Raw genomic sequence first — 57,671 nt, forward strand, 5'->3', positions numbered from 1 at the left:
TTCCTGGAGTGAAGCATGGCAAACCGCCGCCGATATTCGAAGTTCATGCTGATCTTGGTGTTGGCGTGTATCGGCTTTCTGATGGTTTACCTGCCGAGTGCAGCGATGCGGCAGTATCAATCGGCAAAGGATCTCGGCTCGCTTTGGGGCACGGTCTATCTGGTCTTTGTCTCGCTGGGTGCTTTGTTGATGGCGGCAGCCAGCGGTTGGGTGGTTTGGCGTCTTTGGGCGGCTTCGCGGCGGAAGCGCAAACGGCTCGCGCAGCGCGAGCGAAACCCGAGTGAAATGAGTTTGTCAGAGCGTGAAGCTGAAGTTGCACAAAACATTTCAGCCGTTGCGGAAATGCGGGATGCGGAAACTACTTCTGACGAATTGCGAGGCGAACTGTCTCCGCTGATTCAATGGATCGAAGAGAAGCAGGAAGAGCAGAAACTTGAAATTGTTGCATTCGGGACGGTGTCGAGCGGCAAATCATCTTTGTTAAATGCGTTGGCAGGCCGAGATGTATTTGAAATGGATCTCAAGGGTGGCACGACTGTGCAGCGAAATGAAATCCCCTGGCCCGGGATGGACCAGGTCACGTTGGTGGATACTCCCGGATTGGGAGAGGTCGACGGGAGTTCTCGACAGCATGTGGCGGCTGAGGCGGCTAAGGACGCAGATCTCGTGCTCGTTGTTGTCGATGGTCCGCTGAGAGACTCCGAGTTCCAACTGCTGCGGACTTTGGCAGAAATGGAAAAGCGGGTTGTGATCTGTCTCAACAAGGAGGATTGGTACAGTGAACAAGATCGCGATGCGTTACTTGATCAGATTCGGCGGCAGGTAAGCGACTTTGTTGAGCCGCTTGATGTTTTGGCAGTCCGCTCGCGACCGACCTTACGTGATCGAGTGCGTGTGTTACCGGATGGTGCTGAGTTGGAGGAGGAAGTCGAGGTTTCGGCAGATATTCAGACGCTCGCACAACGCATGATAAAAATTGTAAAACGCGATGGCAGCGATCTCTTACTCGCGAATCTTTTGTTGCAATCACGAGGTCTTGTCGATGAAGCGAAAGAGCGAGTCCGTGAATCGTTGGACCGACGAGCTTGGCAACTTGTCGACAAATACATGTGGGGCGCAGCGGGCGCTGCCGCGCTCAGTCCATTTCCGATGGTGGATCTGGCGGCTGGCTGCGCAATCTCAACAAAAATGGTGGTTGACTTGGCTCGCGTTTACAAACAGGACATCGACGTAGACGTGGCGATGAACTTGCTGGGACAACAAGGGAAAACACTTCTGGGTGTACTTGGTAGTAGCGTTGCCACACCCGTGATTGCGTCCAGCATCGCCTCCATGATCAAGAGCGTGCCAGGAGTGGGGACCATTGCGGGGGGCGTGTTGCAGGGGGTCGTGCAGGCTCTCATCGCCCGTTGGATTGGTGCGATTTTTATTCGTTATTTCCGCGATGAAATGAAGACGCCAGCTGGTGGAATGGCGGAATTGGCGCGACAGGAATGGGCGCGAGTCACAAGTGTGAACGAGATCCGAAGACTTGTTACAGCTGCCCGCCGCCATTTTCAGGATGACGATCAAGATTTTGAACTGGGGCCTCCGCAAGGCAATCAATGAACGATTCAAATAAAAGTACCGTCAGCCGCTATGAACAGGCGTTGGCATCTGTGCAGAAAGCCGTCGAAAAATTCAAGGGCTGCACGCCTGAGGAAAGAGAGCGGTTGCGGAGTGACTTATTTCAGTTGCAGGACATGGAGCAAAAGCTGACACAGGGACGCGTTGAACTCGTGCTGTTCGGCGAAATAAGCACAGGGAAATCAGCGCTGATTAATGCGTTGGTCGGTCGGGAGGTCGCTGATGTGGATGTCCAAGGTGGTTGGACGAAAGAAGCGAAAGTGGTGCCTTGGCACGAAACCGAATACGTTGTTCCCGGTCTCGATGGATCCGAATTGGTCTTAGTCGATACGCCCGGTATCAACGAAGTCGGTGACAGTGATCATGATGCGATCGCCAAGCATGCAGTTCGACGCGGTGACATTATCCTTTTTGTCTCAGATTCTGATATTAACGAGGTTGAGTTTTCGGCAGTTATGGCGTTGGCGGCTGTCCATAAACCGATCCTGTTTGTACTCAATAAAACGGACCTCTATTCAGAGAGTGATTTGCAAGAACTCGTGACGCAATTGCGAGATCGGCGGCTCAAGGAAATTGTTCCAGCCGAAAACTTTATTCTTGTGAGTGCGGATCCGCGCCCCGTCGAATATGTGATTGTCGATGACAATGGCAGAGAAAGAACCGAGTGGCGGAAACCAGAAGCGGAGGTTGCGAATCTAAAAGCTCGAATCCTCGAGGTGTTAGAACATGACGGGATGGATCTCATCGCGCTGAACGCGGCCATGTACGCCGCTGATAAGACCGATCGCATTGCGAAGCTGCGGATCGATCTGCGGGACCGTCGAGCCAATCAAGCCATTTGGAGTTTTGCTGCAGCGAAAGCGCTGGCCGTTGCCGTAAATCCTGTGCCGATCGCCGATATTCTAGGTGGAAGCGCGGTGGATGTGACGATGGTCATTACGCTGGCCCACATCTACGGACTCGAAATGTCCTGGACTAATGCGCAAAAACTCGCCTTTTCAATTCTTGGCGCTGCCGGGATGGTTTTTGCTGCGGAGGTGGCCACCCATCTGGCAGCCGATGCGTTCAAAACGTTGACGCTCGGGGCGGGGACCGTGTTAACGGCAATACCGCAAGGAGCCGCTGCCGGATTCGGTTCCTACATCGTGGGAAATGCCGCAAAGTACTATTTCGAACATGGTGCGTCTTGGGGAGGGGAATCGCCGAAGCAAGTCGTTCGTCGAATTCTGGAAGAAACGGATAAACAATCGGTACTCGAGCATCTGCGACAAGAAATTAGCAGCAAATTAAAGCGGAATTTTTACTCTCCGAGCGAGAAAGGCTAGGTTCCAATCTCTTGAACCGATTTGGCCGATGACCTAGCCTACAAGGATCCAAGGCGTGGCTGACCAATAGATTGGTTTGAGCGAAACATTCGAAAGGTTTACGAAATGCCCATTTACGAATATGCCTGCAGCGACTGTCGGGAAACGTTTGAGCTGTTAGTTCGCGGGAATGAGCAGCCGTGTTGCCCCGAGTGCGAAAGCTTGCAGTTGGAAAAACAGTTGAGCGTACCAGCTGCATTGGGAAGTCATACAGCGAGCGATTTGCCGATGGCTGGAAATTGCGGTCGGCCCCAATGCGGTTCCGGTTGTATGGGACTCGAGGGCTAGGCTTCGTCGAAATCTCGAGTTGTCGGAAGTCGCTTCTTTTTCCGCGTTAGCTTTTCCAGCGAGAGGTTGCGTGCCAGGAATCAAATCAATGCCTCTGCCATCCACAGCAAAATTATGGTGGAAAAGGCGATGAAAATGATCGTGCCAATCAGCATTACGGCCCACGACAACCAAGAGAAATCCTCGAGCTGAATTTGTTAAAGCAGGCGTTGCACCGTTGCCAGGTAAATCGCCAAGGGAACGATCAGAAGCAAAAGTGCCGACAAGTCGAATTGTCGGATCGTCTGCTTGCGATTGACTAGCTTGATAGCGAAGAAGCTCGAGCAGGCTGCGTTGATGGCGGCTAATCCCGTGACGATTGGCAAAACGAGCCAGAAGCTCGACCTTGTCGCCTCCGCGAAAAGGCGGTCGATTAAGAGCAAATAGCTGACACCCAACAGGAATTTAATCAGGCGTGAGAACATGAGGTTTGCGTTGCAACAAGAATGGTTGCAGCCGAAGACTTCGGTAGCGAGCTGGTGTTTAGATCGTGTCGACTCAATCACGTTGATTGGCGAAGAGGAAAAAACGAAAGCGGCCGGATGATCCATCCGACCGCTTTTCCAATCGCTCCCAGATAGGTGGTTCTTAAGGGAAGATCACGAGACCGCCGACGAGGGCGGCGAGCTGCCAGCGAGCTCCCCTTGCACTGAGTGGTACGGCAGGTAACAGCCAAGGAGCACAGCTACCCGGTCGATAATATCCCAAAGAGTATTTGCATTCGGTTGGCGGTGTTACACCCATGTGGTAGGGCAAGAACAAGATGTTGCCGAAGAAGTGTGCACCGGAGAGAGCGGCTTGCTTCATCGGACCCGCCGAGTGACCGTAGCGTTCGAGTTGTACTTCCTGGAAGTAAAGCGGCTTGTGGCAAAGGGCCGAGGCCGTCCAGGTGAAAGTACTCATTGTCCAGTTTCGTGGTTCGTACTGGTTAGTTGCCGCACTGAACTCACTGGGCAATTCCCACCAGGCACTGACAAAGCAAAGATCAATGTTGCTCAGTGCGTACCAGGAAATCGATTCGATGGCACCGGTTGTCGTTTCAACATCCACTCGGCCATCGTTGTAATTAACCATCCGCCCCTTCGCCAACAAACGCCCATTGCGATCTCGCCATTCGCGTGACGGGGCGCGACTCATGTTCTGTTCGAGGATCCGATTGTTCTGTTGGATCGATTCGGTTGGCTGGATCTGGGGCGTAATGTCCAGTGAAATGGAACTGATCGGTGTATGTCGCATTTCGTCCCAGGCTTTCTGGAACAGTTGTTCCTCACTGGGGCAATTGCGGCCATTGTACTGATCTAGCAGCTGATTCGTCGGCGTTTGCAGGCTGAATTCATTGTCATCTTGTAGCGTGGAATCAAACTGAGGAATGAATGTGTTGTCCGGAACCGGCAATTCTTGAGAAGGCTGATTGGAGTCGTCCAGTTCGGGTAAGTTGAGGTCCGACTGTGTTGTCGTTTTCGGGCTGTTGGGCTCAGGACGAGGCTCTGGAGTCAGCGCCTTGTCGGTGTCGGTCGTTGGTAAATCGTTCGCCAAGTTAGGGAGCTCGCTGTCAACGTCTGGGTTTGGCAGTTCGTTGGGTAAGGCGAGTTCGTCTTTGGTCGGAGGTGTGGCAAGCGTCGGAGTTTCGGTTTGCTCCGATTTTTCCGGGCGCTGGGCTCGCTTGATTTCCGCGTCTTCCTCTTGCAGTATTTCGTCGAGCACATCGTCGAAGACACCGCTTGTATCATCGGAGTTTTGCCCAGAGACGAAGCGAACCAGGGTGTCTTCCCGAAAGTTGGGAACCGTGGCGGCGGTCGCCGCTTGCTGAACGCTAATTGGTCTCGGTGGAATTTCAAATTCCACCAATAATCCCACGTTTGTCGTCGGCGTTGGTTTGGGTTCAGGGAGGTCAATCTGAACGCTTGACTTCGGGATGTCCAGACGTGCGTTGAGCTGTTCAGCGGCACGGACTGGAGCTGCTTTGACAGGCGAACGCAAGTAGCTAGGGCGTGGTCGATGAATCTCGGCCATTCTTACCTGATCCGGTCGCTGCCATTTGAGCGTGTCCGAAGAATTTGGCAAGTTTTTTGGGCGAGTCCAGCCTGAAAGCTGATCGCTTGTTTTGCGGACAAACCGTTTCTGCGCGGCCTTCTTGGTCGAAGCAGTCGGTTTCAACGCCGGTTCGGTGGCGAGTGAATTAGCAACGCAGGTGATGGCTACGAGCACGCCGTAGATCCAAATTCGACCTGGTCGTTTGAGCGAAAAGGTGGAGGATCGCTGACGACGATCAGTCAGCCTCGCCTCGTGCATATTCGCTGTAATTGGGGGCTTCTTGCGTAATGGCGATGTCATGGGGGTGGCTTTCTCTCACACTCGCCGCAGAAACTTGGATGAATCGCGCTTCCGTACGCAATTCCTCGATCGTTCGCGATCCACAGTAACCCATACCAGCTCTCAGCCCCCCGACAAGCTGGTACACGAAGGGACCTAATGGACCTTTGAACGGAACTCGACCTTCGACTCCTTCGGGAACAAGCTTGCCTGAGACACCAGCGTCGGAACCTTGACGGTACCGCTCGCTCGATCCTTTGACCATGGCTCCCAGTGAACCCATTCCTCGATAAACTTTGAAGGTACGACCTTGATAGAGAATCATTTCTCCGGGACTTTCGGCGAGCCCGGCAAATAATCCTCCAATCATGGCAACACTGGCACCGGCTGCGATTGCCTTCGTCAAATCGCCTGAGAAGCGAATGCCTCCGTCGGCGATAATTGGCGTCTGCGTCTCCTTGGCGGCCTGTGCTGCTTCATAAATGGCAGTAATTTGAGGAACACCGACTCCAGAAATGACTCGTGTGGTGCAAATCGACCCCGGACCAATGCCGACTTTGACAGCGTCACAGCCAGCATCTATTAGGTCTTTTGCTCCTTCGCGAGTTGCAACGTTTCCGGCGATCACGTCAATGTCCCATCTTTTCTTGGTTTCTCGAACCGTCTCCAGGACGTTTCGGGAATGACCGTGGGCACTGTCAACAATCAAAATATCGACGTCTTGGTTGATGAGGCTCTCGGCACGCTCGAAATCGAACACCCCGATCGCCGCACCCACACGAAGCCTTCCTTGCTTGTCTCTGCAAGCATTGGGGAATCGCTTCAGCATGTCGATGTCTTTGATTGTTATTAACCCTGTCAGATTGTATTTGTCGTCAACCAGTAAAAGTTTCTCCACCTTTTTAGCCGTTAAAATCTTCTCTGCTTCCTCAAGCGTTACTCTTCCCGTCGCCGTCACCAAATTACCAGCGGTCATAACTTCCGATACGGGCTGCTCCGTTTGCTCTAAAAACCTTAAATCCCGGCGGGTTAGGATGCCTTCGAGCTGTCCGTTCGGGCGCGTGATGGGCACTCCGGAAACGTTATGCTTCTCCATCACTTCCTGTGCATTCGCTACTGTTGCATTCGGTGGTAGCGTGACCGGATCGATGATAATGCCGTTCGCACTGCGTTTGACTTTGTCAACTTCCTCCGTTTGACGCTCCACCGACATATTCTTGTGAATGACGCCCAAACCGCCCTGTTGACCAAGTGAAATCGCCATCGCACTTTCGGTGACGGTATCCATGGGGGAGCTGAGTAGCGGAACGTTAAGCGTGATGCGTCGTGTCAATTGAGTGGTCACGACCGTATCGGATGGCACAATATCGCTGTATCGGGGTTGCAGCAAAACGTCGTCAAAGGTGATGCCATTGATAGAGATTTTGTCTTGCATCATCGCTGCTCCTTGTCTTGGTGACGCTAACCGGTCTTGGTGACGCTAACCGTTGCGGCAGAATCCCGCATTATGACGCTGAACAACCGGATTGGCAATGTACGGGGCCGTCCGGAGAGAACGAAAGCTTCCATCGGGAGCGGGCGAAGCGCGGATGGCTAGCGGGAACGGGCGAAGGCCCCGCGGCTCAGGCTGAGAAACGATCAGGGGGACCGGCAGATGCTGGGATTCGTCCTGGCGTCAGCCTCCGACCGGAAAAAAGTGGGATTGTCGGCAAATCGTTGGAAGCTCACCGGGGCGGGCAAGCCGCATGCAAAACGCTCATCCCCATCGTCCATTTCGCAATTCGCGAGCAGGCTGTGATTCGTTAGGACGCATCGGACCCGCTCTGTTGGCTCTCGGAGTCGTTAGTGGAGTCCTGCCCTGGCAGGTCGCGGACAGCTTCCAGGATTTGCAGGTCTTGTGCTGGAAAAACAGCGCGGAGGTCAATCAGCAAACGGTTTTGTTGAATGCGCCCGAAGATTGAGGGGTTACTGGTCCGCAATTCGGCCGCCAATTGGTTGACGCTTCGCTTGTTCGGTGTGATGGCGATACACCAGGTGGGTAATTGTTGCGTTGGAACAGAACCGCCGCCCAGGTAGGCCACCTCTTTGATAGGCTCGGCTTGGGCGACAGCTGGCAGCTCTTGAAGCTGAGGCGCGAGTCGTTCGGCTCGATTTTGCAGATTCTGTTCTGAAGCGTTGAGTAATTGAAGTAGCGGAATCGATTCATGTGCGACTTCGGGATCACGATACAGTCGCAAGGTTGCTGCTAAAGCGGCCAAGGTCATTTTGTCGACTCTCAAAGCTCGAGTGAGCGGATGCTGTGTGATTTGGGCGATGAGATCGCGCTGACCAACGATAATGCCACATTGGGGTCCGCCAAGCAGTTTGTCCCCGCTGAACAACACTACGTCGGCGCCTGCCGTAATGCTATCAGCCGCAACGGGCTCACCGGCGAGTCCGAAGCGAGCAAAGTCGATTGTGGCTCCCGAACCGATATCATCGATCACCGGCAGGTGATGGCTCTTGCCGAGCTCAACGAGTTCTTTCAAACTGGCCTCGGCGGTGAAACCGGTTACCAGATAGTTACTTGGGTGGACCCGCAGCAGCGCACCTGTTTGGTCGGAAATTGCCCTTTCATAATCTTCGATGCGTGTCTTATTGGTGGTGCCGACCTCTCGCAGGATTGCTCCACTGACTTCCATGACTTCGGGCAGACGGTAGCTGCCTCCAATTTCCACCAAGTGGCCGCGTGAAACGATGACTTCTTGGCCGGATCCGATCGCGGCGAGTGTCAGCAAGGTCGCTCCCGCATTGTTATTCACCACCAAAGCCGCCTCGGCCCCGGTCAGTTCTCGCAGCAATTTTTCCACGGCGACCACACGTTGTGATCGTTCCCCCGATTCCAGATCGACTTCCACGCTCGCGTATCCCGAAGAGACGGCTCGAACCGCATGCAACGCTTCCTCTGCAAGCGGCGAACGGCCCAAGCCGGTGTGCAAGACAATCCCGGTTGCATTAATCACCGGCTGCAAACTGGGCTTCTGATCCTCCGCGATCCAATCTGCGATCCGATCTGCCAGATCACTGACGTTTGGCACATTGAACTCGTTGGCCTTCTGCTGGAGGTCAGAGCGTAAGTCGTCCAAGAACGTGCGGACTTCGGAGACCACGACGTGGTGGCTGACTTTGTCCACGAGGGTCTTGAGCGATGGGCTCTCAAGCAGTTCATTGACGGAAGGGATTCGACGAAGGGGGTTGTTAGGCATGTCTCTATCTTTGGCTTTCGCTGAAAAACAGCCGATGGGGCACCAAGGGTCTTGCTTAAATAGTAGCTTGTCGCTTGTTCAGACGGCGAAGATCGCCATCCCGGTCGGTAAATCCGGTTCTATCCAAGTATTCGCAGATCGGCACGGCATATTTTCTCGTTGTCTTCAGGAGTTCTCGGATTTCGCTCAATGTCATCCCTACTCCTTCTCCAAGAGCATCGGAGAGGGTATCGCGGAGCTGTTGCTCGACCTCGCAGTGAAGGTAAAGTTTGTCACCAATTTCGATCAGATCCCCGTCCGTCGCCGCAAGACTGATGAGTTGCGGAACGGATTGTTGATTCTTGACAGACTCTTTTTGGCACTCTTTGACCGTGGGGGGTTGGAAGCCGGCTTTGAGATAGCGTTGGATCAATTGCTTCAGCAGTTCTTGCTCGCCTTTGGAGAGACTGGGGCCTCGTGCGGCCAATCCGACTCCGTTGGCTGTCAAGCGAACTTGTTTCGTTCGATTCAGTCGCTCGAGAATCGCGTCAAAAACGGAGGCCGGCCCGAGATAATTGAACTGTGCGGCAAGACTCGTGCGATCGAACACACTTTTGAGTGGCTCCAGGTCGTGCCTTCGCTCCAGTGCTGCACGGATGCGTCCACCCGCTTCGTCGAGCAGTTGTGAATGAAAATAGATTTTTTTATGTCCCGTGCGATGAAGGGGGACCACAAGTTTATCGTCGATTAACTGTTGGAAAACAGTCTCGCCGTTTGGGATGCCAGCTGTTCGAGCCAGCTCGAGGGGGCTCGCGAACGACGAACCCGAGAAGTAGATTGCCGCCGATGCGCGCCGCAAAGCATCTTTGTCAGTTAAATCTTGCAGGTATTGAAGAGTACTCTGATTCGCGCGTCGGATTTTAGCAGCGACGGGAACGACGACGCGTCCGCCGGCAATGGTCATGATGGGTGACTCGCTGCGCAATACAAACGGCTGATTCCAGGTTGAGACCACCGGTTCACTCAGGAACAATTGTGCAAAGGTGGTTTCACCTGGCGTTACGAGCTCGGCATCGAGCAATGAAACGGTAGCAAGAACCTCCGCTGTGCCGATGTGAAGGCGAATGCGGGCACGATTCTTAAGAGGACGTACGGCGGACTGAAGGATATCCAAACGGACCGTGATGAGGCGGCTCGCGATCAAATGGCCTGCGGATGCCAATTCTTGTCCTCGCATCACCTGGTCGTGATGAATCCCTGCTAAATTGATAGCGGCTCGTTGGCCTCGATGCACCGAGTCGACAACACGATCGTGATTATGCAGGCCGCGAATTCGTACTTCAATGGAGTTTGGCTCGATCATCATTTGATCGCCCACATTGGCTTGACCGCTGGACACACTGCCGGTGACAACGGTGCCGTGTCCTGCGATCGTAAAGGCACGATCAATTGCCATGCGGAAGGGTTCGCTGATTGATTGTTGCCTATTTTGTGCGACGTGGTTTGCAGCTTCTAAGAGGGCCGCCTTCAATTCCGGAATGCCCTGCCCCGTCGCTGAACTGGTACGGATGATGGGGGCTTCTGCAAGAAACGAATCTTCGACAAGCTCGCGTGCCTCCTGTTCAACGAGTTCGATCCAGTCCGGATCAGCCAGATCGCATTTGGTGAGTACAATCAATCCTGCTGACAGATCCAGCATTCGAAGCACTTCGAAATGTTCGCGTGTCTGGGGTTTTACGGAGTCGTCGGCGGCGATGACCAGAACGGCGATGTCCATCCCGGTGGCGCCGGCCAGCATCTGTCGAACAAACTTTTCATGGCCCGGTACATCAACGATACCCAGGCGGAAATCGTCCAATTCAAGTTCGGCGAAACCAAGCTCAATCGTGATGCCACGTTTCTTTTCTTCCGGGAGTCGGTCGGTATCGACACCGGTCAATGATTTGATCAATGACGTTTTGCCGTGGTCGATGTGACCGGCCGTTCCGAGTATGAGGTCTGTAATCATGACGCAATTCTACTCCAGATCGGTCGATGGGGAACGGCCCCGTTTGGGAACCGGAGGCGACTTTGAAACTGGAGTTTTAGAGCTGATGGCTCCATTGAAGCTGACGGCCAGACGTAATAAAACTAGGGATCTTCATCCGATCCGAAGGAACTATCTCATGCAACCAAATCCGCTTCGAGTTACCGTTTGGAATGAATTTGTCCATGAGCAGGAACATGAACGAGTTCGCGCGATTTACCCAGAAGGCATCCATACTGCGATTAAGACGGGTCTGGAACAGCAGCTTGATAGCTCGGTTGTTGTCAAGACAGCCACGCTACAACAGCCAGAGCACGGTCTGACGGAAACGCTGTTGGATCAAACGGATGTGCTTCTATGGTGGGGGCATGCGGCCCATGATCAGGTTGCCGATGAGATTGTTGATCGAGTTCATCAACGGGTGCTTAACGGGATGGGCTTAATTCCGCTGCACTCGGCCCACCTCTCGAAAATCTTCGTGAAATTAATGGGAACCAGCTGCATGCTCCGCTGGCGGGATGCGGGTGAACGAGAGCGATTATGGATCGTCAATCCGGCCCATGAAATTGTCGACGGAATTGAGGGCGAGTCTTTTGAGCTCCCAAACGCCGAAATGTACGGAGAATATTTCGATATTCCGACTCCCGACGAACTGATTTTGATCAGTTGGTTCGCCGGAGGGGAGGTTTTCCGATCTGGCATGACTTTTCGGCGCGGCAAGGGGCGGATTTTTTATTTTCGGCCAGGACACGAAACTTTTCCCATTTACCATCAGCCGATCGTTCAGCGGATTTTGTCCAACGGCGTTTCCTGGGCAGCCCCGCGCGGGGCCAGCTACTTTGGAGATGGTCGTCATATTCCGGAGGCGCTGGAGCCGCTCCCATCGAGTGATGTGAGCGATCCTTCGTTGCATAAACGGCAATAAATTCCCGGATCTCGTCGTCGGAAACCGAGTTCTCGGAGCGGACTGGGATTTTGACACGGTTCGTTTTCCAGCGGATTTCCGATTTCCGCCTCAGGCTGAGTTTGGGATGCTAATCTCGGACCGATCTGCTACAATGAATCACCCCACCGCAGGAGTAGAGAGATGACGTGGAGACGGGGTGACTTACCCGCCTGACGGACGTCTTTTCTCGTGAATCCCCCGGCTCTTTCCCTCCAGACCGAATTTGTCGACTGCACTCGGAGACGAGATAGCATGCGTGCCATCGCTGCGTTGATCACTGCCGTGGGATGCTTTTGCGCCGGACAGGTCGCGTGGTCCGACACGGATGTCAAGTCAGGTCTCGATCAGCGCTTTGCGGAGCACGTCCGACCCGTCTTGAGTACCTACTGCCACGGTTGTCACAGCGGCGACGAACCTGAGGCCGAACTGAATCTTGCCAGCTACGATCGGACTGCGGTTGATGTGGCCGAAAATCATGCCGTTTGGGCTCGGATCGAGGAAGTGGTTCGCTCGGGGGAAATGCCACCTGATAACGAACCTCAGCCGAGTCCTGAGGAAACGAAGCAATTGCTTGGCTGGCTGGAGTCCGCCTTGAATTCGATCGATTGCAGCAAAATCAGCCAACCGGGACGAGTCACGGTCAGGCGACTCAACCGGGCCGAATATGACAACACGATTCGTGATCTGGTGGGTTTGGATTTCAAACCGGCCGCAGATTTTCCAGCGGACAACGTGGGTAACGGTTTTGACAACATTTCCCAAGTGATGTCGCTCCCATCTTTGTTGCTGGAAAAATATCTCGCTGCGGCAGAAGAAATCGTGACGCGTCTCTTGTCCGATCCGACCGCTTGCCAAGCAGTCATCCATCGCTGGTCAGACCCGGCGCGTGATCGCAAGGCAAATGCGAAAGAGGTGTTGCGTCAGTTTGCGAGCCGAGCGTTTCGTCGACCCATCCAGCAGGACGAGTTGGATCGTTTGATGAAGTTGATCGAGCTTCGATCGACAGCGGGAGCCGATTATGTGGCGAGCTTCGATCTTCCTTTGCAAGCCATTCTGGCTTCTCCTCACTTTCTTTTTCGAATCGAGTTCGACAACAATCCTGATTCAACCGACCAGTTGCGGGCGCTCAATGATTATGAATTCGCAACGCGACTCTCCTATTTTTTATGGAGTTCGATGCCGGATGAGCAGCTTACCGGCTTGGCGCGTGAAGGCCGGCTACAGGAATCGGCGGTCTTAGAAACGCAAGTTCGTCGAATGTTGGACGACGGCAAGGCACAAGCCTTGGTCGAGAATTTCGCTGGGCAGTGGTTGGAGTTGCGAACCCTGGCGAAGGTTGCCCCAGATCCGGAGAAGTATCCCGATTTCGATGAATCATTGCGGACGGCCATGCGGCGTGAAACTGAGCTGTTTTTTGCCGCACTGATGGCCAAAGATCGCAGTGTTCTCGAGCTGATTGATGCGGACTATACCTACCTGAACGAGCGACTTGCTCGCCATTACGGTTTGGACGCGGTGGAGGGGGATGAATTTCGAGAGGTCAAACTGACGGACGCTCGCCGTGGAGGCATTCTCACTCATGCCAGTGTGCTCACGCTCACTTCAAATCCGACACGAACCTCGCCGGTCAAACGCGGAAAGTGGATCCTGGAGAATCTGCTTGGTGCGCCACCGCCACCGCCACCGCCGGGGGTCGAAGAACTGTCGGAGGAAGGCGATGCCGAACTGTTGGGGTCGCTGCGAGAGCGCATGGAGCAGCATCGTGAGGATCCATCGTGTGCCGTTTGTCATCGTAAAATGGACGCACTGGGATTTGGTTTTGAGAATTTTGACGGGATCGGAAGTTGGCGAGAGAAGGATGGACGATTCACGATTGACGCATCCGGAGAACTTCCGGGTGATCTGGGTTTTAACGGGCCCCAGCAACTGCGCCAATTGTTAAAGACAAGCCAAAAGCCGCAGTTCACTCGCTCTCTGGCCGAAAAAATGCTTACCTATGCGCTCGGTCGTGGTTTAGAATCTTATGACCGCTGTGCCGTGGATGACATCGTGGAAAATTTGCAGCAAAACGATTATCGTTTTTCAGCATTGGTCCTGGGAATTGTGAACAGCGAACCGTTCCGTCTCAGGGGCTTTCGAGGAGGAGTCAAATGAGGCATTCGATCTCTCGACGGACGGTGTTGCGAGGTATCGGAGCATCCGTATCCCTGCCGTTACTTGATGCCATGCTACCCATCGGAGCGTTGGGGGCGACCACCGCCTCAGCGCCGCCCCGCCGCATCGGATTCTTCTTTGTGCCGAATGGGGTCAATTTAGCGGAGTGGACTCCGCAAAAAACTGGTTACGATTACGACCTGCCTTCAATCTTAGAGCCTTTGCATCGCGTGAAGAACGATGTCAATGTGCTTACGGGCTTAACTCAAGACAAGGGTCGGGCAAATGGTGATGGGGCTGGTGATCACGCGCGATCCGCTTCGACGTTCCTGACCGGTGCCCAACCACGAAAGACATCAGCTGGAAATATTCGAGTTGGCATTTCGGTCGATCAAGTCGCTGCTCAAGCGGTGGGCAAGGCGACTCGGTTTCCCTCCTTGGAACTCGGTTGTGATCGATCCCGGAATTCGGGCAATTGCGACTCGGGTTACAGTTGCGCCTATTCCCACAATATCTCCTGGTCTTCAGCGACTACGCCGATGGCCAAAGAGATCGACCCCAGGCTTGTCTTCGAAAGGCTGTTTGGCGGTGACCAAGCCAAAGATCATCAAGCTCAGACCGAGCGGCAGCAATTGCGAAAAAGTTTGTTGGATTACGTTCGCGATGATGCTCGCCGATTGCAGAATCGTTTGGGACGATCTGACCAAATTAAATTGGATCAGTACACGGCCGGTGTCCGCGAAATCGAACGGCGAATCGAAGCGAGTGAGCAGGACACACAACGCTATGAGGTCGATTTTGAAAAACCAGCTGGAATACCGGACGATTACGCTGAGCATGTGCGGTTGATGAGTGACATGATGGTGCTTGCTTTTCAGGCCGATTTGACTCGTGTCAGCACCTGTATGTTTGCGAACGCGGGCAGTAATCGAAGCTACCGAGAAATCGGAGTTCCCGATGGCCATCACGATCTTTCGCATCACGGTGGAAACGGCGAAAAACTCGAGAAAATCCGACGAATCAATCAATATCACCTGCAGCAATTTGCCTACGTTTTGGAGCGAATGAAGTCGATTCCTGAGGGAGACGGCTCGCTACTTGACAGCTGCTTGATTGTCTATGGCAGTGGTTTGAGTGATGGCAATCGCCACAATAATGAAAATCTACCGGTGTTGGTTGCTGGACGTGGTGGTGGAACCGTCGAGACAGGACGTCATGTGGTGTACGACGTAGAAACACCGCTGAACAATCTGTACTTGTCCATGTTGGATCGAATGGGTGTTTCAGTCCCGCGGCTTGGTGACAGTACCGCAAGACTGCCTTACCTCAGTTAACCTGGCAACTTAAGACTTCAAAGCTTCGCTCCATCTCGGATGAATTGATCGAGTGAGATATCTTTGGGGCGTACCGAAAAGAGATTTGATACCCATGTCATTTCGTGGCTCGATTCTGGTCGCTCTGGCGTTTTTGCTGGTTTCGTTCGTCAGGGTGCCCGATCTGACAGCGGCCGATGAACCCGCTTCTGTGACTGGGTTGGTCGAAGATCTGAAAAGCTCCGACGTCGAGACGCGTCGTGACGCGACACACAGTCTGATTTCCCTTGGCAAAGGTGCCAAACTGGCCGTTCCGGCCTTGTTGGAAACGTTACAAGATGGAGATGTCCAGGTCTGGTCGGGGGCGGTACAAGCGTTGGCGACGATTGGATCTGATGCGTCGGATGCCGTTCCGATTTTGATTGCTCAGATTGATAAGGCAAACCCACAGCGTCAGTATCGCATTTCCCATGCGTTGGGATGCGTCGGTGCACCGAGACTAGCTGAGCTGCGACAATTGTTGACCGACTCGAGTTCACGTCGACGGGAGGTCGCGGCCCGGTCGATTGGTTGGATGGGGCAGGCGGCAGATCCGGCTGTCGATGATTTGATCAAATTGTTGGTGGACTCGGATGAGCAAGTTGCTCTGGCGGCAACCGAAACATTAGGCAAGTTGAAGGATTTGTCGTTGGCGTCGCTGGTGATCGTCTGTCAGGATTCCGAACAAACGGCACGCAAGCTTGCCTTGTCCGCCTTGGCTTCGATGGGGCCAGTTGCCGCTCCGGCAAAAGAGGTCGTGATTTCCAATTTGACACACGAAGCTTCGTCGATTCGTGCAGCTGCTTTGGACGCCCTGGCGAGCCTCGCAGATGACGATCCTCAAACGATTGAGTTCGTGACGGTGGCCCTTTCCGATAAAGATGAAAGCGTAAAACGCACTGCTATTTCGTCCGTGTTGCGATTGCGACAGCGGTCTGATCGTACCATTCCAGCCCTGATTAAACTGTTGGAGGGCGATTCCGAGACGGCTTCCAAAGCTGCCTACGCGTTGGGTGCTTTTGGCGGCTCGGCTGCCGATGCGGTGCCGGCCTTGCTAAATCAGCTGGTTGCGAACGAGCAATCCAAGGCGGCCGACGCTGTCAGTCGAATTGGACCGACGGCTGTCGCTCCTCTCGTTGAATATGCCGCAAATGAAAAAATTGCGTTGGGACAAGCTGCTGAGATCATCGGTCGGATGGGCCCACGGGCGAGACAGCAGCTGGAAGCGGAGCTCACCAGCGAGCACGCGAAGCATCGTGTTTTGGCCATCTTGGCGATGACGCAGATTTCCGAGCAAAACTCCAACCTGATCGACAAAATCGCTGTCCGCTTGGATGATCCAGTAGCCGAAGTCCGAGCAGCGGCCTGCCAGGCCTTGGAAGTTTTTGGCGAGGACGCCCAATCGACCGAAGCCGCTTTGGTTAAACGGGTGGATGACCCCGATCCTCTCGTACGAGCTGCCTGTTTACTCGCCTTGGTTGCCATCGGAGTCGACTCGGAACGGCTTGTTCAACCGCTGATCGCCGCTCTAGCGGATGATCATGATCAAGTAAGAGTCGGGGCGGCTGAAGCCCTTGGTTCCTTAAAGCCATTACCCCCACCCGCCCGTGATGCTTTGATCGCAGCAGTTGGGGATCAAAACCCGAGTGTTCGGCGGTCAGTCGTCGCAACGCTGGGGCAGGCGAAGGTAAAACAAGCTGTTCCTCATTTAATCGAAACTCTGAAAGACAGTGACCAGGAGGTCAGCCTGCAGGCCATTCGCTCGCTTGGCCAAATCGGTAAGCAAGCGACGGATGCGGTTCCCGAGTTGACGTTGCAGCTTGAGAATCAGTATTTTCCCAAACGGCTCGCCACAATCGAGACTTTGGGGCAGATCGGTGAGTCGGCCAAGGCGTCGGTTTCTGGCTTGCAATCACAGCTTCAGCATCCAGATGAGTCTGTACGCGCGGCAACGTTAGTCGCACTCACTCAAGTCGTTGACGAAACGGAACAATTAGTCCCGATCCTTGTCGAAGGATTGCGGGATAAGCAATGGTCAGTGCGACGTAAGGCAGCTGATCAGTTGGGAAGCTTGGGTGATCAGGCCGAAGCTGCTGTACCTGAACTGCTCGTTCTGTTGCGGAGTGACGATGATGATGATCAGGATTTGGCCTCGGATGCCCTTCGGCAAATCGATGCGGCTTCTGCGGAAACCGTGCCCATGTTGATTGAGATTCTGAAGGATCAAGGTAGCGGTCGTCGTGTGCGTTATTATGCGTTGCACTTGTTGCGAAAAACGGGCCCCGCTGCGAAAAGTGCCTTGCCTGTTTTGGAAGAGCTGCTGAAGAAGTTAGAGGGACGTAGTCGTGAATACCTGCGTCGGGCGATTCGCGATATTCGTGAGATTCCTGATCCCGCAGCAGCCTAAGTTTCCCTTCTCTGCGCTATCTCGCGACCAATTCGATGATGGGGGCACTGATCCAAGCTGCAGGCCGTGGGAACTTCCGCTAGTTGGGTGCTCAAGCGGCACGCGCCAGTTTCGGAGCCGATGTTTCATTTTGGCGGTATTGAGGAACAGCTTCTGAGAGTTGGGCTACCACACCCGTGTTACCCCGATGAGCCGTTTGACTCATTTGGAGGATTGAATTGCTGATCTCCGCGTATTGAGTGGGAGTTGATTCGGCGATCATGATTTTGGGATGGACGGTTGGGAGGTGGTTTTCACCGCTGATATGAAGTTCTTCGAATAATTTTTCGCCCGGGCGAATTCCGGAAAATTGAATTTCGATATCGCGATCGATTTCAAGTCCCGAAAGATTGATCATCTCATGAGCCAGGTCAACGATTCGGACCGGTTCTCCCATGTCGAGTACGAAGATCTCACCGCCCTGCCCCATCGCGCCGGCTTGGATAACCAATTGTGACGCTTCCGGGATCGTCATGAAGTAACGTTTCATCTGAGGATGGGTCACTGTGACCGGACCACCTTGAGCGATCTGTTCTCGGAAGATTGGCACAACACTGCCAGCTGAATCGAGTACGTTACCAAAGCGGACGGTGACGAAGTTGCATTGCGAGGACGTCGCCAATGATTGCACGTAGATTTCAGCAACTCGTTTGCAAGCACCCATCACGCTGGTTGGATTGACTGCCTTGTCGGTCGAAATCATCACGAATGAGCCGACTTTGAAGCGGTCTGCGAGATCGGCCAAGTTGCGTGTGGCGAGCACGATGTTTTTGATCGCTTCGCACGGATTGGCTTCCATCAAGGGTACATGTTTGTAGGCGGCTGCATGAAAGATGATATCCGGTCGCTCTCTTAAGCAGAGTTGCTCCATGCGAGCTTGATCACCTGCATCAGCGATGCAAAATTGCAGATCAATATCGGGTGCAAGTTTTCTCAACTCATGCTCGAGGAAAAACAGTCCGTTCTCACTACGGTCAATTAGGATGAGCTTACGAGGCTCGAATTGGAGCAACTGGCGGCAGATCTCGGAGCCGATGCTGCCCGCAGCTCCCGTCACCCAGAGAACTTTGTTGTCGAGCCATTGGTGAAGACCTCGGATGTCCAGTTGAACGGGATCGCGGCGCAGCAGGTCTTGTATTGAAACGGTTCGAGGACGTAAGTCGACATGTCCGTGGAGCAGTTGTTCGAAGCTAGGCAGAACCTTGACTTCGACGCCGACAGAACGACCTTTTTCAACGATTTTCCGAACGTCTTTACCGGAGAACTCACCGGCTGTGATGAGGATTTCTCGAACGGCGTGCCGGGCCGCTAAACGGTCAAGCTGGTCAACGTTTCCCAAGACGGGAATGCCACTGATTCGCGAAGGGAGAGCGTGACTTTGGCCTGCCAGAAAGCCGACAATATCGTAGCGAATGTTATGGTTTCGTCGAATGGCTCGGAGTAACGCCTCTCCCGAGTCGTTGGCGCCAATAATGAAGGCGCGGATTCCTGAATTATCAGATCTCAACGACGGGCGATATTCTTCCATGAATCGCGCTGTTGAACGCAGACAGCCGAATACCGCGACCGTTCCAAATGAGTCGAGTAAGAATACGCTTCGCGGAATTACGACATCCGGGATGAATAGGAATGCTGTCAGCACCAATACCAGAGAGCTTGCGATTGTTGCTTGGGAAAGCGTGATCAAATCATGGAATGTTAGAAAACGATTCCAGCCTTGGTAGATTCCAAATCTGCTGAAGATCGCCACCTTGATCAGAATAACCCAAATGAGCGTTCGTTGAATGTGGGACGCCGTGAAGTCATCAATGTTTCCCTCAAATCGTAACCAATAGGATGCGATCTGAATTATCGCGATGAGCGGTATCGAGGCAATCATGTAGGCGATTGCGTGGTGTTTTTGGATGCTCTTTTTGAGGCGCTGGAAAAGACTAATCATGCGTAAGCTTTCAACCTTCTCGCGGCAGGAGCTGAAATGTGCAACGCTCTCTTTAAATTGAAATGTTAGCAAGGACTAAAAACCTGGAACAGCGCTCGAAAAGCCGAATCGGACAAAGCTTCTTACTGTCTCAACCACGAACGTCGATGGTGTTTCTTCAACAGTGATGGTATCTCCTGAAGCAAGAACCAGATTCTCCTTGCCGTTGGTTTTTGCCGCTTTGACCGATACTTCAATGACGATGGGATCCGTTTCTCCTTCGATGCTGCGAATCACGCGAACTTTGTCTGCAATCGAAACCGTGCGACCCCCAGCGAGTGCGATAGCGTCGAGTACTCGCAGGGTTTCGTCCTTCGGCAATTCGTAATAGTCGGGACGTTTGACCAAGCCGATAACGCTGATCGAATGGTTGGGGCGTTCGGTCACCATGACGATGCTGCCGTCTTCCACATGCAGGTCGACTCCCTCTTGTGAAGATTCCGTCAGGTCGATCTGGGTGATCCGCTGGGGAATCTCAGGAGCCTGCTCAAAAGACGCCAATATGACGCCTTCATAACGGGCGTTGTTGGAAAGTTGCCGCATGCCATTTGGGTGTCGAAGTTCGACCATTGTTCCTGCGTCGTCGTTCAACCCGCCCGCTGCGACGATCGCGGCGAGGAGATCACTGCCCGCCGCCGGCAATTCGTAGACACCAGGTTCTTTCACGGCTCCTACAACGCGGACCCGAATCATACGACGTTGCTTCATCAGTACCGAAACGTGTGGGTGGCGATAGATTTCCCGGTCGATGCTCAGTTGGCGAATCACTTGTTCTGAAGCGGCCAAGGTAAATCCGGTGAGCTGGGCCGAACCAACTAATGGGATGTCAATCTCACCCCGGTCGCTTACACGTAACGTCCATGTGGTGGGCTCAGTCTCTTCAATTCCTGTTGAAACTTGCACATTCAACACATCGCCGGGGTAAATCAAGTCTTCGTTGATCGAATGACTTGCAATCGCTGTCAGGTCGACTGCGGCAGTATTGAGCTCTGGAGAGCTTCTGAGGTACTCGGGAAGTGATGCGCCTTGATAGTCCACGCCAGAACGGCATCCGAGTCCCAGCAACAAGGCAATGCAGAGGACTCCCGTTCTTAGGTGGCAAAGAGGTAAATTCGTGGTGTTACCGGGGTGTACCATTTTGGCTACTTCGTGATTCACAAGGACGAGCTTGGCATTTTAGGCCCAACGAAATTAGCTGCCGGAAGACTTGTCTTTCGATTGGTGTATTGCCAGTGGAATGGCAATGGCGGCGGCGACAAGAGCGGTCATCAGGATCGGGTCGGATCGAAATATTTCTCGAATAGGCCGCTGGCCACGTGCGATGCGTGTGTCGTTCACGATCAAGAGGCTTTGTGAAGCCGACGGAGGAGCTGCCGCTTTTGTCCACAATCGACACATGCAGATCCCCTGATCCGTTTCCAGGCGATAGATTCCACCGGCCAGTTTCTGGAATGTGTGTTCCCCGCGGTTGTTGGTAACTCCGAGGGTTGACTGGGGTGATGCTGAAAAATCATCACGCGTCAATTTGATTTGGCTCTGGGGGATCCGCTGGCCCTGACCATCAACGACGACGACTCGAAGTTTGCCCTGAGCATTCAATTGAATGTCATGCACCTGGGGACGTTTGGCGGGGGCCTTCGGAGCCTGCGCCACGACGTGTGTCGGGAGAATCAAGCTGAACAAGGCGAAACCGATGGCACATGTGCGTGCCCGTTGTAATGCGCGTAACATGAAAACTCCCTGTTGAAATCTGTACGGTTCCGTAGACCAATTTCGCATTCCGTTACCCTCGACTGGCCTTGGGCACGTTTTTGCGACAATGGTGTCGTGGTCGGTAGTCATCGATCGTTATCTGCTTTTGAGCGTTGGTTGGTCGGACGTTATGGGGACAGTCAAATGCTCGCTGCCGGTTGCGCCTCAGATCCAATGTTTCCAAGACCCTCAACGAATTACGCTCTGAAGCGGAGACGAAAGGACAATCTTGAATGGACTTTAATCGTCATTGCGATCTACGAAATAGAAGTGACCGTAGTCGCTGGAATTAAAATCCGCAGGATGTTAACGAAAAAGTTCGTTAGAAAGAATAGCAATCGCGGTAGAACTTTGCCGATGCGGGTGGCTGGCCATTCGGGAGATACGAAAGATTGCGCCGCTTGTTTTTTACGGGCAACGATGGCCAATAGCAAACGCCAGCAAGACACGATAGACTTGCTGGCGCCGGTGGACTGTGAGATTTTTTTCTGTTAGCTGCCGCTTTCATCGTCGTTGTTTGTGATGATGATCGGCACAGCAATGCCTGCTGCGATGGCAGTTCCAAATAGCCAAGGGTTGTTGAGGCTTCGCATGATCGCACCGTTATAGTGTCCGGCACCAATTCCCATCTGACGGTTGGGTCTGCAACGATTTTGGCCTCGCAAGGCGTCGCCGCTGACGAGCAACACGGCATCTTTACAGGCGGGCGGGGCGCTGTTAGGGGTCCAGACACGATAAATGCCGCCCGCGTCGGCTCCCGCAACCTGGTAAATACCGCCGCGGAGTCCGTCGAAGCTGAAGTCACCTTGGTGGTTGGTTTGAACTTGGGACAGTTGTTTACCTCGAGCCTGGAGGATGACCAGGCTATTCGGCAGAGGTTTGCCCTGCCGATCGACCAATTGGCCTCGTAAGCGGCCTTGGCTATCCAGGCGAACGTCTTGTGAAACGTTTGCTTGGGGAGCGGCCGGTGTTGCTGCATGCACTGCTGGGACACCGGAGCTGACAAGGGATAAGCACGACAGTATGACCAGGAGTTGTCGATGAGTTTTTAACAACCTCATGGGAAATCCTCTTTTGCGTGAGAGTGTCATTTATCGTTGCGATCGCCCTGCTCGCAAGCAGGGGCATGCCAGCGACCTTTCGGGCTAGGTTGACGTTGTCAATTAGGTATCGGCTGCGGGCGATGCGATTCTAAAGCGATCTCTGGCTATGAGGAGGGATTGAGTGGGTTGCTGCCATTGGCCGACAGCGTTGGCTGTTTGCGAACTGGTATCACTTGACGCCCCTGCCCCGTTGGATTACTTACGCCCATTTCCAGTACAGCATCGAGGGGCGGAATTTTAGCTCCGGCAGCGAAAACGGGGTGGGTTCATGATTCGGTTAGTTCACGTCACAACGGTACCCCAGACGGCCACATCGTTTTTGTCGGGGCAACTGGCTTGGTTGAAGCAGCATGGATTTGAGATCACGGTGGTGACGTCGCCAGGTACTGAGATGGTTGAATTTGCGGAGCGAGAGGGTATTGGAAGTCGATCGCTAGCGATGAAGCGAGCTATTTCTCCGGGGGCCGATCTGGTCTCGCTGGCTCGTTTGATCTCTGTTTTTCAGGAAATTAATCCGCAGATTGTCCATGCACACACGCCCAAGGCGGGCTTGCTGGCGATGCTGGCTGCTGCCTGTTGTCGGATTCCCATTCGAATTTATCATCTACACGGACTCCGATACGAGTCGGCTGTGGGATGGAAACGTGCGTTGCTACAGTCGGCTGAGAAGGTTGCTAATCGATTTGCCACCGACGTTCTTTGTGTGAGTCCATCGGTCAAGCGGCAGGCGGTGTGCGATGGACTTTTTCCGGAGTCGGCAGCTAATGTGCTCGCTAAGGGGAGCATCAACGGAGTTGATTCGCAACGTTTTAATCCAGATCGAGAAGTGGTTTTGCATCGTGCTTTAGTGCGGAAGCGTCTGGGGATCCCGTCGCAAGCCACGGTATTGGGGTTCGTGGGGCGGATGGTGCAGGATAAGGGGATTTCTGAGCTTGTTCGGGCGTGGCGTCAACTTCGAGACGAGTTTCCTGAGTTGCACCTGTTGCTGGTGGGACCCTTCGAAGACGGCGGTGCCGTGTCTCTCTCATTGCAGTCCGAATTGAAGGCCGATTGTCGCGTGCATCTGCCAGGGCTCGACTGGAATGCGATTCCCTACTACACCGCAATGGATCTGTTTACCTTGCCATCTTATCGAGAGGGATTGCCAACCGTTCTGCTGGAAGCAGCCGCGATGCGATTGCCGGTCGTTGCTACTCGAGTCACGGGCTGTGTTGATGCGGTTGTTGAGGGGGAAACCGGTCTGCTTGTGTCACGTGGTGATGCTGGTCAGCTTGCCAAGGCGATTCGCCACTACGTCCGAAATTCGGAATTGCGGCAACGTCATGGGGTGGCTGCGAGAGCGCGAATTGTCAGCGATTATCAGCCACTTGCTGTCTGGCAGAGCCTCTATTCGCATTACCTTCAGTTGCTTGATCGAAAGGGTAATGCCAAACTTCACCGCGCTGGCTTGCAGTTGAGTTGATCTGATTTGCTCAGTTGCGGTTTGCAACAGCGACGGTCGTTCGATCGCTGAGTATTGTGAGGGCGGCGCATAAGCACAGCCAACGATCTGACGTTGGCTGTTGTTGGAAGGGCTGCAGCGTTTTGTTAGTAGCCCGGTTTGGGCAGGGCGAGGAAATCGGAGACAGTAGCCGGTTTTTCAGGGACCGGCTCTTCCTTCTTAATCCATGGCAGGATCGATTTTCGTCGCGCTGTGCGGACCTCCTGGTCGATCTTACTCGCCGATTGCTTGATCGTATTCGACGATTGACGCACTCGGTCTTGGGTGTCTGGCATCAGCCAAGAAGGGACCAACGCCTTGGATTTGGCAAAAAACGCTTTCGTGCCGGTGTTTAACTTGGACAGTGTCGAGGGTTTCGATTTTGCCTTGGATTTTGAGGGCATCTGAGGCATTTTGGGAATAAAGCTCTTAATGGACCATTTGGATGGCTCTTGTGGCTTCGCTTGCGCCCGGGCAGTTGCAGTCGTGAGCAGGGCCAGGGTCACAGCTACGAGGCAAAGACGTACGAACGTCATCGGCTCGACTCCTAAGATAGGGACCAGAGTGATAGGTTTCTTTGATCGAGCCTTGCCGCGAGCGGAAAGAGGCTGCGAATCGCGGCGGAGTGTTTCAGAATTGAGTTGGGATGTCCAGAGCGATTTAACGAAAAAAAGTCGGTTGTCATCGCCGCTACATTTGATGGGTGGGCGAATCCGTTGTGGCAAATCCGTTGCTTGGTTCTCGCCAACGTCGTAACATGACGCTCCGTCCGAAGGGGTGTTGGCTTTACCGGCAAATGAGTGGGAAAGTGAGATGATGGATATGCGAATCGGTTTCATCGGCGCGGGGCAGATGGCGCGAGCCCTTGCGAGTGGCTTTGTAGGATGCGGACTCGTCGAGCCAGGGCGGCTGGTGGTAACTGATATTTCGGAGGAGGCTTGCAAGCAGTTTTCAGCCGATTTGGACGGGGGCATAATTGCAAAAGATGCTCGTGCCGTGGTGGATCAGGTGGATATTGTCTTTTTGGCGGTCAAGCCGGTACACGTCTCGGATGTGGCTGATCAGGTGGGGACAATTCCAACTGAACTTCTGTTCGTATCGATTGCAGCTGGTGTCACGATGGACCGGCTCTGCAAGCTGTTTGGTTCAAATCGAATGGTGCGAGTGATGCCGAACACGCCTTGTTTGATAAACGCCGGGGCAAGTGCTTTTTGCGTGGGGGATTCGGTGACGCTCGAAGAGGCGAAAACGGTGAAATCGCTTTTGGATGCCGTGGGAATCAGTTTGCAAGTACCGGAGGCACTGTTGGATGGCGTGACGGGATTGTCGGGTTCGGGGCCAGCGTTTGTCTTTAAGTTTATTGAAGCTTTGAGTGATGGGGGGGTGCGTGTCGGTTTACCTCGTCATATCGCCTTGCAACTCGCTGCTCAAACGGTTGCTGGTGCGGCACAGATGGTTCTTCAATCTGAGGAGCATCCAGCGGTCTTGAAAGATCGAGTCACAAGTCCTGCTGGCACAACCATCGCCGGAATCGCTGCCTTGGAGCAAGGGGCCTTTCGTGGGACCGTGATGTCTGCGGTGGAGGCGGCCACGGCGAGATCCAATGAATTAGGGAAATTGGACGATTGAGGCTTGGAGCTGCGCGAGTTGAGGGCCCCTGCTGCACAACCGACTGAAAGCCAGTAAAATGGTGCTTGGAGCATTGGGATTGGGAGATGGGAGAATAGCAGTAAGGTTTCCGAATCGGTGCTGATAGCCGTGTCTCCTCACGATGACCAACGATTTCGAAAGGACCGAACCATTGTTCTCGATCATCTGCCAGATCGATGATAAGCATATCCCGCTTTACCGCGTGGTTTGGGTCTCGGACCTCCCGCATTTTTGTGGGCAAGATGATTGTTCGTACGAGGGACGATACGAGGTTCGGCTGGAGCAGGACGAATCGGTTTGGGCCAATCGGGACGAACGCGATCAAATGATTGCAGCTTTGGACGCTTGGCAGGGCGGTATGGGAAGTCCCAAGGATTGGGAGTAGAGAGAATCGGCGAAATTAAAAGGGCGGTGAACAATGTCTCTTTTCGAAAACGATGAATATCAGTGGCGTGAGACTTATTTTATTCTGTTCGAGGAAGAGAATCGACCTCAGGCGGAACAGGTGAGCGGTGCACTCAAGGAACTGGATTCACGCTTTGAAGTGATGAACGTAAAAGCCGACGAAGCGGGGAGATTCGAGTCGCTAACATTAGTCTCTCCGGATGACTACGCGGCCATGGATATTTCTTTCGTGGTCGGAGACGAGGTGGTTGAACAGACGGCGGAGCTGATTGACGAATTGCTCAAGGCTACTTTCACGGAAGAAGAAAAGTCCGCGATTCGAAGTCTTGGTGACTGTCGCTGTCGTTTCGACGTCTATCACTTCGAGCAGTTGACATTCGTAGGTCGCGATGGGGAAGGTGAAGAGGATGACTTCATGGACCCCGGAGCTCTGCTGACGGTGATGGAAAAAATTGCGGAAGTCAGCGACGGAGTCGTTGTCGACCCACAAGCCAACACCATTCTGTAGACGTCCAACACGGGCGGTTCGCAATAACACCTCCATTTCTATGGCCAAAATATGCTTGCTAAGGAAATCAAACCAGGAACTGTCGTCAACTACAACGGCGCGCCTGTCTTGATCAAGACGGTCACCGTTCAAACCCCGTCTGCGCGGGGTGCAGCGACGTTGTACAAGTTTCGAGGACGCAACCTGGTTGCCAAGCAAAAGGTTGATTTGACGCTCAAAGGACCAGAGTCTCTCGATGAGGCCGATTTTCAACGGCGCGACGTCAAGCTGATGTATGTCGATGCGGTCGATATGCATCTACTTGACCAAGTTGACTTCAACCAGTTTTCACTATCTCTGGAAGATGTCGAAGATGAGCGGCCTTACATCACGGAAGCACTCGAAGGGATGCGGGCGCTGATTTATAACGATCAGTGTGTCGGCTTGCAGTTGCCGCTGACCGTTGAATTGCTAGTCACCGAATGCGACCCGGGTGTGAAGGGCGATTCTGCGACCAAGCGGTCCAAGCCCGCCACACTCGAAACGGGCCTGATCGTTCAGGTGCCGGAGTATCTCGCTCAGGGCGAACGAATTAAGATCGACACACGAAATGGTGAGTATCTATCGCGTGCCTGACCCCTGCGGCTTGGTTCGGAAGTCGCCAGGCGATCCAAGAACGAGTATTACCGAGGATGGTTGCTCGCTGAGTTGCGTCCTAGAGTCGCGTACCCACTTCTTCAACCAATTGATCCTCGTCGGGAAACTCACCCGTTTCTAATTTTGAATAGACCAAGTTGTCTCCAAGCGTCAATTCGAAACAGCCTCCGCTCGATGGTTCGAGTGCGAGTGAGCTGATTTTCTGCTTGTAGGTGCTGAGTAACTTTTCCGCCAGACTGACGGCTTTGGGTTCGTAGTTTCACATTGCGCAGTAGCGTAAGTGAGCTTTCATGGTTATCTCCCCAGAATCGGTTGCCCATTGTTTCGGGCTGGTTTTTCGAAAGCAGGACAGAAAACCGCCACGGTGGGCGGTGGCGTTGTGTGCGATCGAGTTTGCCTATCGCTTCTTCTTAGCTCGCTTGGGTGCGGCTTTTTTGGAGACCTTCTTCTTGGCCGAGCTTGTCTTGGATAACTTCTTTTTGAAGGCTTGGCCCCATCCATCGGCATACTTTTCTGTGGAACCTACACGCACGATTGACATTTTCGTTGTACCTCTATAAGTGACGAGCGATACGGTCAGGAACCCGAACTGGTTGCTCCCGATTTCATCTGTGGTAACCGAACCGAGTTTGAGGGTCAAGCCGCTTAAGCCCAGTAATCGGACATCTGTTGGCTTAGGTTGAATGAATCATGGCCGAAACTCCCGTGATCGTGAGAGTCCGCCTCTTGCCAGCGGGCAGAGGCGAGCATCGATTAACGCTGCAGTCGCTTGTACTTGAAACGCTGAGGATCAGTTGATCGGGCCCCCACGCGTTCCCGCCGCTGTTTTTCATAGGTTTCAAAGTTTCCTTCACACCAGTGAATGTAGGCATCGCCTTCGAAGGCCAGAATGTGTGTCGCAATTCGATCAAGGAACCATCGATCATGACTGATTACGACCACGCATCCCACAAAATTCAGGATCGCTTCTTCCAGGGCCCTTAACGTGTCGACGTCGAGGTCATTGGTTGGTTCGTCAAGCAAAAGCACATTGCATCCCTGCCTCAAGAGCTTCGCCAGATGGACACGATTTCGTTCACCACCCGATAGGGTACCCACCGTCCGCTCTTGATCGGAACCGCGGAAATTGAAACGAGAGACGTACGCGCGGGCATTGATTTGACGTCCTCCCATCTGCAACGTGTCATGACCACCCGATATCTCTTCAAAGACAGTCGCCCCATCGGCCAGTGAGTCGCGCGACTGGTCGACATAGCCGAGTTCCACGGTCGATCCGATTCGCAAGACTCCGTTTGTCGGTTCCTGTTCGCCCGTGAGCATGCGGAATAAGGTAGTTTTTCCCGCTCCATTGGCTCCGATGACTCCAACAATGCCCCCTGGTGGTAGGCGGAAATTGAGGTCTTCGATCAACAGTTGATCGTCAAATGATTTGCTGACATGCTCTGCCTCGGCAACCAAATCTCCCAAATGTTGACCGGGTGGAATCTGGATTTCGAAATCTTCGGGGCGTTCCTCGAATTCAGCAGATGAGAGCTGCTCGTAGGCTTTGATACGAGCCTTGTTCTTGGCCTGTCGGGCCCGCGGGGCCATTCGAATCCACTCCAATTCACGCTGCAATGACTTCTGTCTCGCGCTGACTGACTTTTCTTCCGCCGCCAATCGAGCCTGTTTTTGATCGAGCCAAGAGGAGTAATTTCCTTCCCAGGGGATGCCTCGACCACGGTCGAGTTCAAGGATCCAGCCTGCCACGTTGTCGAGGAAATAACGATCATGCGTGACTGCGACAACGGTGCCCGGGTAGTCGGCAAGGTGTCGCTCAAGCCAGGCAACCGCTTCGGCATCCAGGTGATTAGTTGGCTCGTCGAGCAATAACAAATCGGGTTGTTCGAGGAGGATTTTGCACAGTGCAACCCGCCGCCGCTCGCCACCGGACAAGCTCTCGACATCGGCGTCTCCGGGGGGCAAGTTCATCGCATCCATCGCAACTTCTACTTGACGGTCGAGATCCCAAAGATTGCCGGCGTCAATCTTGTCCTGAACTCGCGATAATTCGTCGCACAGCTTCTCCATTTCTTCCGCTTCGATCGGCTCACCCAGTTTGGCATTTATTTCGTTGAAGCGATCTAAAAGTTGTCGCTTTTCCTGGACAGCCTGAAGCACGTTGCCGAACACGTCCGTGCTGGAATCAAGTTGCGGTTCCTGGGACAGGTAACCGACGGTGAACCCTTCTGTCAATCGAGCTTCACCGTCAAAATCCGTATCCAGGCCGGCCATGATTTTGAGCAGGGTGCTTTTGCCAGCACCATTGCGTCCTAAAACGCCAATTTTCGCTCCCGGATAGAACGCTAGCCAGATGTCAGCGAGCACCTCTCGAGGGCCATGCTTCTTGGTCAAATTGGCAATGGAGTAGATATATTTGTCGCCCATCATTTCCTTCTTGAATGTTTGCGGAAAGCGGTCGGTTTCAGCGGTCGGTTTCAGCGGATGTGAAGCTTTAACGCCTGGGTACCCTCTTCCGAATGTTCCTGGTGTGCGCTGCGTAACGAAAAATTTGACGTGATGGATCGTAGGTAGACGATGTCTGGTGTGAAAGCTCACCCTTGGTTTGCCCGCCGCTCCTGGTGAAACGGATCGAGCCTCCTCGTACTGCAACGGCTCGCCCCGCCAACCATCCGGTTTTCCGGGAGCACCATCCCTGCCGCAAGCACAGCTGTTCCCCGCAGCTGTGCTTGTTTTTTTGATTTGAGTGCTGAAGTCAATCATCCTACGATTTTCGTGCTCAGTTGTGGAGGTGGTTGGAGGGCTTTGAGGAAATCCATCTCTCGAAACGACGCGGTTGAAGGGACTTAGATGAGAGTCAACGCGCAATTCAAGCGGCGTCAACCCATCGGATTGAGATCAATGGCTCGATTCACGGCTTCGACTGCATTAATGCTCTCTTTTGACGAATACGAGGGTGTCAAAAATGAGAAGCAAATCGGTTGTCGCTGACGGAAACGAACCACTTGTGTGATGAATTCTGGATGGATCCGCGGGCTTTTTGCCGATTCAATCGCATCTTGGTTTTCGTTGCCGGCCCGTGTTGTCCACGGACATTGTTTTTTTAAACCGAACCCTGTCGGTTGAGATTCGGATTTGTTGACGCCAGGCAGCCGTAGCCATAGAATCCGGATCGCCACTGACCGTCTTCATTGGGTGAGAGATCAAGGCCTTCTCACTTCATGAACGTCCCATTCAAGTTGATTGTCAATCAAACGGAGATTGATCTCCGTAGCGAACGAGCGGGGAGGACACCGGGATGGATCAAGACACGGTCGGTCGACCGATGGAGATTCTGCTGGTCGAAGACAGCCTGGCCGATGCCAAGTTGGCGATTGAGGCATTGCGACGCGGCGATATCAAGCACCGCCTCACGCTAGTTCGGGATGGTGAAGAGGCGTTAGAGTTTCTTCAGCAGGAATCTCGTTTTACACACGCTCCTCAACCCGATTTGGTGTTGTTAGACCTCCATTTGCCAAAGCGTGATGGTCGCGACGTTTTGACGGCGATACGCTCTGAATTGGATTTCAAGCAGATACCCGTCGTGATCTTAACGGCCTCCAAGGCCCATGAGGACTTGGTGCGAAGCGAGCTTTTGCAGGTTGATGCCTACATGGTGAAACCGGTCGACCTCGAGAAATTTGTCGAACTTGTACGTCAGTTACGACATTTTTGGCACGCCGACGTGATTCTGCCGACGTGATTCGGCTCTCGTTGACCGCTTACTCCCACTCGATGGTGGCAGGTGGCTTGGTGCTGATGTCATAGCTGACTCGATTGACACCTTTGACCTCGTTGATTACGCGAGTCGAAATCCGAGCCAACAGATCATAGGGAAGTCGCGACCAGTCGGCCGTCATGAAGTCATCCGTATCAACACAGCGAATGACGGCCGCATTTTCATAGGTTCGAGCATCGCCCATGACGCCCACGCTCTGTACCGGTAGCAGGACGGCAAAGGCCTGGGCCGTTTGTTGGTAGAGGCCTGCCTGTTTGATTTCTGTGACGACGATATGGTCGGCATGTCGGAGCGTCTCAAGTCGTTCCTTGGTCACTTCGCCCAGACAACGGACGGCTAGACCTGGACCGGGAAACGGATGTCGCCAAACAATTTCTTGTGGGACTCCGAGTTCTTCTCCCAATCGTCGGACTTCGTCTTTGAATAAATCCCTGAGTGGTTCGATGAGTTCGAATCCTAGGTTTTCAGGCAGTCCCCCCACGTTGTGATGTGTTTTGATTGTGGCGGCAGGCCCATCTTTTGCAGCGCCACTTTCAATTACATCCGGGTAAAGCGTGCCTTGTGCCAGAAAACGGGCGTTATCAATACCAGCCGCTTCTTTTTCGAAGCAATGAATGAACTCATGACCGATTCGCTTTCGCTTTTCCTGGGGATCTTCGATGCCCGATAGAGCCGTCAGGAATTCTTTCTCAGCTTTGATCACATGGAGATCTGTTTTGAAATGGTTCGAAAATTCTTTGATGACGGCTTCTGCTTCATTCATTCGCAGCAACCCATTGTCGACCAAAATGCAGGAAAGTTGCGAGCCTAACGCTTGGTAGAGCAAAGCGGCTACGACGGACGAATCGACACCGCCTGATAAGCCACAAATGACGCGGGAGTCCCCGACCGTTTCTCGGATGGTTTCGATCGTTTCACGCGCAAAATCGCCCAGTTTCCAGGTGCCACTACACTCGCAAACCGAGACGAGAAAGTTTCTCAGCACGGTCTTTCCTAAAGCGGTGTGCGTTACTTCTGGATGAAATTGAAGTCCAAATACTGGAAGGTCTCGGTGGCGGACTGCGGCAATCGGACAGGTATCGGTCTGAGCCAGGGGAATGAAGTTGGATGAAACTTGAGCTACCTGGTCTCCATGACTCATCCAAACGTCTGTCTCGGTGGGCAAGCCGTCGAAAAGGCCTGCCGACTCGTTGATGCGACAGCGAGCGCGGCCGTATTCTCGAGCGGGGGCGTTTTTAACTTCTCCGCCCAGCGCGTCGCAGGCCAGCTGCATCCCGTAGCAAATTCCCAAAATGGGGATGCCCATGTCAAAAATGGCCGAATTGCACTTCGGAGCCCCTGTTTCGTAGACGCTTGAAGGGCCGCCGGACAGAATCAGACCTCGTGGTGCATGTTCTCTGATTCGTTCAGGTGCAATGTCGTGTCGGACGATTTCACAGTAGACGTTTTGTTCACGAACGCGGCGAGCGATCAGTTGGGCATACTGTGAACCAAAATCCAATACGAGGACTCGTTCTTGAGCGATCCTGGGGCCAGCCGTTTGATTTGTCGATGAGGCCGTGCTCATGGGGCCGTCCTTTGCTGTCAGGTGTCCGAACAGACACCGATCGGTTCCGGTTTCAAACCCCGGATTATAAGAATCGAGACCATCTGTCGCCAGTAGCAGCAGGGGGCTGACCGTCTTGAAGCAATCGTAATTCCTCGTATAGTCACGACTTGGTTGACCTCAAACGCTTTCTCACGGTCGACTTGCGAATCGTGCCACATCCGCTTGGTGTGATGCTGGAATCGGGTAGGTTTTGAGCTTTTCTTGATCGAAAACTGGCCCTTTTTATTGAATTTATGGCGCAGAAAAGAGGAAATCCCGTGCAGATTCTCTTGACCAACGACGATGGCATCTATGCACCCGGCCTAGCTGCAATGGAGCGTGAATTACGAAAAATTGGAGATGTGTGTGTTGTTGCACCGGCCACCGAGCAGAGCGGCGTGGGCCATTCCATTACCTTTTTGAGTCCCTTGATTGCTCGGGAGGTATTTGAGGCGGACCGTCACCGAGGTTGGGCTGTGGAAGGGAGTCCGGCGGATTGTGTGAAAATCGGCGTTTTTGAATTTTGTCCCCGCAAGCCTGACTTGGTTGTAAGCGGCATTAACGGTGGTTTGAATGCCGGGATCAACGTGCTCTATTCGGGCACGGTTGCAGCGGCGATCGAAGGCGCTTTTTTTGGAATCACCAGCATCGCCGTTTCGCTGGAACATGACGAGCATGCTCAGTTCGATCGAGCAGCGGAGATGGCTCGTGGAATTATCGAACAACTGTTGCAGCAGAAGAGAGCTTCCCAACAACTGTTCAATTTGAATTTTCCCACCGCGGCCATGGACGAACCCAAAGGCCTGCGTGTGGTTCCGATGGGGGTCGAACGCTACGGCGAATTGTATATCAAACGTCAAGATCCCAAGGGGCGGGACTACTTTTGGGCTACCAATGATCCGCCGCCTAAGCCGTCGGAAAACGACACTGACTTGACATGTCTGGCGGAGGGGTACGCGACGCTGACATCCTTGGATTACGATCTTACCAAATTTGATATGCAGCGAGAAATGCATGACTGGGAGATCGTCTTGCCCGAACAAAAACGCTGAGATAAGCCTCTCCTCGTTTGAGTCTCGGCAATGGCGTCATTGGCCGATTCCCCGACGCGGATCCTGCAATTGATAGCTGCGGATTTTCCAGCTGTTACCTTTTTTACGCAGTTGCACGACCACATACCGAGGCACGATCTGACGTCCCCATCTTTCACGACGGTCGGTCGCTGTCGCGACCGCGTTGAAGGAAGCTTCGCCGCTCACCAATCCGTTTCGTCGTGTGACGGTTGCTTGGAAATTACGCTTGATCGTCACCTTTTCGATTTGGGCTGTTTGCAACAAGACGCGGACGTCATCCGCCAATTGTGGGTTGTCGGATGAAAAGTGGGCGACGACGGCGTCGATGTTGTTCGCTTCAACTTGTTTGGCGATCGTGTCGATTGTCTGCCGGATCTGTTCCGATTCCGTGACCACTAGTGCTTGAATCACCAGCCAACCAGAGGTGATGGCGACCACCATCAGGCATCCGAGCAAAGCACGACCTGAACGGGTCTGTGTCCAAATCGCGGTAGCGATTGCGAATAGTAAGGCACCGACAAACAACGGTACCGCGGGTTGTTCGAACATCCAATTCATGCTGTCCACCCAGACTGCACTGTTGCGGATTTACGCCCCTCTGCTTCTCCCCTGCCCCGTCTGCTTTCGTCGGTCTGCGTTGACGAGGTCAAACTAGTCGGCACGTTTGCGGCCGCGAAATCGCTGCCACCATAATCCGCTCCAACCCACAACGAGCAGAATTCCTGCAATCAAGAAAAGGGGGTCAAGTGAAATGATCATATTGTCGACCGTTGACGGTTCGACTGGGCCGTCCGCACCCGAAACGGCTTGTCCTGCGCTCTGACGGGCTGAAAATTGACGCTCAATCTGAGATTGTCGCCGGCCGTATTTCGGGCTGCTCAGATAGAGTGCGATTAGGGCCGCTGTGCCAAACAGATAGACCCAGAACCAAATCGAATCAGTGAAACTTTCGGGCTTGCGCTCGGATGCTTCGTTGGTGGGAGGCACGTCAGACATCATTACTTCCGCGGGCACCATCGGTTTGCATGTCCGATGGTGCGGCTGCCCTGTGACTTGTCACGAGTCGGAGATGGGTTTGTTTTCGGGTTAACGCTTGGGGAACAGAGGACCGCCGTATAGAGCTGCTGCTCCGAGCTGTTCTTCGATGCGGAGTAACTGATTGTACTTTGCCATCCGATCCGTTCGCGATGCCGAGCCCGTTTTGATTTGACCCGTAGACAAGGCGACGGCCAGATCGGCAATCGTCGTATCTTCCGTTTCACCACTGCGGTGGCTCGTGACGGCACTAAAGTTATTTCGCCCGGCCAACTGAATTGCCTCGATTGTTTCGGTGAGGGAGCCAATTTGGTTGACCTTGATTAGGATGCTGTTGGCAATTCCTTCATCAATACCCCGTTGCAGTCGTTCGGTATTGGTGACGAACAGGTCGTCGCCTACCAGTTGGACTTCGTTGCCCAACCGAGTGGTTAGCATCTTCCATCCTTCCCAATCGTCCTCGCTGCAGCCGTCTTCGATCGAGCAGATGGGGTACTTCGAGACCCAATTGGCGAGGAAATCGACCATGCCCGCCGAGTCGAGTTCACCACCGTCAATTTTGTATTTGCCGGTTTCTGGATTGTAGAACTCGGTGGCAGCAACATCGAGTGCGATGCGAACCTGCTCTCCTGCTTTGTAGCCGGCTTTGTCGATTGCTTCGAGAATGAGGTCCAACGCTTCGACGTTGCTGCCCAGGTCGGGGGCAAATCCGCCTTCATCGCCGACTGCCGTGTTGAGCTTTTTGGATTGCAACACTTTTTTCAGGTGATGAAAAATCTCGACTCCGCATCGCAAAGCTTCGCTGAAGGTGTCGAAGCCAAGTGGCATCACCATGAATTCCTGGACATCGACCGAGTTGTCCGCATGCTCACCGCCATTGACAATGTTCATCATCGGTGCCGGTAGGATACGAGCACCGGCTCCGCCCAAATATCGATAAAGCGGTTGTTCGGTGTAATTCGCGGCGGCGTCGGCAACGGCCATCGAGACTCCCAGAATGGCGTTGGCTCCCAAGTTCTTCTTATTGGGAGTCCCATCCAGAGCGATCATGCGTTGATCGATTGCGACCTGTTCCCGTGCGTCTTCGCCCAGCAACGCATCCGCGATCACCGTGTTGATGTTCTCGACGGCTTGGGTGACACCTTTGCCCATGAATTCGCTGGCGTCTACGTCTCTCAACTCCCATGCCTCGTGGGCGCCCGTGCTGGCTCCGCTTGGAACTGCCGCGCGACCGGTGGTTCCGTCGGCCAGATGGACATCGGCTTCCACCGTTGGGTTGCCACGACTGTCGAGAATCTGTCGGCCTTGGATGTGTACGATGGTGCTCATTTTGTCTCTCGCTGGTTTGTAAAAGCAAAGTTGCCCGCTGAAGTCCGAAGAGGCGGAATCGCTTGGCAACAGGATTTATCGGTTCGGTAAGAAAATCGGGATGCGCGAGGCTCAAGGATCGCTGTTCGACACCCTATTCGCGACTTATTTTGCCCGATTCGACAATTGTTTTCTAGGTGACGCATCCACGTGTTGCGAAATCTCCCCGAGAGTTTCACAATTGGCGGGGGACGTCGGTGGCAGGGCGAATTAAGATTCGAGCGTGAAAAGGGGCTAGATTTCGATGTTTGCGGGAATTGTGGAGGAGTTAGGACGCATTGTCGAGGTTCGGCCCGATAAGCCTGGGTGTCGGCTGGTGGTTGACGTCGATACGGTTCTGGGCGGCACGGGGATTGGGGACAGTATTTCCATCAACGGTTGTTGCCTCACCGTGGTCAAGATGGATGGTCCGCGTCTGGAATTTGATGCGGGGCCTGAGACACTGCAAAAAACCAATCTTGGAGAACTTGCGGCGGGCTCGCAAGTCAATCTGGAACGATCTCTTGCGATCGGAGATCGACTTGGAGGTCACTTTGTGACCGGCCATGTGGATGCGGTTGGACAAGTCGATGAACGGGTTGACGATAAAGATTGGTCAACGTTTTGGTTTCGGGTACCGGCCGAATTGACCCGGCAAATGGCTTCCAAGGGATCCGTTGCCGTCGATGGAATCAGCCTGACTTTGGTCGATGTGACCGATGACCGCTTTAGTGTTGCCCTGATTCCTCATACATTGCAGGTTACGACATTGGGTAAAAAGAAGTTGGCTGACAGTGTGAATATCGAAACAGATCTGCTGGCGAAGTATGTTCAGCAGCAACTGACCGGAGAGGAACCGTTATCGTAACGGAGATTTATGTCGTCAAAGAAGCAAACGGTTTCATTCTTACGTGAGCGTTTTCGAGAAGTCGGATTTCGACCGTACGCTAAACACGGTCAAAATTTTCTGATTGATCTCAATTTGTTGGACTTGCTTGTCCGTGTTGCGGATGTCAACTCGTCCGATGTGGTCCTCGAGGTGGGCGCTGGGACAGGCTCCTTGACCGCACGAATTGCGGAACGCGCTGCAGCAGTGGTGACCGTGGAAATCGATCCCCATCTTGCCCAACTCGCGCTGGAACAGCTTGAAGGTGCTGACAACGTTACGCTTCTACAACAAGATGCGCTCCGCAATAAGAATAACTTCAGCCCGATCGTCATCCAAACTTTACAGGAGAAGATGGCGGAAACTGGGCAGACCGATTTCAAACTGGTGGCCAATCTTCCCTATTCGGTCGCCACACCGATTATCTCAAATTTGCTCAATTGTGAGATTACGCCTTCAAGTATGACCGTCACGATCCAAAAGGAGTTAGGTGAAAGAATTGTGGCCACGCCACGCACCAAGGATTACAGCAGCTTGAGCGTTTGGATTCAGAGCCAATGTTATGCGGCCATTGTCCGCGAAATGGCTCCCTCCGTTTTCTGGCCACGTCCCAAAGTGGATTCCGCGATCGTCCAAATGGTGATCGATCGGCTGAAACGTTCACAAATCTCGGACTTGGGGGCTTTTAATCAATTCATTCGCGGTGTTTTCTTACACCGGCGAAAGTTTTTGCGAAGTGCTTTGGTGAGTTCGCAGAAGCAACTGTCCAAGTTGGAAGTCGACCAAATCATGCAACAATTGGGCTTCACTGCCCAGACTCGAGCTGAGGAGCTGGTGGTTGAGCAGTTGTTGAGTCTCTGGGAAGCCGTCGCCAATTTTCCAGCGGAACCGCCGCCGGTTGAAAAATGATCGTTTCGAGGAAGTTTCGCAGGCTTTCGTTTCCCAAATCGAAGCCATCTGTTAGATTGGGATGATTCCGTTTGTAACTACGCTGACTGCAGTGGAGCAGGTGTTGGATGAAGTTTGTTGAACTATCAGGCGTTGTTTTGACCAGGGTGATTCACGATGACGAAATCCCAGAAGAGGATTTGCGCCGTGCCGGTGTGAACGACGACAGCGTCGTCCGCATCAACGAACAGGGGGACATCGAACTGCGCCGCACCGATGGTTGGGATATCATTGGCGGTCTGCTGGGCGATTTTCGCAACCGAATTCAAAAAGAAACCGGAATGGATTGGGCCTGAGATGCCCGATTGTCCGCGAAGCGATCAGGACGTTCGGAGGACTAACCGCTTGGGGGGGCTATCAGCCTCAGGGATCCCGTTGAACGGGCGGCTCAATCGACCCGCCCGAAAGCCTAACTAAATTCAGTCGAGTGGCTCGTTTGGAAATAGCGTTCGCTGAGTCTGTCGAGGTGGCTCTCTGCTGTCTCCCAACTGAATAACAAGCCATTCGCGTATCGTGAGCAAAATTTGCTGCTGCTCTTCATCACGCAATCTTCGACCTTTGGGGATTTGATGCCATTTCCAGAGACAACTTCTGCAGCAGGTCGCCGTCGCATGTTGTGCAATGAAGACGGGATGACCTCGCATTGGCGTTTGCTGGCCATCGTTCGTCGGCATCTCCGGCGCTAATCTGTCTCGAACGAAACGTTGGGCGTGCTGCATCACCACATCCAGCGTCTTGAGTAGAAGATATTCCCGATCTTTGTTTGTCAGCTGGAAACGTTGCCGAAACTTACTTTGGCTCAGATCGGGATTTGGACCGGTGGGCAGCATGTTGGGAGGGTCGTTCATGGCAAATCCAGGGCCCCTTTTACCCACGACGAGATTCGAGCTTCAGAAAAAAACGCGGCGGATTTGATCGCAAAGGCCTTTCCACGCGGGGCAAAAGTTGAATCTCAAACGACGTTGGAGCTGCCTTGAGTTTGTGATTGCTGAGTGAAATATGATAGCGGGTGAAAGCAATCGGTTGGTGAGTCAACCCGGTTTTCGGATTGCCCCTCGGCACTCAGGATGACTTTCCCACCCGCTCCGCGAGGAGCGGTCGCGTCGACAGCTTGGCCTCGGTTATCGACTCGCTTTGCTGGATTTTTTATCGTTGCATGTTTTTTGTGGCCAATCGACTGCTCCAATTTAGCCGCTAAGTGGAATCTATGGGGGGAGTCACTGCGGGATCGACTCGGCCGACTGAGACGAGGACGAATCGTGCGAAAAGAAGGTGGTGGCAGTTCTTTGTGAGAGTTGGGGGATCTAGTTGGGATGGTTCGATGCGGTTAGAATCTGGGTGCGTGCTGAATGCTCTTGCGAGCAACAGCCGCTCAGATCACCGACTGACGCAAGGCATTTTGTCGGCCGATCACGCGCTGCCTCCCTCGGCTTGAATTTCACGATTGGAAATTATGTGAGTGGATGCGAGGCTGCTCACAATTCCTCGCTTGATGCTTGGAAGTGCTTGGAAGTGCTTGCATACCTGGTGGTAGCCGCGGTCTTCAACACCGTTGGGCCGCATGTAAAGCATGTGGTCGGTGGGTTCGATTCCCATGCACTTCCGCCATTTTTTTCTTGTTATCAGTCCGGAGCTTGCTCTGTGATGCTGGATTGAGAACCGCTTAGGTCGACGATCATGAATAATCTTTGGGGGCTGCGATCGGGATAACGCGAAACTCTTCTCGGCGCTGCCCAGCTGGTTTGATCGCCAAGCCTTGACATGTTAGGCTGGCGAGGCATTTTAGGATGTGTTGAGGCCGCTTGCAGGCCGATACTCTTTGCAATTGGAGCTAGTTTTCGGTGGCTGCGTTACGGCAGGGACTTTCGGCTGTGCAGAAGCCATCTTCCTACATGCGACGGACTACATGTGACGGACCGATCTGACGCGTGATGGGGCACCATCGGTGATTGGTCCACAACGGCGCGGTTGGCAGGAATGGGTAGGAGAGTGGTCGCCCAGGAATGTCGGCTTTCCTTTACTTCCACAGCCTCCAGTGCTGGAGTTAATGCGACGGTGAGCCTCGAAAAGCTTCTTGCACCTTTCAAACCGCCGACTGACAGTTTCGTACACCGTTTGCGTTACTGGTTAGCCGAGCAACCGGAAGAACAGGCGTTCTCCTTCCTCCTGGATGGGGACGACAATTCAACCAGTTATACGTACGAACAGTTGGATCGGCGGGCTCGTGTCATTGCCCACCGGTTGCAGCGGATGGGGATGCAAGGTGAGCGCGCTTTGTTACTGTACCCACCTGGTTTAGATTTTGTCGCCGGATTTTTCGGTTGTCTTTACGCTGGCGTCATTGCAGTGCCGGCTTACCCACCTCGCCGCAACCGTAATATGCATCGGATTCAGGCGATTGCCGATGACGCTTCAGCTCGTCTCGCCTTGACGGTGTCGGATGTGCTTCATCGGACGGAGAATTTGCTGGACGAAGGTTCGACGATGCACGGTCTGACCTGGTTAGCCACGGATGAGTTGTCCGATGACCAGGCAGACGGCTGGGAGATGCCCCCGGTCGATGGAGACACGTTGGCCTTGTTGCAGTATACCTCAGGCTCTACCGGATCGCCCAAAGGCGTGATGTTGAATCACGGCAATATCGTACACAATTGTTCTTTGATTACAGGAGCTTTTGAAGCGGGCCGTGAAGTGGTGGGAATGTCATGGTTGCCGACTTATCACGACATGGGCTTAGTTGGCGGTGTCCTGAATCCACTGTACATCGGCCGGCCGAGCATTCTGATGTCGCCGATGTTGTTTTTGCAGCGCCCCGTGCGTTGGTTGAAGGCCGTTTCGAATTTTTCGGTTACGATCAGCGGCGGTCCCAACTTTGCCTACGATCTGTGCACCCGAAAGATCACAGAAGATCAGCTCACCGACATTGATTTGAGTAGTTGGACGCTCGCCTTCAACGGTGCCGAACCCGTTCGACGCGAGACGTTGGAGAAGTTCTATCGTCGGTTTGCCCCCTACGGTTTCCGAAAGGAAGCGTTTTATCCCTGTTATGGAATGGCCGAGACGACGTTGATTGTCACGGGGGGAGCGCGGCGAAAACCGCCGGTGGTGCGTTGTTTTGATGGGAGTTCTCTCGACGAGGGCCGCGTCAACGTGGCGGCACCCGATGGGGATCGTGGCCGTTATGCGATCGGTTGTGGTCGCAAATTGCAGGATGAAGAAATCCTAATTGTTGACTCGGATACCCGAACGGAAATGCCTGAGGGTCGGGTGGGTGAAATCTGGATACGAAGCGGGAGTGTCGGCAAGGGATACTGGAATAAACCGGAGTTCACGGCAGAGACGTTCGAAGCACGATTGGCGGATGATGACGATGAACGTCGATTCTTGCGATCGGGTGACCTAGGATTCTTTCACGAAGGTGAACTCTTCGTCACCGGACGCATCAAGGATTTGATCATCGTCCGTGGTGTCAATCGCTATCCCCAAGATATTGAAATGACGGTGGAACGGGCCGACCGACGTGTCCGGAACGGGGCTTCCGCGGCTTTCGCCGTTGATGTCGAGGGGCGCGAGCGACTGATTGTGGTGAGCGAGGTCGAGCGAAATCGGGACGATGACTGGGATGAGGTCATTGATGCCATTCGACGCGATGTCACGACAGAGCATGAATTGCCCCCGGATGGCGTGATTTTGGTTCGCAGTGGTTCGATCCCCAAGACATCGAGCGGCAAGATCCAGCGACACGCCTGTCGACAGGGGTTTCAAGAGGGATCGCTAGTCACCATCGCTCGCCGCTGCCTTTGGGAAACGGAAGCAACGCCACCCGACACACCCGAAGAAGCGGTCCTGCCTGTCAACGGCACGGTATCCGCGGCTGATTCGGTTCGCGTGCTCAATACGGTGATGCAGCAGGTGAAGGCGGTTGCCAAGGAGCGAGCCAAAGAAATCTATCCCCAGACAAGTATTGTCGAGTTGGGACTCGATTCACTTGAACGGATGGAAATCATCAATCTGTTGGAAGAAACATTCGGTGGTCAGTTGCCGGAAGATGTATTGCCGGAGATCGAAACTTGTCAAGAAGTTGCTGACGCAGTCATTACCCACTTGGGTGCGCGACAGGCTGACAAACCTGGCCGTCGGCGCTTTGAATCCATTCCGGCTGAGAACTATGACTTTGGGCAGATGACGGAGTACCTGCAGCTAAAACGGAATATGGAGATTCTCCAGTCAACCGGCTTGCCCAATCCTTACTTCCAACGACATCAAAGCGTAACACGGGATACGACCATGATCGATGGTCGTGAATTGATTAACTTTTCAAGCTACAACTATCTCGGTATGTCGGGTGATGCAGCCGTCGCTGAATCCGCGAAGAAGGCGATTGATCAATACGGCACGAGCGTTTCCGCAAGCCGTCTCGTTTCGGGACAAAAGACGATCCACACGGAATTGGAACGCGAGATCGCTGATTTTGTCGGCGCCGAAGACGCTTTGGTTTATGTGGGCGGTCATTCCACGAACGAGACCACAATTGGCCATCTGTTTGGACCGGGTGACCTGATTCTGCATGATGCACTCGCCCATAACAGTATCATTCAAGGTGCGATTCTTTCCGGTGCTCGGCGTCGTCCGTTCCCTCACAACGGTTTCGAGGAACTCGATCAGCTGTTGAAGGAATTAAGGCACGATTATCGTCGTGTGCTGATTGTCGTTGAAGGCGTCTACAGCATGGATGGTGATTACCCTGACCTGCCGGAATTTGTGGCAGTCAAGAAACGCCACAAGGTGTTTTTGATGGTTGATGAGGCTCATTCGATTGGGACGATGGGAGATCACGGGCGCGGGATGGCCGAATTCTTTGGGATAAACCCCCCCGACGTTGATCTGTGGATGGGGACTCTCAGCAAATCTTTTGGCAGTTGTGGCGGATACATTGCCGGTTGTCAGCAGGTGGTTGAATATTTGAAATATACGGCGCCGGGTTTCGTTTACAGTGTGGGGCTTTCACCATCGAACGCGGCGGCTGCTTTGGAGTCGATTCGTTTGCTGCGACAAGAACCCGAGCGGGCTCGCAAATGTATCAAAAATGCCCAATTATTCCTGCGGGAAGCACAGCAACATCGGCTGTGTACGGGCTTAAGTAAAGATACGCCCGTTGTACCGGTGGTGATTGGAAGTTCAGTCAACGCGCTCAGGTTGTCACGCCAGCTTTACGAACGGGGAATTAATGTTCAACCGATTCTGTACCCCGCAGTGGAAGAAAGTGGGGCCCGTTTGCGTTTTTTCGTGACCGCCTCGCACACCACCGAACAGATCGTCGAAACGGTAAAAGCCGTGGCGGAAGAGCTGGCTCAGATAGCTCCTGCCTACTTTGCACAGTCGGGAGAAACGCCCCGTCCGGTGGGAAATGCCGTCTAAAATCATCACCTCACCCGTGTCTCTCGGGAAAAAAGGTGTTGCGAAGTTTTCCTAGAATCATAAAAATGACTGTCGTGCGTTAGATCCGTGCCCTAAGACTTCTTTCCCCTACGATTAAAGAGGTATCCGTCGTGCTCACTGAAGCGCAAATTCATCGCAGCTTTCGTAAACTTTTTGAAAACACCGAGGTCTCATCGGAACTTTGCGATAAGGCAGAGTCGTTGATCGATGACCTGCGACTGGAAAGTCCCTTGCGTCACCGGCTCTCTGAAGAATTGGACGAGCTTCGCGAGATTTGTTTGACAAATAACGGATAGGCCCTGCTCACCTCGTTTAGATCAAAAAAACCTTGATTCGCCAGCTGCGGATCAAGGTTTTCTGTTTTACCGTGTTCGCGACTCTGATCAGCGGTTGACCGAGAAGCCCAGCGTAGCACCGGCGGTGGTGAAGGATTGGCCGGGGAACTTGTCATGGATTAGTGGGAGGCCTTTATGAAAGCCGGGACCACGTCCGATGCCGTTGGTGAAGGCCATAAACTGGGCCCCCACCTCGATCGTGAATTTCTTCGTGACGTCAAAACCTGCGTTCAGTCGCAGCTCACCACCCCAAGTAAAGCGATTGTTGAGGTTCGTGGTGTCGTCAACGATGTGGATTTTGGTAATCGGTTCACCGTCCAGGATCGCGAGACGTCTGCCAAATGGTCCGTACAACGCCGTCTGTATGATTTCGGTATGCTCATGAGTCTGCTTGATATTCGTTTCTGCCATGTTGTGAAAAGCAAATCCTTTAATTTCCGTTCCCAACCGCCATCGACCCCTTCTCTTTGAGGCTCGCATGCCAAGCTGTCCGCCGAGCAGATCGTTATCCGTGAATGTCTCGCTATCGTAAAAATCATCGGTTAACAAAAAGTCGAGTTCTTCAGCCCCGCTTGTCGGCGGAATGGATGGATCGGTTCGTTGGTAAGCCAGAATATTAAAATGATCTCGAATCCGGTTGTAGCGAACTCCTACGAACGGCTCCAGAATCGCACCATTGAAAGTCGGTTTCATGCGCCAAACGCGGTTGATGTCGATGCTGTAGACATTAAATGCGTTTTCCGTCACGAAAGTGTCGCCGATCGGATTGCCGCGAATGTCATCCACCACGGTACCGTCTTGGGCCACATTCGGGTTGATCAGTCGGCGCTCGGGATTGTCGATCTTCTGCACGGACACAAGCCAGCCGCTGGCCGTTCCGTGACGGCTTGACTCTCGCATATAGCCAAAGTCGAAGATATTTCCACTTGTCCAATCGGAAAAGTCTTCGCCGCCAATCGCTTGTTTGGCACGGCTGACGCTTGTCGACAACCGTTGGTATTCGAAGAAGAATCCCAAATTGGCTGTCGGACGTTCGTCGCCACAGTCGCAGTAGATTGGCTCAAACCAGTTGAAATTCAAATCCTCCGGGCAAAACTCCGGGAAGAGATGATTTTCGTGGACAACTTCTGCTGATGCGGAATCCGCGACAGTTGTCATCCATGCTGCGAGCAATGCTAGAAGAACGAATTTGCTTTTCAACGACATGATTCCGTTCCCACTCCCTGGTCATCCATGTGATCCACGGCCTTTTGATCCGTGAGTGTGGGTAATATCGGACGTACCTGTCACGCAAGTTGAGGAACACTGGTAAGAGATATGGAAAAGTTTGGATCTTTCGGTGGTTGCTACCGCCGCTGGCAAGCGGGCTTTTCCCCTGTTTTTCGAATTCAAGCCGATTTGGGCCCTCGGCCATCGCCGTCGTCATCGGGTTGCTCTGAATTGTCCTTGTTCGCACCACAGCCTATATTTACCAGATAGACGCCGTTCTAGGAGAATTGAGATATGAGACAGATTACGCGGATTGCTTGCTGGTCGACTTTAGTGGCTTGGGTAGTACTTCCAGCGGGCGCGCGGGGCCAGACGAGCTCACCCCAAGCGAAGGAGTTGATCAAGGAGTTTGATCAGGATCAGGATGGGAAATTAGGCAATGCCGAACTCGAACGGGCCTTGCAGGCGCTCTTCCCGCAGACACGTGAATATGTTCGTGTCATCAAGAGTGAGAAAGGCACTCCCATTGCCTTGGAGACTTCCGTCGCTTCGTTGGAGTCTCGTGATGGCGAAGTGCAAGTGGATCTGTTGGGAGCCATTCATGTCGCTGATGCGTCTTATTATCGCGAATTGAATAAACGATTTCGCGATTATGACGTTGTGCTGTACGAACTCGTGGCTCCCGAAGGGACCCGAGTTCCCCGTGGGGGTCAAAAAGCACAGCATCCGGTGGGTCGCATGCAGCAGGGAATCAAAGGTTTACTCGAACTTGCTTTTCAGCTTGATCATATCGACTACACAAGGGAGAACCTGGTGCATGCGGATATGTCTCCTGAAGAGTTTTCCAAGAGCATGAAAGACCGTGGCGAAAGCTTTGTGCAGATCTTATTCCGCATGATGGGCCAGGCGGCAGCGAAATCTTCTGACCAAGATCGACCGTCTGATTTTGATCTAATCCGTGCGTTATTCGCGTCGGATCGAGCTTTGCGATTAAAAAGAGTGATGGCCACTCAGTTCCAAGATATTGAAGCCCAAATGCAAGTCTTGGAAGGTCCAAATGGCTCGACCTTGGTGGGCGAACGCAATAAGAAGGCATTGAGTGTGCTGCGGAAGGAAATGGAAAAGGGTCACAAGAAAATCGGCATCTTCTATGGTGCGGCACACATGCCGGACATCTCGCGCCGGCTTCAGGAAGACTTTGGCATGCGCCCGACGGATGAAGAATGGTTGAAAGCTTGGGATATGTCGACCGAGTCGCGTTAGTCAATCTCTTGTCCATCGACGAGTCGACTTATTACCGGCCGTCCTCTCCAGGCGAGACGGCTCGTCGGACCGTTTGCTCGATTGTCAACCCCAGGTAGTCTGGGCGATGGTGGGGCGATCTGTCTGCTGAAACACCTCTGTTTCTCGAGACTCCCGGAAGGTTTTTCTTTCATTGAGTTCTCTTTCTTTACAGAAACGACTGAATGTCGCATACTGACGGCCCGTTGCAGGAAATCCAACTGAGTCGGCGCTTTCTAATGTTGGCTCGTTACGCAATATAGATGGAGTCAACGTGAATGGTACGGATGTCGATGAACGAGATGACCACGTTTTCTTGGACGTTCGAAGAGGATGTAGAGCGATACCTAGCGGCCGGTTATGAGGGCATAGGAGTTTGGCGGCCCAAGCTTGCGGATTTTGGCGAAGCACGGGGTGTTGAACTCTTGTTGGAGAGCGGACTGCACGTCTCCAACTTGCTTTGGGCTGGAGGTTTTACCGGAAGCGATGGTCGAGGATACGACGACAGTATCGTCGATGGGATTGAGGCAATCGAGTTGGCTGCAGCGATGAATGCCGACTGTCTTGTTGTCTACAGCGGGGCCCGTGATGGGCACATCTACAATCACGCCCGCAGGATGACTCGGAATGCCTTGAAACAGCTGCTAAGCGTTGCCGAAGCACTTGAGGTAACGCTTGCGATCGAACCCGTGCATCCGGCTTGTGGCGGTGATTGGACTTTTTTACATAGTCTCGACGATGCGCTAGATCTGATATCTTCGATTGATTCGCCCTACCTTAAGTTGGCTTTTGATACTTATCACCTCGGCCAAACACCCCTGTGCTTTGATCGTTTGCGCGAGATCGCGCCTGCTGTTGGGATCGTGCACCTCGCTGATGCGCGTCAGCCACCCAACGGGGAGCAAAATCGTTGCTTGATCGGTGACGGGGGCGTTCCGATTCGAGAGATCGTCAGCGCATTGCAAGATGGTGGGTTCGACGGCTTTTATGACGTCGAGCTGATGGGAGAAGATATCGAGTCGTGCGAATACGGACAAATCCTGCAGCATTCAAGGCTCGCGCTCAGTGAGTTAATCAGTGCTTGAACCGATTGTCCCGTCGCCCATGTTTGAGTAACTGGCTGAGTCAATCAGTGATCAGCTCGAAGCAGGCGACGTGATCCGATCCGCGAACGTACATCAAGCCGTGAGCAAGGATTGGTGCGGCCCAGGCGGGGTACTTTAGCAATGGCTGGGGCCCTTTTGCTGCGTCCGTCTCGATCACTGGAGTTGATTCGGAAACCAGCTCGTATTGTTCCGGATTCGCTTTCAGTAATCGCAGCACTCCGTTTTCTCCCAGGCAGACAAAATGTTCGTCGACGTATAGCAGCGAGCATCTTGTTAAACCAGGTTGGCTCCACTTGATTTTTCCGGTTTCAAAGTCGATGCAGCGTAGTTCAGCGTTGTAGGAGTGACGACCACTCGATCCATACAAATAGCCATTGTGATAAACGGGGGTGTTCCAATGGGCCTGCATGGATTTTTGGCGCTGGCGGGGATTGTCCTGCCAGACGGTTTCGTATCCTCCCGGTTTGAAACGAAGCAACGCGCTGCCGGGGCCATAGGTTTCGGAAATGAAAACCTGATCGTTCACGATGACCGGCGTGCTGGCGTTTACACTTTCAAGCGTTTTGGCTCGCCAAGGAAAATGAAAATCGCGTTTGCCCGTTTGAGGGTCAAAGCCCGTTAGGCCGCTTCGCATGAAGGCAAAGCCCCAGGCACGTCCCTGACGAGTGACAATTTGGGGAGCGGCGTAACTGGCAAGATCATCTCCCAAGCGAAACTGCACCTTTCCATTCCATTTGTTGAATGCGACGAGGCCTGTTCCGTTTGAGCTGACGCGATCAAGTTGGCCAGGTGGCAGATTCTGATCGTCTAACGGGCTGCCGCCTACGATTGCGATTAGGAGGTCGCCGTGAATGATGGGAGTACTGCCGACTCCAAAGAAATTTTGCACGACCCCAAATTTTCGATTTGTGTCCACTTTCCAGATTGGTTTGCCGTTTCGGCCATCCACACAGTGCAACATGCCGTCAACACCGTAAATAAAGACAAGGTGTCCATCAATCACTGGTGAACATCGGGGGCCGCTGTTGTATCCATACGTATCGACGTATTTGGATGGATATTCGAATTTCCAGAGAAATTTGCCCGTTTCGCTTTCAACACAAGCTAAGCTCGCTCTTCCCGTGTCAAAATCAAACTGGAAATAGCGGCCCTGGCAGACGCTACCGATTCCGTAACTTTCCGAGAGTTTTCGTTTCCAAACCAGGCGAGGGCCGTCTTTGGGCCAGCTTTTGATTCCCGTTTCCATTGATTTGCTGTCACCTGTTGGTCCGAGAAAAGTTTCCCAGTCTTCACCCCGTTGTCGGGTGCCCAAATTGACCAATTTTGGCAAGTCTGCTTTTGGCACGTCAGCCATGCTGAGTGTTGCCAGCAGTACCGTCGGCAAGAAACAAAAACAGAAGAGTCCTGGAGAATTAGTTTTGCAGCTTATGATTGTCATTGGATAAACCGTTTGAATTTCAAATCGAATACAAAGTGAATTCGTTTTGTCTTTAATCATTTACGAAAAGCGTAAATGCTTTTTTTCACTCTAACCTATTTAACGGGCGTCGACTTCCTGAAACCGGATGATAGCGAATGTCAAAGTTGATTATCAACGATCGAATTCAAATTCCACAGGAAGAATTCCAAATTACCAGTGTTCGCAGTAGCGGACCTGGCGGGCAGAACGTGAATAAGGTGAACACTAAGGTCATCTTGCGTTGGAATCTGTTCGAAACGCCGAGTTTAACTCCGTATGTGCGACGCCGCCTGATAGGGGCGGTGAAAAATCAGATTTCAAAAGAGGGGTGGCTTACGGTAACGAGTCAAAAAAACCGTTCTCGCTACCAAAACCAAACGGACTGTTTGCAAAAATTGAGACTCATGATTCTTGACGCTGCAAAGACCACGAAACGACGAAGGAGTTCTCGTCCCACACTTGCAAGCCAACTGAAACATCGTCGTAACAAGCAGAAGAAGTCAGATAAGAAAAAGCTACGTCAATCGCCTAAATTCGATGGCTAGTTGAAATCTTTTACTAGCATCTTTTGCCGATCAGATGGATAATGCTCGCGTTCACGACAACCGTTGTCATTTGTGATTGCTTTGCGGACATCGATTCATCAAGTCCAGCATTAGTTGCTATAATTGATGGGGCAACAAGTAATCAAAATCTGGATTTCAATATATGTCACGTATTCCGGAAATCGACGATATCCTACGAGATTGGCCCTACGAACCAGACTCCGTCAGTGTCCGCATGGCGAAAGGGAAAGATGGTCGCGACATCATTCAAATGCGGATCGAGATGGGGATTTTACAAATCGAGACGGTTGGACGACCGGACGGAGATCATCCAGAAGGGTATCAAACCTATTTTGATTTTCTTGTCAGCCAGGCACTGCAGTCCGACGAGATGACAATGGACGAAGAGCAATGTGCGGAGGCTGATCGGGAGTTTGTCCAGTTCTATCATCGGCGGATATGTTGGTTGGCGATTCGTGAGTTCGAACGTGCCAAGCGTGATGCTGACCATACACTCGGTTTGATGGATTTTTGTCGAAAGCATTCTCCCGATGATTCGTGGACGCTCACGCATGAACAGTATCGACCGTTTGTCATGTTTCACCGCATCCAAGCTGCGACCTTGATGGCCTTGGAAGACGAAGATGCTGAGTTGGCGATTGAAGAGGTGAATCAGGGCCTCAATCGGCTGCAGCAATTCTTTGGTGAGTTCGAAGCGGAAGAAGACTTCGAAGAAAATGAACTGGTTGCTCGACTGGTTGAATTACGTGAGTCCGTTCGTGAAAAATTTGACGTGGGGCGGACCTTGGAAGAACAGTTGGGGGACGCGATTGCGTCAGAGCAGTACGAGTTGGCGGCTGAATTGCGTGACAGGCTGGCTGACCGTCGGTTTGATTAAGGATCGTTTAATGCGGCGGGCGGATGCGGTGCCGAGCTGGCTCGCAGCTGAACGCTTGGCACGAACGATCGGTTTGCTACGATGGCGCCGAGCTAGACACGTGGTGGATTTTCAATGCAACGACTGCCCCCACTTGCGTCCTGGCTTCTCCTTGAGATATGATTTTCGATCTTGATCGAACATGGGGGCTAACTTTACCCATTGCGTGTGTCGGTTCACACTTGTGAATCGTTGATGGAATTGAACGTCGGAACGGTGATTGCAAGGCGACCCATTAGCCATTATCGGAATTCGACGCGACCCCTCAATGCGACCCCTCAACGCGACCCCTCAACGCGACCGATATCGGTCGCTTGCCAATCGTTGCGGTTAGCAAGATTCGTAGCGGTTTCTTTTTTGGGCGACGATTGTGAAATGCATCGTTGGTGAAGTTGACTCTTTCAGCGAATCAGATCTTGTGCGATGTGCTTCTCGCTCTGTCGGCGTCGCGGGACGAGGTCAGGTCGCAGTGAATTGTCGTTGCAGGTTTCTTGGGTTGAATTGGGCTCGACAAGCGTTCGAAGATGAACCGGTGTCGCATTAGCGCAAGGTGCCACCAGGCAGAATGGAAACAATGAAGAAAACGAATTTTGGAAATTGCTCGTTGAGGGAATGGGGCTCAGTTTCGAGCAGACACGACGGGCGTCTCTGGATCGGGGAGTAATCGAAATCCGGATGCAATTGGCACAGGGCCTGCTGAGTTTGGCGGTGCCATCCGCAGCGGTGGCTGCCCAGGTGCTGCCGGAGTTGGCGGAGCCACAATTGGCGAGCTTGACATGTTTTCGATCAGAATACGAGTTAATTCTGCCGCCGATTGAGGCTTTCGATGCACCTCCTGGTGTTTGGCAACGACAAGTTTTTGACTAGCAGCTCCTGCCTGTTCGGCACTCTTTACGAGGACAACTTTGTCGCCTTCGCCCCCTTTCATGTGATAGCCAGTGCCGATGATGGAATGGTAACGGACTTGGCTCGAGTAGCGTAACCGATAGATTGCGAGCAGCAGTCGGTTGTCGGGTTCCAGCAGATCAACGCTGTTGGCAATCCGACTTCGCATTTGCCCGGTGAATACGCCCGGATTGGCGAGGATCAGCATTCGATGAGTTTCGACTTGGGCCGGATTCGTTTTCACGAGAGATGAAGTCACACGGCCAATGCATCGACGCGCATAGCTCGATCCTAAATGTGGAGTTGCGATGTAAACGACTCGTCGTACGGATGGCACCGGGTCAAAGAAGAAAGCGTTTCCTAGCCGAGCCTTGATTGCGGGAGGAGCACAAATGCTACTAAGCGGTTCGTAGGCAACCGCCTTCCACAGCGTTTGTTCGCTATAGGTCACCTGGAGCTTTGCTACCAATCCACCGAGGCTGTGGCCGACCAGTACCATTTGATCAAAAGCGATGTCCTGGCCGTCCGGGTTGGCTGCTTGCCGTAGTCGTTTCAGGTCATGACGGAGCTTCGCGGCTGATTCTAAGAATGGCCGACCAGTAGGATATTGAAATGCCAAGATCTGATAATGATCGATGATTTCAGGTTCGGCTCGAATATCATTCGCCATGTCCGCCCAAGTGAATCGATCGGAGGCAAGTCCATGGATAAATACGATCGGGATCCGCCCCGGTTGATAAGGCTCGATCATCAATAACCGCGCCTTATCAACGGGGTCGTCAGGTCGCAGGAGCCCCTGAATTGAATTGCGATCCGATTCGATGAGTCGTTCGGCAAAAGGAGCGGTCAGATCGCGAACAATCGGCACCTCTTCGTTGCCGATCGCGATTTGTCGCACATGAAGTGGGTCATAGAATGCGAAAATCCATTCACCGGTCGGTTGGGGGCGTAGCACAAGCGTGGCGGCAAACGAATGGGAGGCTCGCATGAAGGCAGGCTTCGGTTCTGTTTTTCCATCGATGACCAAAGGCACCCCGACGCCTGCGAAGAGATGGTAGTTGCTGATGTTCTCGGAGTTCTGGCCTCCTATGAGATTGAATTCTTGGAAGTCGGCCGGTTGCCAGGCGAAACTTGTGTAGCTGGCCGGTACGAGGATATCGCCGCTCGGAGCTGCCAGATTAAGCCCCTGATTGGGGTTAAAGCGACCAAACTTTGGCCCCAGTATCGCCAGTTTTCCCAAGGACGAATGATAGATTTCCCAAGCGCGCGAATGATCCTCAATCGCTCCGACTAACTCCGGTTGGATCAGTGGCCAGCTGAGCGTGGCCGCCTGGTAATAGTGGTAGAGGCATTGGGGCTTGAATTGGGTTTCGTACTCGGTTGCCTGCTTATAGTGTCCCTCGATTAAAGCCATAACCGGATCAATGGGCTGGGGACGTTTGTGATGATGTAGTTTCTGATGGAGGTGGTCATGGAGGCTTTGATGCGAGCTGACGGGTTGAGTTTCCGTTTGGGCAAAACCAGCCACCGGCGGTGCGTTTGGAAGTGGTGCGGCGAAGTCGCTTTGACTTGATCGACCCGCGCATCCTATTTGCACAGCCAAGATGACGCAGAGTGACGCCGCAGCGTAACTCTTGCGAAGGGCATCCATGACGCTATTTCGTGATTCCATTTCTAGTGACTCGATCCTGGTCAGCTACGGGTCGTCCGAGTTAAAAAAGGGTACCACTTGAAAAGAAACTCGTCGCAGAAAACAAGGGGGGGCGTGCGGGTATTTTAAAAAAAAGTCGTGTCGTGTGTGAGCTGAATCGATTACGGAAACTTTTCACCCACCGTGATTGGTTGACCCCTTTTCTGAACCGATTCTGGCCGCCGAACCATTTTGACTCAATGGTAAAGTTCGCCATAACCAACCCCCGTTATCGCTAAGCCGTGAGCGTGGCAGCCGTATTCTTTCGTAATCGATATATTCCGGAGGATTGACTCGAAGTTGAAATCTGTGTGTCGAATGTCAGCGATATGTCGACGGAAATCTAAGAACGTGTGAACAAATTACACATTTGATGGACGTGTTTTTTAGGTCAGGGAGGACCATGATGAAGCTGAGAAGATGCTGTGCCATGTTGCTTGTCATTGCCGCAACTCACACAGGCTCAATGCGTGAAGTCCGAGCGCAGGCTTTCGGTGTGGAACTGCACAATAGTTTGATGCCGGTCTCAGGAGCTATGGGGGGAGCAAGTCTTGCCAATGCTCAAGATCTACCATCTGCGATCAATGGTAATCCGGCAAATTTGGCTCGCTTTCGTGGTACCCAATTCTGCAATGCGGGTGCCTGGGTGGAGCCCACGATCAATATTTCTAACAACGGGGGTGTTGTACCCGGAGTCGATCAATACCGAGCCAAGTCCGAAGCACAAGGATCGGCCTTAGGAAACATTGCCGTTTCGCAAGACGTTCGTGCTTTGGGGCTTCCGATGACTTTCGGAGTTGGTCTGATTGCATCGTCCGGAGCCGGTGTTAGCGCACGCGATGTGCCCGCGAGTAATGGTACTTCGGCCTTACTGAATGTGCTCGAAATCGCACCCGCGGTTGGAGTCGATCTGACTGATAATGTTGCTGTCGGCGCTAACCTGATGCTCGGCAACAGCACGTTCGACGGGCCGTTTGTTGGGATCGGCGCGGCGGCTTATGACTATGCCCTGCGAGCTGCTTTCGGCGTTACCTACGACATGACTTGTTATTCGCAGATTGCGGCTTACTACCAAACGAAGCAATCGTTTCGTTATGAGGACGCAATCCGACTTGAACTAGCCGGCGGCGCATTCAGCTCTGCGTTTGATGTCTCCCTGGACTTGCCCTCCAACTTCGGGATCGGATACGCAAATGAGCGTTTGATGAACGGACGATTACTGCTTGCGGTCGATCTCCTTTACAAGCAATGGTCGGAAGCCAGTCTTTTCCGTTCGATCTATTCGGATCAATGGGTGGTACAAACAGGTTTGCAATACAAATTGAATCGACGTGTCCGTTTACGGCTCGGCTATGCTTATGCAGAAAACGCCATGCTGGCGAATCCGCAAGGCCGTATTGGCGGCATTGTACTGCCTGGTACGACAGCCGCGTTACAGTATGTGCAGGCTTTGCTCCCCGCCATTAATAACCATCGAATCTCAGGTGGATTCGGAGTACGCGATGTATTACCCGGGGTGGATTTTGATTTCTTCGGCGGCGGGATGTTTGATCAATTTCAGCGTTTCGGTGCATCCGCTGGCAGCATTGAAAGCTATTGGGTGGGGATGGGACTGACTTGGCGATTTGGACGTGGTTCCTGTTGTCGATTACCCGTGCCCGATCATTGGTAATCGTGGTTTGGATTGATTCGCTTCGGTGACGCGGATGCAGCTAGCGTTTCAAACGTATTGTAAATCTGGTCACTAAGTGTCCGTTCGCGAAACAAAGATGACTTTGCTAACTTGACGCATTCGTAGGACTTAGCGTTAGTTGGTCCCGTTTTGTTTGCAATTGGCACGCTCTGTGCGTTAGAGGGTTGCGAAAGCGAAGCTGAGGTGACTTGTGAGAACTTCAGCTTTGGGGGATGCAAATTCGAATCGCCAAAGGAGTGTGCAATGTTGGTACTATCTCGAAAACTGAACGAACAGATCCGAATTGACGAGCAAATCACCGTGACGGTTCTTCGTGTCAAAGGAAATACCGTTCGATTAGGCATTGAGGCGCCGAAAGAAGTTAGGGTGAGACGCGGGGAATTACCCCGCTTAGAAAAGCGGTCGCAGGCCCCGCTGGCGTCTCGCACGAACAAGTTACCTCGTCTTGCTGAAATCGACCCGGATCCCAAGCCTCGCGTCGACCAAGATCAACGTCAGCAGGCAGGCGGGTCGGTCTCTCATACGGACCGTTGGACAGTGGCGAATATGCGCAATCGTACGCAAAGCGATCAGAAGAGTCGGGTTCGACCAACCAGGGGACGCGAAAATCCGGTGCTCGGTTAATCCGTGCGAGTTGGTGTTGGCAATCGGCTGATCGAAGCGGCTGGTTTCCGTTTCGCCACGATTGGACTCGCTTCATTGAGGTGCCTCAGTAGGACACGCTGCACCTCAAGTACCGTTTTGGGGTGACGGTGGATATTCAAATGATCTGCTTCCACAACGAGTTCGCTTTCTGCTTCTTCCAAGTGCGCACTTTCCGTTGTGACGACTCCGTCACTGGTACCAGCTACTTTTGATAAGAAGCCTTCTTCCGCAATTCGTCCCATCACATTGTGGTATTTTACCCAGCCCGCTTTTTTAGAGTCTAACAAGATGCCAAGTACGGGAGATGTTGGGCTGAGTGTGTCGATACTCGTTTGAGCTTCCAGCAAGCCAATGCCAGTCGACTCCTCTGTATCGTCTCGGCTCAGTTGTTCGATGGTTCGTTGGACGATGTCTGGTAAGGAAATGACTTTTCGTCCGATCCATTGAGTTGCATTGTTGGAAAAATTGCTGCCGCGATGCGGTGATGCGATGGTCACCACTCGTTTGACGGAGGGGTTGGGGCCAAAATAGAGCGCCTGTCTTAACGAGTTCACGACGTGCTCAGGGGCGGCTAAATCGGTGCTCGGCTGCTCACTGACCAGGCTCCAATAGTCTCGGCCGCTCTCCACGGTTTGCATTTTGGCAATCAGCCCACCCATGCTATGACCGACGAGGACCAGTTGATCGAGTGCCGGAGCCTCAAGTCGCGGGTCGAGGGCGCGCCGAACGCCGGCCAACTCTGAACGGAGCTGAGCCGCAGTCAACCAAAACGGCTGGCCTGTGGGGTAAAGGTAGAACCAGAATTGATAATGATCGCGGATCTCCGGGTTTCCACGCAAGTCATTAAACATTTCCATCCAGGTCACCAGATTCGACCAGAGGCCGTGGACCATTAAGACAGGAATCTTGTTGGCATCGTATGGCTCGAGCATGTAAAGGCCTTGAACGTCCTGAGAATTACCACGATTCAGGAGACCTTGGGTCGATTCGTTCGCCTGCCGGAATGTTGGATCATTAAGACAGTAAGCCAAGGGTGTGCTCAGGTCAGTTTCCAATGGGACTCGCTTCTCGTTGATTGCGAGGTTGCTTGACATCATCGGGTCGTGTAATTCCAACACACAGAACTGGCGTACCTTGCCATCTTTGGTTTTCGATTCCTCACCGGGAAGTACCTGCAAGAAAGCCGTGACAGGAAAACTCATACCGGGTGCATAGTATGGGTCGGCAGGATTCGACTTGTTTTCGGGGTTGTGGACTGCAATTAGAGGCACACCCAGACCGTAGGTTCGATAGTGATTTTGAAGGCCTTGGACTTCGTAATCCGTTGTGAATTTTAATTCGGATATTTCGGTCGGTCGCCAAGGCCCGCGACATTGAATCGTGATTTCATACTGTTGGGTCTGCGTCGCAATAACGTGCGTCGTCTCGGGCTTCAGTTGTCCCCGCTTTTGTACAATTCGTAAGGCGCTCTCCAATGCACCGTTGTAAATGTCGGACGCTTGGCGAAAACGAGGATCATATGGATTGCGACGGGTGAGCAACTCATCCCCGAGCAGATAGGAATAAGCATTGGCGACCGAAAGACCAAATAGATCAAACGCTTCCGTTGTGTTGCCCTTGTCCTGCGCCCGGATACCACTGATGTAGGCAATTTCGGCCGTGGCAAAGACGTTTTCGGGCGTCGTGTCCCGACGGCTTATCTCCTGTAATTCGGTCACTAATTGAAGGGGATCTTTGTGAGCTTTTTTATCTAAGTCATAACGTCTGAGTAGCTGCTTGGTTCTTGGCGTTGCTTTCGGGCCTTTACCTGAAAATAGGTTCAATTCGGCAGCCAACGGTATGTCTGGCTTCTCTCGGACCCGAACCCATTCGGTGTTTGAGCAACCGATACAAAGCAAGAGCGCAATCACAATCGACCAACCATTGCCCTCCATTGGCTTGTGTGGAAGTTGGTCTGCGGGGCAAGACACACAAAATCGTCGCGCGTTAAAGGTCATACATCTTCGGATGGAGGCGGCACGGGAACATCATTTGGGGGAAGAAATTCCGGTGAACGATAAGGATCAATTCCCACTTGGTCAACATAGATTTGATGTGAGCTAGCTTGCTGTCGCCCGCCCTTGGGGCGAGCGTTTGTTGGGGATGCCTGTCAGCTTTTCAACTTGGCACAAGAAAGTATCCTGAGTAACCATCGATGCAAGCTCGTTGCCGAAAGACGTGGAGAACAAGAGTGTGTCTGATTCGAAGCGTGGCGACATGCTAGCTCGTGTTTTGCGGGGGATTTTCGGAATCCGCAGTGATGCACAACGCGAGGATCATAAAGCGAGTAAAGCACAGACGCGTGAATTCGTGAATTAACGTTCGCAGCAAGCGAAAAGCTTGCTGGATCGATTGGCGGGGGAGAGTTGGTCGATCAGGGTGATCTTGGTTAAGTTGTGCCTTTGGAGGAGATTCGCGAGCGTTTGAATTTCTGAGAAGTTTGCTGGCTCAACCTCGGTTAGG

At 53.0% G+C, this 57,671-nt stretch carries 44 protein-coding genes, 1 tRNA gene and 1 pseudogene; 25 read left to right on the forward strand and 21 right to left on the reverse strand.

What is annotated here, in order from left to right; genetic code table 11:
- Window positions 1-15: 15 nt before the first annotated feature.
- The 3 genes from P8N76_01105 (at window position 16) to P8N76_01115 (ending at window position 3,278) form a co-directional block, all read left to right on the forward strand.
- A complete protein-coding gene (locus P8N76_01105) occupies window positions 16-1,608 on the forward strand; it encodes a DUF697 domain-containing protein (protein MDG2380249.1) in 1,593 nt (530 codons plus the stop codon).
- Window positions 1,605-2,951 carry a GTP-binding protein gene (locus P8N76_01110; protein MDG2380250.1) on the forward strand — a complete coding sequence of 449 codons (1,347 nt, stop codon included), beginning with the start codon at window positions 1,605-1,607 and terminating at the stop codon, window positions 2,949-2,951. Before P8N76_01105 ends, P8N76_01110 begins: the two co-directional genes overlap by 4 nt.
- A gap of 105 nt (window positions 2,952-3,056) precedes the next feature.
- The gene (locus P8N76_01115; GenBank protein ID MDG2380251.1) at window positions 3,057-3,278 is read left to right on the forward strand and encodes a zinc ribbon domain-containing protein; all 222 of its coding nucleotides are present in this window, start codon (window positions 3,057-3,059) and stop codon (window positions 3,276-3,278) included.
- Window positions 3,279-3,475: 197 nt separating this feature from the next.
- Here P8N76_01115 and P8N76_01120 read toward each other — a convergent pair whose 3' ends face one another.
- The 5 genes from P8N76_01120 to selB form a co-directional block, all read right to left on the reverse strand.
- Complete coding sequence (locus tag P8N76_01120; GenBank protein MDG2380252.1) at window positions 3,476-3,742, reverse strand: hypothetical protein; 267 nt, start codon at window positions 3,740-3,742, stop codon at window positions 3,476-3,478.
- A gap of 163 nt (window positions 3,743-3,905) precedes the next feature.
- Window positions 3,906-5,651 (reverse strand): hypothetical protein, encoded by a 1,746-nt coding sequence (locus P8N76_01125; GenBank protein MDG2380253.1) that lies wholly within the window; start codon window positions 5,649-5,651, stop codon window positions 3,906-3,908.
- On the reverse strand, window positions 5,587-7,068 hold the full coding sequence (gene guaB / locus P8N76_01130) for an IMP dehydrogenase (protein MDG2380254.1): 1,482 nt from the start codon (window positions 7,066-7,068) through the stop codon (window positions 5,587-5,589). The genes P8N76_01125 and guaB overlap by 65 nt, the downstream gene beginning before the upstream one ends.
- Window positions 7,069-7,432: 364 nt before the next feature.
- Window positions 7,433-8,875, reverse strand: coding sequence for an L-seryl-tRNA(Sec) selenium transferase (gene selA, locus P8N76_01135; GenBank protein ID MDG2380255.1), 1,443 nt, complete (start codon window positions 8,873-8,875; stop codon window positions 7,433-7,435).
- 55 nt (window positions 8,876-8,930) lie between these two features.
- The gene (gene selB, locus P8N76_01140; protein MDG2380256.1) at window positions 8,931-10,862 is read right to left on the reverse strand and encodes a selenocysteine-specific translation elongation factor; all 1,932 of its coding nucleotides are present in this window, start codon (window positions 10,860-10,862) and stop codon (window positions 8,931-8,933) included.
- A gap of 157 nt (window positions 10,863-11,019) precedes the next feature.
- Between selB and P8N76_01145 the strand changes: the two genes are divergently transcribed.
- From P8N76_01145 to P8N76_01160, 4 genes are all read left to right on the forward strand, one after another.
- On the forward strand, window positions 11,020-11,805 hold the full coding sequence (locus P8N76_01145; GenBank protein ID MDG2380257.1) for a ThuA domain-containing protein: 786 nt from the start codon (window positions 11,020-11,022) through the stop codon (window positions 11,803-11,805).
- 273 nt (window positions 11,806-12,078) lie between these two features.
- Window positions 12,079-13,980 carry a DUF1592 domain-containing protein gene (locus P8N76_01150; protein ID MDG2380258.1) on the forward strand — a complete coding sequence of 634 codons (1,902 nt, stop codon included), beginning with the start codon at window positions 12,079-12,081 and terminating at the stop codon, window positions 13,978-13,980.
- On the forward strand, window positions 13,977-15,314 hold the full coding sequence (locus P8N76_01155) for a DUF1552 domain-containing protein (protein MDG2380259.1): 1,338 nt from the start codon (window positions 13,977-13,979) through the stop codon (window positions 15,312-15,314). Before P8N76_01150 ends, P8N76_01155 begins: the two co-directional genes overlap by 4 nt.
- A gap of 94 nt (window positions 15,315-15,408) precedes the next feature.
- Window positions 15,409-17,739: a HEAT repeat domain-containing protein gene (locus P8N76_01160; GenBank protein MDG2380260.1), complete on the forward strand. Its 2,331-nt coding sequence runs from the start codon at window positions 15,409-15,411 to the stop codon at window positions 17,737-17,739.
- 91 nt (window positions 17,740-17,830) lie between these two features.
- On the opposite strand, the gene P8N76_01165 is transcribed toward P8N76_01160, so the two are convergent.
- The 4 genes from P8N76_01165 to P8N76_01180 all read right to left on the reverse strand — a co-directional run bounded on the left by P8N76_01165 (window position 17,831) and on the right by P8N76_01180 (window position 22,569).
- Window positions 17,831-19,717, reverse strand: a complete 1,887-nt coding sequence (locus P8N76_01165; GenBank protein MDG2380261.1) for a nucleoside-diphosphate sugar epimerase/dehydratase — start codon at window positions 19,715-19,717, stop codon at window positions 17,831-17,833.
- Window positions 19,718-19,792: 75 nt separating this feature from the next.
- On the reverse strand, window positions 19,793-20,893 hold the full coding sequence (locus P8N76_01170) for an SLBB domain-containing protein (GenBank protein MDG2380262.1): 1,101 nt from the start codon (window positions 20,891-20,893) through the stop codon (window positions 19,793-19,795).
- Window positions 20,894-20,947: 54 nt separating this feature from the next.
- On the reverse strand, window positions 20,948-21,487 hold the full coding sequence (locus P8N76_01175; protein ID MDG2380263.1) for a hypothetical protein: 540 nt from the start codon (window positions 21,485-21,487) through the stop codon (window positions 20,948-20,950).
- A 512-nt stretch (window positions 21,488-21,999) separates the two neighbouring features.
- Complete coding sequence (locus P8N76_01180; protein MDG2380264.1) at window positions 22,000-22,569, reverse strand: carboxypeptidase-like regulatory domain-containing protein; 570 nt, start codon at window positions 22,567-22,569, stop codon at window positions 22,000-22,002.
- A 310-nt stretch (window positions 22,570-22,879) separates the two neighbouring features.
- On the opposite strand from P8N76_01180, the gene P8N76_01185 reads away from it, so the two are divergent.
- On the forward strand, window positions 22,880-24,073 hold the full coding sequence (locus tag P8N76_01185; GenBank protein MDG2380265.1) for a glycosyltransferase family 4 protein: 1,194 nt from the start codon (window positions 22,880-22,882) through the stop codon (window positions 24,071-24,073).
- Window positions 24,074-24,198: 125 nt separating this feature from the next.
- Here P8N76_01185 and P8N76_01190 read toward each other — a convergent pair whose 3' ends face one another.
- The gene (locus P8N76_01190) at window positions 24,199-24,627 is read right to left on the reverse strand and encodes a hypothetical protein (GenBank protein MDG2380266.1); all 429 of its coding nucleotides are present in this window, start codon (window positions 24,625-24,627) and stop codon (window positions 24,199-24,201) included.
- Window positions 24,628-24,904: 277 nt separating this feature from the next.
- On the opposite strand from P8N76_01190, the gene proC reads away from it, so the two are divergent.
- From proC to P8N76_01210, 4 genes are all read left to right on the forward strand, one after another.
- Window positions 24,905-25,720 carry a pyrroline-5-carboxylate reductase gene (proC, locus tag P8N76_01195; protein MDG2380267.1) on the forward strand — a complete coding sequence of 272 codons (816 nt, stop codon included), beginning with the start codon at window positions 24,905-24,907 and terminating at the stop codon, window positions 25,718-25,720.
- A 172-nt stretch (window positions 25,721-25,892) separates the two neighbouring features.
- A complete protein-coding gene (locus P8N76_01200) occupies window positions 25,893-26,126 on the forward strand; it encodes a hypothetical protein (GenBank protein ID MDG2380268.1) in 234 nt (77 codons plus the stop codon).
- A 33-nt stretch (window positions 26,127-26,159) separates the two neighbouring features.
- Window positions 26,160-26,654 carry a hypothetical protein gene (locus P8N76_01205; protein MDG2380269.1) on the forward strand — a complete coding sequence of 165 codons (495 nt, stop codon included), beginning with the start codon at window positions 26,160-26,162 and terminating at the stop codon, window positions 26,652-26,654.
- Between the two features lie 51 nt (window positions 26,655-26,705).
- Window positions 26,706-27,269, forward strand: coding sequence for a translation elongation factor EF-P (locus tag P8N76_01210; GenBank protein ID MDG2380270.1), 564 nt, complete (start codon window positions 26,706-26,708; stop codon window positions 27,267-27,269).
- A 418-nt stretch (window positions 27,270-27,687) separates the two neighbouring features.
- Here the strand turns inward: P8N76_01210 and P8N76_01215 are convergent, their stop codons facing one another.
- A complete protein-coding gene (locus P8N76_01215; GenBank protein MDG2380271.1) occupies window positions 27,688-27,831 on the reverse strand; it encodes a hypothetical protein in 144 nt (47 codons plus the stop codon).
- Window positions 27,832-28,043: 212 nt separating this feature from the next.
- Window positions 28,044-30,053, reverse strand: a complete 2,010-nt coding sequence (gene ettA, locus P8N76_01220; GenBank protein MDG2380272.1) for an energy-dependent translational throttle protein EttA — start codon at window positions 30,051-30,053, stop codon at window positions 28,044-28,046.
- A gap of 535 nt (window positions 30,054-30,588) precedes the next feature.
- Here ettA and P8N76_01225 point away from each other — a divergent pair.
- Window positions 30,589-31,032 (forward strand): response regulator, encoded by a 444-nt coding sequence (locus P8N76_01225; protein MDG2380273.1) that lies wholly within the window; start codon window positions 30,589-30,591, stop codon window positions 31,030-31,032.
- Window positions 31,033-31,051: 19 nt separating this feature from the next.
- Here P8N76_01225 and guaA read toward each other — a convergent pair whose 3' ends face one another.
- A complete protein-coding gene (gene guaA / locus P8N76_01230) occupies window positions 31,052-32,635 on the reverse strand; it encodes a glutamine-hydrolyzing GMP synthase (GenBank protein ID MDG2380274.1) in 1,584 nt (527 codons plus the stop codon).
- A 299-nt stretch (window positions 32,636-32,934) separates the two neighbouring features.
- Here guaA and surE point away from each other — a divergent pair, with 299 nt between their 5' ends.
- A complete protein-coding gene (surE, locus tag P8N76_01235) occupies window positions 32,935-33,708 on the forward strand; it encodes a 5'/3'-nucleotidase SurE (GenBank protein ID MDG2380275.1) in 774 nt (257 codons plus the stop codon).
- Window positions 33,709-33,744: 36 nt separating this feature from the next.
- Here surE and P8N76_01240 read toward each other — a convergent pair whose 3' ends face one another.
- From P8N76_01240 to eno, 3 genes are all read right to left on the reverse strand, one after another.
- On the reverse strand, window positions 33,745-34,287 hold the full coding sequence (locus P8N76_01240) for a hypothetical protein (GenBank protein ID MDG2380276.1): 543 nt from the start codon (window positions 34,285-34,287) through the stop codon (window positions 33,745-33,747).
- Window positions 34,288-34,380: 93 nt separating this feature from the next.
- The gene (locus tag P8N76_01245; protein ID MDG2380277.1) at window positions 34,381-34,728 is read right to left on the reverse strand and encodes a hypothetical protein; all 348 of its coding nucleotides are present in this window, start codon (window positions 34,726-34,728) and stop codon (window positions 34,381-34,383) included.
- Window positions 34,729-34,815: 87 nt separating this feature from the next.
- Window positions 34,816-36,093 carry a phosphopyruvate hydratase gene (eno, locus tag P8N76_01250; GenBank protein ID MDG2380278.1) on the reverse strand — a complete coding sequence of 426 codons (1,278 nt, stop codon included), beginning with the start codon at window positions 36,091-36,093 and terminating at the stop codon, window positions 34,816-34,818.
- A gap of 283 nt (window positions 36,094-36,376) precedes the next feature.
- On the opposite strand from eno, the gene P8N76_01255 reads away from it, so the two are divergent.
- The 3 genes from P8N76_01255 to P8N76_01265 all read left to right on the forward strand — a co-directional run bounded on the left by P8N76_01255 (window position 36,377) and on the right by P8N76_01265 (window position 38,241).
- On the forward strand, window positions 36,377-36,979 hold the full coding sequence (locus tag P8N76_01255) for a riboflavin synthase (protein ID MDG2380279.1): 603 nt from the start codon (window positions 36,377-36,379) through the stop codon (window positions 36,977-36,979).
- A 9-nt stretch (window positions 36,980-36,988) separates the two neighbouring features.
- On the forward strand, window positions 36,989-37,906 hold the full coding sequence (gene rsmA / locus P8N76_01260) for a 16S rRNA (adenine(1518)-N(6)/adenine(1519)-N(6))-dimethyltransferase RsmA (protein ID MDG2380280.1): 918 nt from the start codon (window positions 36,989-36,991) through the stop codon (window positions 37,904-37,906).
- A 107-nt stretch (window positions 37,907-38,013) separates the two neighbouring features.
- Entirely contained in the window at window positions 38,014-38,241 is a 228-nt protein-coding gene (locus tag P8N76_01265) for a hypothetical protein (protein MDG2380281.1), read from the forward strand.
- A 123-nt stretch (window positions 38,242-38,364) separates the two neighbouring features.
- Here the strand turns inward: P8N76_01265 and P8N76_01270 are convergent, their stop codons facing one another.
- Window positions 38,365-38,793 (reverse strand): DUF4186 domain-containing protein, encoded by a 429-nt coding sequence (locus tag P8N76_01270; protein ID MDG2380282.1) that lies wholly within the window; start codon window positions 38,791-38,793, stop codon window positions 38,365-38,367.
- Window positions 38,794-39,453: 660 nt separating this feature from the next.
- Here P8N76_01270 and P8N76_01275 point away from each other — a divergent pair.
- Together P8N76_01275 and P8N76_01280 are read left to right on the forward strand one after the other, a co-directional pair.
- A tRNA-Sec gene (locus P8N76_01275) sits at window positions 39,454-39,553 on the forward strand.
- Window positions 39,554-39,922: 369 nt separating this feature from the next.
- A complete protein-coding gene (locus tag P8N76_01280; protein ID MDG2380283.1) occupies window positions 39,923-43,363 on the forward strand; it encodes an aminotransferase class I/II-fold pyridoxal phosphate-dependent enzyme in 3,441 nt (1,146 codons plus the stop codon).
- Window positions 43,364-43,767: 404 nt separating this feature from the next.
- Here the strand turns inward: P8N76_01280 and P8N76_01285 are convergent, their stop codons facing one another.
- A complete protein-coding gene (locus P8N76_01285) occupies window positions 43,768-44,925 on the reverse strand; it encodes a BBP7 family outer membrane beta-barrel protein (GenBank protein MDG2380284.1) in 1,158 nt (385 codons plus the stop codon).
- A gap of 297 nt (window positions 44,926-45,222) precedes the next feature.
- Here P8N76_01285 and P8N76_01290 point away from each other — a divergent pair, with 297 nt between their 5' ends.
- Together P8N76_01290 and P8N76_01295 are read left to right on the forward strand one after the other, a co-directional pair.
- Window positions 45,223-46,191, forward strand: a complete 969-nt coding sequence (locus P8N76_01290; protein ID MDG2380285.1) for a hypothetical protein — start codon at window positions 45,223-45,225, stop codon at window positions 46,189-46,191.
- Window positions 46,192-46,487: 296 nt separating this feature from the next.
- Window positions 46,488-47,294, forward strand: coding sequence for a sugar phosphate isomerase/epimerase (locus P8N76_01295; protein MDG2380286.1), 807 nt, complete (start codon window positions 46,488-46,490; stop codon window positions 47,292-47,294).
- 40 nt (window positions 47,295-47,334) lie between these two features.
- On the opposite strand, the gene P8N76_01300 is transcribed toward P8N76_01295, so the two are convergent.
- Window positions 47,335-48,753: a PQQ-binding-like beta-propeller repeat protein gene (locus P8N76_01300; protein MDG2380287.1), complete on the reverse strand. Its 1,419-nt coding sequence runs from the start codon at window positions 48,751-48,753 to the stop codon at window positions 47,335-47,337.
- A gap of 137 nt (window positions 48,754-48,890) precedes the next feature.
- On the opposite strand from P8N76_01300, the gene arfB reads away from it, so the two are divergent.
- Together arfB and P8N76_01310 are read left to right on the forward strand one after the other, a co-directional pair.
- The gene (arfB, locus tag P8N76_01305) at window positions 48,891-49,319 is read left to right on the forward strand and encodes an alternative ribosome rescue aminoacyl-tRNA hydrolase ArfB (protein ID MDG2380288.1); all 429 of its coding nucleotides are present in this window, start codon (window positions 48,891-48,893) and stop codon (window positions 49,317-49,319) included.
- Window positions 49,320-49,482: 163 nt separating this feature from the next.
- Window positions 49,483-50,217, forward strand: coding sequence for a UvrB/UvrC motif-containing protein (locus tag P8N76_01310; protein ID MDG2380289.1), 735 nt, complete (start codon window positions 49,483-49,485; stop codon window positions 50,215-50,217).
- Window positions 50,218-50,875: 658 nt separating this feature from the next.
- Here the strand turns inward: P8N76_01310 and P8N76_01315 are convergent.
- Window positions 50,876-52,813 (reverse strand): alpha/beta hydrolase, encoded by a 1,938-nt coding sequence (locus tag P8N76_01315; protein ID MDG2380290.1) that lies wholly within the window; start codon window positions 52,811-52,813, stop codon window positions 50,876-50,878.
- 421 nt (window positions 52,814-53,234) lie between these two features.
- Here P8N76_01315 and P8N76_01320 point away from each other — a divergent pair, with 421 nt between their 5' ends.
- Together P8N76_01320 and csrA are read left to right on the forward strand one after the other, a co-directional pair.
- Window positions 53,235-54,503, forward strand: a complete 1,269-nt coding sequence (locus tag P8N76_01320) for a hypothetical protein (GenBank protein ID MDG2380291.1) — start codon at window positions 53,235-53,237, stop codon at window positions 54,501-54,503.
- 264 nt (window positions 54,504-54,767) lie between these two features.
- A pseudogene (gene csrA / locus P8N76_01325) lies at window positions 54,768-54,935 on the forward strand (carbon storage regulator CsrA).
- A 209-nt stretch (window positions 54,936-55,144) separates the two neighbouring features.
- On the opposite strand, the gene P8N76_01330 reads toward csrA, so the two are convergent.
- Window positions 55,145-57,139, reverse strand: coding sequence for a hypothetical protein (locus P8N76_01330; protein ID MDG2380292.1), 1,995 nt, complete (start codon window positions 57,137-57,139; stop codon window positions 55,145-55,147).
- Between the last annotated feature and the right edge of the window lie 532 nt (window positions 57,140-57,671).

It is taken from the genome of Pirellulaceae bacterium (assembly GCA_029243025.1).
Lineage (GTDB): Bacteria > Planctomycetota > Planctomycetia > Pirellulales > Pirellulaceae.

What these genes read in the sequence shown, in the direction of transcription:
- P8N76_01110 (MDG2380250.1), top strand. Translation starts at nt 1,605, where the DNA reads ATGAACGATTCAAATAAAAGTACCGTCAGCCGCTATGAACAGGCGTTG.
- P8N76_01185 (MDG2380265.1), top strand. Translation starts at nt 22,880, where the DNA reads ATGATTCGGTTAGTTCACGTCACAACGGTACCCCAGACGGCCACATCG.
- P8N76_01310 (MDG2380289.1), top strand. Translation starts at nt 49,483, where the DNA reads ATGTCACGTATTCCGGAAATCGACGATATCCTACGAGATTGGCCCTAC.
- P8N76_01150 (MDG2380258.1), top strand. Translation starts at nt 12,079, where the DNA reads ATGCGTGCCATCGCTGCGTTGATCACTGCCGTGGGATGCTTTTGCGCC.
- P8N76_01265 (MDG2380281.1), top strand. Translation starts at nt 38,014, where the DNA reads ATGAAGTTTGTTGAACTATCAGGCGTTGTTTTGACCAGGGTGATTCAC.
- P8N76_01225 (MDG2380273.1), top strand. Translation starts at nt 30,589, where the DNA reads ATGGATCAAGACACGGTCGGTCGACCGATGGAGATTCTGCTGGTCGAA.
- selB (MDG2380256.1), bottom strand. Translation starts at nt 10,862, where the DNA reads ATGATTACAGACCTCATACTCGGAACGGCCGGTCACATCGACCACGGC.
- P8N76_01165 (MDG2380261.1), bottom strand. Translation starts at nt 19,717, where the DNA reads ATGATTAGTCTTTTCCAGCGCCTCAAAAAGAGCATCCAAAAACACCAC.
- P8N76_01295 (MDG2380286.1), top strand. Translation starts at nt 46,488, where the DNA reads ATGGTACGGATGTCGATGAACGAGATGACCACGTTTTCTTGGACGTTC.
- P8N76_01320 (MDG2380291.1), top strand. Translation starts at nt 53,235, where the DNA reads ATGATGAAGCTGAGAAGATGCTGTGCCATGTTGCTTGTCATTGCCGCA.
- P8N76_01145 (MDG2380257.1), top strand. Translation starts at nt 11,020, where the DNA reads ATGCAACCAAATCCGCTTCGAGTTACCGTTTGGAATGAATTTGTCCAT.
- P8N76_01170 (MDG2380262.1), bottom strand. Translation starts at nt 20,893, where the DNA reads ATGGTACACCCCGGTAACACCACGAATTTACCTCTTTGCCACCTAAGA.
- proC (MDG2380267.1), top strand. Translation starts at nt 24,905, where the DNA reads ATGATGGATATGCGAATCGGTTTCATCGGCGCGGGGCAGATGGCGCGA.
- P8N76_01315 (MDG2380290.1), bottom strand. Translation starts at nt 52,813, where the DNA reads ATGGAATCACGAAATAGCGTCATGGATGCCCTTCGCAAGAGTTACGCT.
- P8N76_01115 (MDG2380251.1), top strand. Translation starts at nt 3,057, where the DNA reads ATGCCCATTTACGAATATGCCTGCAGCGACTGTCGGGAAACGTTTGAG.
- P8N76_01290 (MDG2380285.1), top strand. Translation starts at nt 45,223, where the DNA reads ATGAGACAGATTACGCGGATTGCTTGCTGGTCGACTTTAGTGGCTTGG.
- eno (MDG2380278.1), bottom strand. Translation starts at nt 36,093, where the DNA reads ATGAGCACCATCGTACACATCCAAGGCCGACAGATTCTCGACAGTCGT.
- P8N76_01300 (MDG2380287.1), bottom strand. Translation starts at nt 48,753, where the DNA reads ATGACAATCATAAGCTGCAAAACTAATTCTCCAGGACTCTTCTGTTTT.
- P8N76_01240 (MDG2380276.1), bottom strand. Translation starts at nt 34,287, where the DNA reads ATGAATTGGATGTTCGAACAACCCGCGGTACCGTTGTTTGTCGGTGCC.
- arfB (MDG2380288.1), top strand. Translation starts at nt 48,891, where the DNA reads ATGTCAAAGTTGATTATCAACGATCGAATTCAAATTCCACAGGAAGAA.
- P8N76_01245 (MDG2380277.1), bottom strand. Translation starts at nt 34,728, where the DNA reads ATGATGTCTGACGTGCCTCCCACCAACGAAGCATCCGAGCGCAAGCCC.
- P8N76_01180 (MDG2380264.1), bottom strand. Translation starts at nt 22,569, where the DNA reads ATGAGGTTGTTAAAAACTCATCGACAACTCCTGGTCATACTGTCGTGC.
- P8N76_01155 (MDG2380259.1), top strand. Translation starts at nt 13,977, where the DNA reads ATGAGGCATTCGATCTCTCGACGGACGGTGTTGCGAGGTATCGGAGCA.
- P8N76_01215 (MDG2380271.1), bottom strand. Translation starts at nt 27,831, where the DNA reads ATGTCAATCGTGCGTGTAGGTTCCACAGAAAAGTATGCCGATGGATGG.
- P8N76_01280 (MDG2380283.1), top strand. Translation starts at nt 39,923, where the DNA reads ATGGGTAGGAGAGTGGTCGCCCAGGAATGTCGGCTTTCCTTTACTTCC.
- P8N76_01120 (MDG2380252.1), bottom strand. Translation starts at nt 3,742, where the DNA reads ATGTTCTCACGCCTGATTAAATTCCTGTTGGGTGTCAGCTATTTGCTC.
- P8N76_01205 (MDG2380269.1), top strand. Translation starts at nt 26,160, where the DNA reads ATGTCTCTTTTCGAAAACGATGAATATCAGTGGCGTGAGACTTATTTT.
- guaA (MDG2380274.1), bottom strand. Translation starts at nt 32,635, where the DNA reads ATGAGCACGGCCTCATCGACAAATCAAACGGCTGGCCCCAGGATCGCT.
- P8N76_01285 (MDG2380284.1), bottom strand. Translation starts at nt 44,925, where the DNA reads ATGTCGTTGAAAAGCAAATTCGTTCTTCTAGCATTGCTCGCAGCATGG.
- selA (MDG2380255.1), bottom strand. Translation starts at nt 8,875, where the DNA reads ATGCCTAACAACCCCCTTCGTCGAATCCCTTCCGTCAATGAACTGCTT.
- P8N76_01210 (MDG2380270.1), top strand. Translation starts at nt 26,706, where the DNA reads ATGCTTGCTAAGGAAATCAAACCAGGAACTGTCGTCAACTACAACGGC.
- P8N76_01160 (MDG2380260.1), top strand. Translation starts at nt 15,409, where the DNA reads ATGTCATTTCGTGGCTCGATTCTGGTCGCTCTGGCGTTTTTGCTGGTT.
- P8N76_01190 (MDG2380266.1), bottom strand. Translation starts at nt 24,627, where the DNA reads ATGACGTTCGTACGTCTTTGCCTCGTAGCTGTGACCCTGGCCCTGCTC.
- P8N76_01270 (MDG2380282.1), bottom strand. Translation starts at nt 38,793, where the DNA reads ATGAACGACCCTCCCAACATGCTGCCCACCGGTCCAAATCCCGATCTG.
- P8N76_01125 (MDG2380253.1), bottom strand. Translation starts at nt 5,651, where the DNA reads ATGACATCGCCATTACGCAAGAAGCCCCCAATTACAGCGAATATGCAC.
- P8N76_01175 (MDG2380263.1), bottom strand. Translation starts at nt 21,487, where the DNA reads ATGTTACGCGCATTACAACGGGCACGCACATGTGCCATCGGTTTCGCC.
- ettA (MDG2380272.1), bottom strand. Translation starts at nt 30,053, where the DNA reads ATGATTGACTTCAGCACTCAAATCAAAAAAACAAGCACAGCTGCGGGG.
- P8N76_01255 (MDG2380279.1), top strand. Translation starts at nt 36,377, where the DNA reads ATGTTTGCGGGAATTGTGGAGGAGTTAGGACGCATTGTCGAGGTTCGG.
- guaB (MDG2380254.1), bottom strand. Translation starts at nt 7,068, where the DNA reads ATGATGCAAGACAAAATCTCTATCAATGGCATCACCTTTGACGACGTT.
- rsmA (MDG2380280.1), top strand. Translation starts at nt 36,989, where the DNA reads ATGTCGTCAAAGAAGCAAACGGTTTCATTCTTACGTGAGCGTTTTCGA.
- P8N76_01105 (MDG2380249.1), top strand. Translation starts at nt 16, where the DNA reads ATGGCAAACCGCCGCCGATATTCGAAGTTCATGCTGATCTTGGTGTTG.